The 56484-nt window shown below is 67.6% G+C and carries 58 protein-coding genes and 1 pseudogene (1 of these 59 only partly in view); 40 read left to right on the top strand and 19 right to left on the bottom strand.

Features of this window, described 5'->3' with window-relative positions; all coding sequences use genetic code 11:
* The 4 genes from A5686_RS00355 to A5686_RS00340 form a co-directional block, all read right to left on the bottom strand.
* Positions 1–537, bottom strand: partial view of a dihydrodipicolinate reductase gene (locus A5686_RS00355; protein ID WP_067929786.1) — the 5' portion only. 498 nt of this gene lie to the left of the window's left edge; only the first 537 of its 1035 coding nucleotides appear in the window; it begins with the start codon at positions 535–537; its stop codon lies off the left edge, out of view.
* A gap of 82 nt (positions 538–619) precedes the next feature.
* Positions 620–1537 carry an MBL fold metallo-hydrolase gene (locus tag A5686_RS00350; protein WP_082947395.1) on the bottom strand — a complete coding sequence of 306 codons (918 nt, stop codon included), beginning with the start codon at positions 1535–1537 and terminating at the stop codon, positions 620–622.
* Positions 1537–2190 (bottom strand): L-fuculose-phosphate aldolase, encoded by a 654-nt coding sequence (locus A5686_RS00345; RefSeq protein ID WP_067929784.1) that lies wholly within the window; start codon positions 2188–2190, stop codon positions 1537–1539. The genes A5686_RS00350 and A5686_RS00345 overlap by 1 nt, the downstream gene beginning before the upstream one ends.
* Positions 2187–3167 (bottom strand): NAD(P)-dependent oxidoreductase, encoded by a 981-nt coding sequence (locus A5686_RS00340; RefSeq protein WP_067929783.1) that lies wholly within the window; start codon positions 3165–3167, stop codon positions 2187–2189. The genes A5686_RS00345 and A5686_RS00340 overlap by 4 nt, the downstream gene beginning before the upstream one ends.
* A 30-nt stretch (positions 3168–3197) precedes the next feature.
* Between A5686_RS00340 and A5686_RS00335 the strand changes: the two genes are divergently transcribed.
* Positions 3198–4568 (top strand): FGGY-family carbohydrate kinase, encoded by a 1371-nt coding sequence (locus tag A5686_RS00335; RefSeq protein WP_067929782.1) that lies wholly within the window; start codon positions 3198–3200, stop codon positions 4566–4568.
* Positions 4569–4577: 9 nt separating this feature from the next.
* Complete coding sequence (locus A5686_RS00330; protein ID WP_067929781.1) at positions 4578–5243, top strand: GNAT family N-acetyltransferase; 666 nt, start codon at positions 4578–4580, stop codon at positions 5241–5243.
* Between the two features lie 3 nt (positions 5244–5246).
* Here A5686_RS00330 and A5686_RS00325 read toward each other — a convergent pair whose 3' ends face one another.
* A complete protein-coding gene (locus tag A5686_RS00325) occupies positions 5247–6161 on the bottom strand; it encodes an SAM-dependent methyltransferase (RefSeq protein WP_067929780.1) in 915 nt (304 codons plus the stop codon).
* Between the two features lie 291 nt (positions 6162–6452).
* On the opposite strand from A5686_RS00325, the gene secY reads away from it, so the two are divergent.
* The 14 genes from secY (at position 6453) to A5686_RS00255 (ending at position 20602) form a co-directional block, all read left to right on the top strand.
* On the top strand, positions 6453–7778 hold the full coding sequence (secY, locus tag A5686_RS00320) for a preprotein translocase subunit SecY (protein ID WP_067929807.1): 1326 nt from the start codon (positions 6453–6455) through the stop codon (positions 7776–7778).
* Positions 7775–8320: an adenylate kinase gene (locus A5686_RS00315; protein ID WP_067929779.1), complete on the top strand. Its 546-nt coding sequence runs from the start codon at positions 7775–7777 to the stop codon at positions 8318–8320. The genes secY and A5686_RS00315 overlap by 4 nt, the downstream gene beginning before the upstream one ends.
* Before the next feature lie 2 nt (positions 8321–8322).
* The gene (gene map / locus A5686_RS00310; RefSeq protein ID WP_067929778.1) at positions 8323–9123 is read left to right on the top strand and encodes a type I methionyl aminopeptidase; all 801 of its coding nucleotides are present in this window, start codon (positions 8323–8325) and stop codon (positions 9121–9123) included.
* A 128-nt stretch (positions 9124–9251) separates the two neighbouring features.
* The gene (locus A5686_RS00305; protein ID WP_082947394.1) at positions 9252–9797 is read left to right on the top strand and encodes a sigma-70 family RNA polymerase sigma factor; all 546 of its coding nucleotides are present in this window, start codon (positions 9252–9254) and stop codon (positions 9795–9797) included.
* Between the two features lie 31 nt (positions 9798–9828).
* Entirely contained in the window at positions 9829–10548 is a 720-nt protein-coding gene (locus A5686_RS00300; protein ID WP_067929776.1) for an anti-sigma factor, read from the top strand.
* 45 nt (positions 10549–10593) lie between these two features.
* Positions 10594–11784: an NAD(P)/FAD-dependent oxidoreductase gene (locus A5686_RS00295; RefSeq protein WP_067929775.1), complete on the top strand. Its 1191-nt coding sequence runs from the start codon at positions 10594–10596 to the stop codon at positions 11782–11784.
* 9 nt (positions 11785–11793) lie between these two features.
* Positions 11794–13134 (top strand): FAD-binding oxidoreductase, encoded by a 1341-nt coding sequence (locus A5686_RS00290; RefSeq protein ID WP_067929774.1) that lies wholly within the window; start codon positions 11794–11796, stop codon positions 13132–13134.
* A 92-nt stretch (positions 13135–13226) separates the two neighbouring features.
* Positions 13227–14975 carry a thiamine pyrophosphate-binding protein gene (locus A5686_RS00285; protein ID WP_067929773.1) on the top strand — a complete coding sequence of 583 codons (1749 nt, stop codon included), beginning with the start codon at positions 13227–13229 and terminating at the stop codon, positions 14973–14975.
* Positions 14956–15621, top strand: coding sequence for a hypothetical protein (locus A5686_RS00280; RefSeq protein WP_067929772.1), 666 nt, complete (start codon positions 14956–14958; stop codon positions 15619–15621). The genes A5686_RS00285 and A5686_RS00280 overlap by 20 nt, the downstream gene beginning before the upstream one ends.
* An 8-nt stretch (positions 15622–15629) precedes the next feature.
* Positions 15630–16649 (top strand): 3-oxoacyl-ACP synthase III family protein, encoded by a 1020-nt coding sequence (locus A5686_RS00275; protein WP_067929806.1) that lies wholly within the window; start codon positions 15630–15632, stop codon positions 16647–16649.
* A complete protein-coding gene (locus A5686_RS00270; RefSeq protein WP_067929771.1) occupies positions 16649–17686 on the top strand; it encodes a histidinol-phosphate transaminase in 1038 nt (345 codons plus the stop codon). The genes A5686_RS00275 and A5686_RS00270 overlap by 1 nt, the downstream gene beginning before the upstream one ends.
* A 34-nt stretch (positions 17687–17720) precedes the next feature.
* On the top strand, positions 17721–18227 hold the full coding sequence (locus A5686_RS00265) for a MarR family winged helix-turn-helix transcriptional regulator (protein WP_067929770.1): 507 nt from the start codon (positions 17721–17723) through the stop codon (positions 18225–18227).
* Between the two features lie 75 nt (positions 18228–18302).
* Positions 18303–19514, top strand: a complete 1212-nt coding sequence (locus A5686_RS00260) for an NAD(P)/FAD-dependent oxidoreductase (protein ID WP_231986234.1) — start codon at positions 18303–18305, stop codon at positions 19512–19514.
* Entirely contained in the window at positions 19514–20602 is a 1089-nt protein-coding gene (locus A5686_RS00255; RefSeq protein WP_067929768.1) for a methyltransferase, read from the top strand. Before A5686_RS00260 ends, A5686_RS00255 begins: the two co-directional genes overlap by 1 nt.
* A 2-nt stretch (positions 20603–20604) precedes the next feature.
* Here the strand turns inward: A5686_RS00255 and mmsB are convergent, their stop codons facing one another.
* The 3 genes from mmsB to A5686_RS00240 are packed head-to-tail and all read right to left on the bottom strand — an operon-like array spanning position 20605 to position 24190.
* Complete coding sequence (gene mmsB / locus A5686_RS00250; protein ID WP_067929767.1) at positions 20605–21489, bottom strand: 3-hydroxyisobutyrate dehydrogenase; 885 nt, start codon at positions 21487–21489, stop codon at positions 20605–20607.
* A gap of 13 nt (positions 21490–21502) precedes the next feature.
* Positions 21503–22663: an acyl-CoA dehydrogenase family protein gene (locus A5686_RS00245; RefSeq protein WP_067929766.1), complete on the bottom strand. Its 1161-nt coding sequence runs from the start codon at positions 22661–22663 to the stop codon at positions 21503–21505.
* Positions 22664–22669: 6 nt separating this feature from the next.
* The gene (locus tag A5686_RS00240) at positions 22670–24190 is read right to left on the bottom strand and encodes a CoA-acylating methylmalonate-semialdehyde dehydrogenase (RefSeq protein ID WP_067929765.1); all 1521 of its coding nucleotides are present in this window, start codon (positions 24188–24190) and stop codon (positions 22670–22672) included.
* A gap of 102 nt (positions 24191–24292) precedes the next feature.
* Here A5686_RS00240 and A5686_RS00235 point away from each other — a divergent pair, with 102 nt between their 5' ends.
* The 6 genes from A5686_RS00235 to A5686_RS00210 are packed head-to-tail and all read left to right on the top strand — an operon-like array spanning position 24293 to position 28738.
* A complete protein-coding gene (locus A5686_RS00235; RefSeq protein WP_067929764.1) occupies positions 24293–25708 on the top strand; it encodes an NAD(P)-binding protein in 1416 nt (471 codons plus the stop codon).
* Between the two features lie 42 nt (positions 25709–25750).
* On the top strand, positions 25751–26290 hold the full coding sequence (locus A5686_RS00230; RefSeq protein WP_067929763.1) for an RNA polymerase sigma factor: 540 nt from the start codon (positions 25751–25753) through the stop codon (positions 26288–26290).
* Positions 26287–26994 (top strand): Rieske (2Fe-2S) protein, encoded by a 708-nt coding sequence (locus A5686_RS00225; protein WP_067929762.1) that lies wholly within the window; start codon positions 26287–26289, stop codon positions 26992–26994. Before A5686_RS00230 ends, A5686_RS00225 begins: the two co-directional genes overlap by 4 nt.
* A 42-nt stretch (positions 26995–27036) precedes the next feature.
* Entirely contained in the window at positions 27037–27429 is a 393-nt protein-coding gene (locus tag A5686_RS00220) for a cupredoxin family copper-binding protein (protein WP_067929805.1), read from the top strand.
* The gene (locus tag A5686_RS00215; protein WP_067929761.1) at positions 27426–28355 is read left to right on the top strand and encodes a metallophosphoesterase; all 930 of its coding nucleotides are present in this window, start codon (positions 27426–27428) and stop codon (positions 28353–28355) included. The genes A5686_RS00220 and A5686_RS00215 overlap by 4 nt, the downstream gene beginning before the upstream one ends.
* Positions 28352–28738 (top strand): hypothetical protein, encoded by a 387-nt coding sequence (locus A5686_RS00210; protein ID WP_067929760.1) that lies wholly within the window; start codon positions 28352–28354, stop codon positions 28736–28738. Before A5686_RS00215 ends, A5686_RS00210 begins: the two co-directional genes overlap by 4 nt.
* On the opposite strand, the gene rfbC is transcribed toward A5686_RS00210, so the two are convergent.
* From rfbC to A5686_RS00180, 6 genes are read right to left on the bottom strand one after another with little or no spacing between them, the layout of a single operon-like run.
* Entirely contained in the window at positions 28710–29339 is a 630-nt protein-coding gene (gene rfbC / locus A5686_RS00205; RefSeq protein WP_067929759.1) for a dTDP-4-dehydrorhamnose 3,5-epimerase, read from the bottom strand. The genes A5686_RS00210 and rfbC overlap by 29 nt on opposite strands.
* A 1-nt stretch (position 29340) precedes the next feature.
* On the bottom strand, positions 29341–30336 hold the full coding sequence (rfbB, locus tag A5686_RS00200; protein ID WP_067929758.1) for a dTDP-glucose 4,6-dehydratase: 996 nt from the start codon (positions 30334–30336) through the stop codon (positions 29341–29343).
* 26 nt (positions 30337–30362) lie between these two features.
* Positions 30363–31229 carry an LLM class F420-dependent oxidoreductase gene (locus A5686_RS00195; RefSeq protein ID WP_067929757.1) on the bottom strand — a complete coding sequence of 289 codons (867 nt, stop codon included), beginning with the start codon at positions 31227–31229 and terminating at the stop codon, positions 30363–30365.
* A gap of 20 nt (positions 31230–31249) precedes the next feature.
* Positions 31250–32098, bottom strand: a complete 849-nt coding sequence (locus tag A5686_RS00190) for an LLM class F420-dependent oxidoreductase (protein WP_067929756.1) — start codon at positions 32096–32098, stop codon at positions 31250–31252.
* A gap of 28 nt (positions 32099–32126) precedes the next feature.
* Positions 32127–33671 carry an ATP-binding protein gene (locus tag A5686_RS00185; RefSeq protein WP_067929755.1) on the bottom strand — a complete coding sequence of 515 codons (1545 nt, stop codon included), beginning with the start codon at positions 33669–33671 and terminating at the stop codon, positions 32127–32129.
* On the bottom strand, positions 33668–35332 hold the full coding sequence (locus A5686_RS00180; RefSeq protein WP_067929754.1) for an FAD-dependent oxidoreductase: 1665 nt from the start codon (positions 35330–35332) through the stop codon (positions 33668–33670). Before A5686_RS00180 ends, A5686_RS00185 begins: the two co-directional genes overlap by 4 nt.
* A 251-nt stretch (positions 35333–35583) precedes the next feature.
* Here A5686_RS00180 and infA point away from each other — a divergent pair, with 251 nt between their 5' ends.
* The 8 genes from infA to truA all read left to right on the top strand — a co-directional run bounded on the left by infA (position 35584) and on the right by truA (position 40375).
* Positions 35584–35805, top strand: coding sequence for a translation initiation factor IF-1 (gene infA / locus A5686_RS00175; protein ID WP_003418601.1), 222 nt, complete (start codon positions 35584–35586; stop codon positions 35803–35805).
* 51 nt (positions 35806–35856) lie between these two features.
* Positions 35857–35970, top strand: coding sequence for a 50S ribosomal protein L36 (rpmJ, locus tag A5686_RS26240; RefSeq protein ID WP_003879483.1), 114 nt, complete (start codon positions 35857–35859; stop codon positions 35968–35970).
* A 201-nt stretch (positions 35971–36171) separates the two neighbouring features.
* Positions 36172–36546: a 30S ribosomal protein S13 gene (rpsM, locus tag A5686_RS00170; RefSeq protein ID WP_067129331.1), complete on the top strand. Its 375-nt coding sequence runs from the start codon at positions 36172–36174 to the stop codon at positions 36544–36546.
* A 6-nt stretch (positions 36547–36552) separates the two neighbouring features.
* Positions 36553–36972 (top strand): 30S ribosomal protein S11, encoded by a 420-nt coding sequence (gene rpsK / locus A5686_RS00165; RefSeq protein WP_067345980.1) that lies wholly within the window; start codon positions 36553–36555, stop codon positions 36970–36972.
* Positions 36973–36981: 9 nt separating this feature from the next.
* The gene (gene rpsD, locus A5686_RS00160) at positions 36982–37587 is read left to right on the top strand and encodes a 30S ribosomal protein S4 (RefSeq protein ID WP_067929753.1); all 606 of its coding nucleotides are present in this window, start codon (positions 36982–36984) and stop codon (positions 37585–37587) included.
* Between the two features lie 131 nt (positions 37588–37718).
* The gene (locus tag A5686_RS00155; RefSeq protein WP_007773471.1) at positions 37719–38762 is read left to right on the top strand and encodes a DNA-directed RNA polymerase subunit alpha; all 1044 of its coding nucleotides are present in this window, start codon (positions 37719–37721) and stop codon (positions 38760–38762) included.
* 118 nt (positions 38763–38880) lie between these two features.
* Positions 38881–39534, top strand: a complete 654-nt coding sequence (gene rplQ, locus A5686_RS00150) for a 50S ribosomal protein L17 (RefSeq protein WP_067929752.1) — start codon at positions 38881–38883, stop codon at positions 39532–39534.
* Complete coding sequence (gene truA / locus A5686_RS00145) at positions 39512–40375, top strand: tRNA pseudouridine(38-40) synthase TruA (RefSeq protein ID WP_082947392.1); 864 nt, start codon at positions 39512–39514, stop codon at positions 40373–40375. The genes rplQ and truA overlap by 23 nt, the downstream gene beginning before the upstream one ends.
* A 4-nt stretch (positions 40376–40379) precedes the next feature.
* Here the strand turns inward: truA and A5686_RS00140 are convergent, their stop codons facing one another.
* Genes A5686_RS00140 through A5686_RS00130 form a run of 3 tightly spaced genes read right to left on the bottom strand, consistent with a single transcriptional unit; the run spans position 40380 to position 42658 of the window.
* Positions 40380–41033 carry a cutinase family protein gene (locus A5686_RS00140; protein ID WP_369829658.1) on the bottom strand — a complete coding sequence of 218 codons (654 nt, stop codon included), beginning with the start codon at positions 41031–41033 and terminating at the stop codon, positions 40380–40382.
* Positions 41033–41668, bottom strand: coding sequence for a cutinase family protein (locus A5686_RS00135; RefSeq protein WP_067929751.1), 636 nt, complete (start codon positions 41666–41668; stop codon positions 41033–41035). The genes A5686_RS00140 and A5686_RS00135 overlap by 1 nt, the downstream gene beginning before the upstream one ends.
* 42 nt (positions 41669–41710) lie before the next feature.
* Complete coding sequence (locus A5686_RS00130; protein WP_369829657.1) at positions 41711–42658, bottom strand: cutinase family protein; 948 nt, start codon at positions 42656–42658, stop codon at positions 41711–41713.
* Positions 42659–42781: 123 nt separating this feature from the next.
* On the opposite strand from A5686_RS00130, the gene eccB reads away from it, so the two are divergent.
* Complete coding sequence (gene eccB / locus A5686_RS00125; RefSeq protein WP_067929750.1) at positions 42782–44158, top strand: type VII secretion protein EccB; 1377 nt, start codon at positions 42782–42784, stop codon at positions 44156–44158.
* Here eccB and mycP read toward each other — a convergent pair.
* Both mycP and eccD read right to left on the bottom strand, forming a co-directional pair.
* Complete coding sequence (gene mycP / locus A5686_RS00120; RefSeq protein ID WP_067929749.1) at positions 44123–45433, bottom strand: type VII secretion-associated serine protease mycosin; 1311 nt, start codon at positions 45431–45433, stop codon at positions 44123–44125. The two genes, eccB and mycP, sit on opposite strands and share 36 nt — an antisense overlap.
* Positions 45430–46815, bottom strand: a complete 1386-nt coding sequence (eccD, locus tag A5686_RS00115; protein ID WP_067929801.1) for a type VII secretion integral membrane protein EccD — start codon at positions 46813–46815, stop codon at positions 45430–45432. The genes mycP and eccD overlap by 4 nt, the downstream gene beginning before the upstream one ends.
* Before the next feature lie 161 nt (positions 46816–46976).
* Between eccD and eccCb the strand changes: the two genes are divergently transcribed.
* From eccCb to A5686_RS00070, 9 genes and pseudogenes are all read left to right on the top strand, one after another.
* Complete coding sequence (gene eccCb / locus A5686_RS00110; protein WP_067929800.1) at positions 46977–50630, top strand: type VII secretion protein EccCb; 3654 nt, start codon at positions 46977–46979, stop codon at positions 50628–50630.
* Positions 50627–51850, top strand: coding sequence for a type VII secretion-associated protein (locus A5686_RS00105; protein ID WP_067929748.1), 1224 nt, complete (start codon positions 50627–50629; stop codon positions 51848–51850). The genes eccCb and A5686_RS00105 overlap by 4 nt, the downstream gene beginning before the upstream one ends.
* 43 nt (positions 51851–51893) lie before the next feature.
* Positions 51894–52211: a WXG100 family type VII secretion target gene (locus tag A5686_RS00100; protein ID WP_067929747.1), complete on the top strand. Its 318-nt coding sequence runs from the start codon at positions 51894–51896 to the stop codon at positions 52209–52211.
* 15 nt (positions 52212–52226) lie between these two features.
* Positions 52227–52523, top strand: coding sequence for a WXG100 family type VII secretion target (locus tag A5686_RS00095; RefSeq protein WP_067929746.1), 297 nt, complete (start codon positions 52227–52229; stop codon positions 52521–52523).
* Between the two features lie 246 nt (positions 52524–52769).
* Positions 52770–53213 (top strand): 50S ribosomal protein L13, encoded by a 444-nt coding sequence (gene rplM / locus A5686_RS00090; RefSeq protein WP_007773455.1) that lies wholly within the window; start codon positions 52770–52772, stop codon positions 53211–53213.
* Positions 53214–53293: 80 nt separating this feature from the next.
* Positions 53294–53740, top strand: a complete 447-nt coding sequence (rpsI, locus tag A5686_RS00085) for a 30S ribosomal protein S9 (protein ID WP_197520436.1) — start codon at positions 53294–53296, stop codon at positions 53738–53740.
* Positions 53741–53889: 149 nt separating this feature from the next.
* Positions 53890–55227: a phosphoglucosamine mutase gene (gene glmM / locus A5686_RS00080; protein WP_067929745.1), complete on the top strand. Its 1338-nt coding sequence runs from the start codon at positions 53890–53892 to the stop codon at positions 55225–55227.
* 42 nt (positions 55228–55269) lie between these two features.
* On the top strand, positions 55270–55599 hold the full coding sequence (locus A5686_RS00075; protein ID WP_067929744.1) for a type VII secretion target: 330 nt from the start codon (positions 55270–55272) through the stop codon (positions 55597–55599).
* 3 nt (positions 55600–55602) lie between these two features.
* Positions 55603–56484, top strand: a pseudogene (locus tag A5686_RS00070) (hypothetical protein); the annotation flags it as partial.

Raw genomic sequence — 56484 nt, 5'->3', positions numbered from 1 at the left:
CCGGGGTGGTTTGCCGAATCCGAGCACCTTCCACACGGCCTGTACGGGATAGGTTGTGCAGTCTAATGTTTCGACGAGCTTGACGCTGTCGACCGTTCGGCAGGCGCCGGTGAGGAATCCGGCGACGACGTTGATGAAGCCTGGCTCGAATCCTGTGCCGAGGAATGTCGCGCATCCCTGGTGCGCCGCCTCCTCGAGCGCCGGGAGTTCGACCGGGTGGTGGGTGCCGGTCAGGAAATCTCCCGTCGTGACGACGTTGATGCCGCAGCGCAGCATCCTGATCACCAGCTCGTAGTCGATGACGCGGGGCATGTAGCTCACACAGTCCGGGCGCAGCCCGATCAACGCGTCGACGTCGGCGGTTGCGCCTACACCGACTGCGGCGCGGTCGGCCAGCACACCCGCATCGCGCCCCACCTTGTCCGAACCGAAGGCGTGAACCCCCACCACGTCGAAGCCGTCACGGTCCAGCAGGACGCCGAGCGCTCGACTGCCGATGTTGCCTGTTGACCACTGGACTACGCGGTATGACGCCATGCCTCACACCGTAGACCCCACCGCCCGGCCGCGAGCGGGAATCGCGGGCCGCTGGGTGGGGCGCGTCGAGAGTTATTGTGGCTCAAACTGATTCGATGTCGAGCCACTGGTCGATGTCGAACCGGTCCTCGGTCGCGCGGATCGTGGCGCCCCCGCGACCGGGGTAGTGCGCCGGGATCATGGCGGCCTTCGCCTGAACGGCCTCGGCGAAGATTCGCCTGCGGGTGACCGCGGCTCCGGGCGCGTCGACGTCGAAAGCGCAGGCGTCGGCCGGCCGGCGCAACTGCAGCGGGCTGTGGGTGAGATCGCCGACGAAAACCGCCGGCACACCGGCATCTAGCCACAGCACCGCGGAGCCGGGGGTGTGCCCGGGGGCTGGGCGCAGCCGCAGTGACGGGCTGATCCGATAGTCCTCGGACCATTGGACGAGTTGTCCGGCTTCGTCGATGGGTAACACGCTGTCGGCGAACACGAGCTGGTCGCCGCGCTGCTGAGCCGCTTCTTCGTCGCTGCGTGGCGTTTGCCTCGCCGCGGCCCCATCGGGTGCGAAGTGGCGGTAGTCGGCGGCCGGCACCAGGTATCGGGCGTTGGGAAAGGTCGGCACCCAGACGTTGTTGTCCAGCATGGTGTTCCATCCGACATGGTCGGAGTGGACGTGGGTGTTGACCACCACGTCCACGTCGGTGCGGTCGATGCCGGCGGCCCGCAGCGCGGCCAGGAAGCCGGTGTCCAGGTGGTCCAGGGGCGGCATGTGCGGGCGTTGGCGATCGTTGCCGACACCGGTGTCCACGACGACGGTCAACCCGTCGACTTCGATGACCCAGCTTTGGATCGCGATGTGCCACTGATCGGTGCAGGGATCGAAGAAGTCCGGCACCAGCAGGTCGGCGTTGTCCCGCCAACCCGACGTCGGCGTCTGCGGGAAAAAGCGTGTTCCCAAGTCGAATTGGAGTTCCAGTACCCGCGTCACGCCGGCGCGGCCGAACCGAACCGGACGCATCATGTGTTGGCGCGCAGATAGCTGTAGACCGATGCGAAGTTGCGGTTGACATCTGCGGGAATCGGCACCGGGCCACCGAGTGCCCGTGCGCCCCAGACGATTTGGGCGGTCCGTTCGACGAGGGCGGTGATATGCAGGGCCTTGTCGGGTCGCGGCCCCACCGCCACCAGGCCATGGTTGGCGATCAGCGCGGCGCCGCGGCCCTCGAGCGCCTGCACGGCGTTGGTTCCGACGTCGGGCGTGCCCGATGCGGCATAGTCGGCGCACCGGACGTCACCGCCGCAGTACACCGCGAACTCGTCGATACACGCCGGGATCGACTCGTGGGCGATGGCGAACATGGTCGCCCATACCGGATGGCTGTGAATGACGCTGCCGATGTCGTCGAAGGCCCGATAGCAGGCCAGGTGGAGCTGCATCTCCGACGACGGTGATCGACCCTCGGCCGCACGCAGCACCGAGCCGTCCGCGTCGATGAGCACCAGATCGTCGAGCTGCATGTCGCGGTAGTCCACCGAGGACGGGGTGATGACGACGCTGCCGTCGGCGCGTCGCGCCGAGATGTTTCCTGCCGTCCCCTCCACCAGGCCGCGGCGCAGCATGTCCTTGGCGGCTTCCAGCACGGCGCTTTCCGGATTGTCGACGTACTTCATGGGCCCAGCACCTCCGGGTTGACGATATGAACGGGCGCCCTGCCGGCCAGCAGCGCCTCCAGGTCGTCGGCCACCATCTGCGCCTGCCGCGCCTCGGTGTCGAAGGTGGCGCCCCCGATATGCGGGGTCAGCACGACGTTTCCCATCCGCACCAGCGGGTGATCGACCGGCAGCCATTCGCCGGCGAAGTGGTCGAGCCCCGCGGCGCCCACCTTGCCCGCCGCCAGGGCGTCGACCAGGGCATCGGTGTCGTGCAGCTGGGCGCGCGCCGTGTTGAGGAAGACCACGCCGTCGCGCATGGCGGCGAACTCCCGTGCACCGATCATGCCGGCGGTGTCGTCGGTGACCGGGGCGTGCAGCGAGACCACGTCGGCCTCGCTCAGCAGCTCGTCGAGGCTGTGGCGGGCGTCGGGGTTGTAGGGATCGTGCGCGATGACCCGCAGGCCCAGTCCGGACAACCGCCATTGCGTCGCGCGGCCGACGGCACCGAGGCCTACCAGCCCGGCGGTCAGTCCGGCGATCTCGGCGGCGCGGAACCGCTGATACGGGATGCTGCCGTCACGAAAGATGTTGCCGCTGCGTACATCCGCGTCCGCGGTCAGCACGTGGCGGGTGGCGGCCAGCAGCAGGGCCACCGTCATCTCGGCGACGGCATCGGCGTTGCGGCCCGGGGTATTGAGCACCGGGATCCCGGCCGCGGTCGCGCCCGGGATGTCGACATTGTTGGGGTCGCCGCGGGTGGATGCGATCACCCGCACGCCCCTCTCGAACACCGGGCCGCGCACCGAATCGCTTTCCACCACCACGATTTCGGCGGATTCGCCGGTGATCCGCTCGGCCAGCTGCTCGGGACCGTAGATGCGCAGCGGGGTCTGCTCGATCCAGGGCTCGTACACCACGTCGGCCAGGTCGCGCAGTTTGGCGAAGCCCGGCCCCCGCATCGGGGCGGTCACCAACGCGCGCGGTTTAGACGCCACGAGTGCCAATGCTGGCGTACGGTGACGCCCGTGTCACGCAAAGACGTCACAATCGGCATCGACGTCGGCAGCACCGCGGTCAAGGCAATAGCCGCCGACGCGGACGGCAACGTGACGCAGCGCGTGCGCATCCCGCATGAGCTGCGCGTACCGGCACCCGACCGGTTGGAGCACGACGCCGAGGCGGCGTGGCGGCGTGGCCCGTCGGCTGCGCTGGACGAGCTGGTCCACCAACCCGGCATCGCCGCGGCGGCCGTCGCGGCGATGGTGCCGTCGATGACTGCAGTCGACGACAGCGGAACGCCCATCACGCCGGGACTTCTCTACGGGGACGGCCGGGGCCGCACGCCCGGCGGCCCGGAACAACAAGCGCAGCCGCTGCCCGCGCTCGGCGAGGCCGCGGAGTTCTTGCGCTGGACGGCTCAGCAGGCGCCCGGCGCCGCCGGCTATTGGCCCGCGCCGGCGGTGGCCAACCAGGCGCTGTCGGGCCAGCCGGTGATCGACATTGCCACCGCCGCCACGGCGTTCCCCTTGTTCGACGGGACCGGTTGGAATCCCGAAGCCTGTGCCGAGCGCGGCGCGGTCGTCGAGCAGATGCCGCGGGTGGCGAGCATGGGAGCCGTCGTCGGCCAGGTGCGCGGCACCGACGTCGCATTGGCCACCGGCGCCATTGACGCGCTGTGCGAACAGATCGTCGCCGGCGCCGACCACGACGGAGACGTGCTGGTGATGTGCGGCACCACGCTGATCGTGTGGACGACCATCGCACAGGCCCGGCAGATGCCCGGCCTGTGGACCATTCCGCACACCACGCCCGGCAAGAGCCAGATCGGCGGGGCCAGCAACGCAGGTGGGCTGTTTCTGGACTGGGTGGATCGTGTTGTGGCAGCGGCGGACCCGACCGCCGTCGAACCGGGACGCATTCCGGTGTGGGCACCCTATCTGCGCGGTGAGCGCAGCCCGTTTTACGACCGGGACCGTCGGGGGATGCTCGAGGCCCTGGATCTGACCCACGACGCGGCGGCGCTGCGGCGCGCCGCCTACGAGGCGTCCGGCTTCGTGGTCCGCCGGATCATCGAACTCGGCGGGGCGCCGGCATCGCGCATCGTGGCCACCGGCGGCGGCACGCGAGTGGGGCCTTGGCTGCAGGCCATCGCCGACGCCACCGGGCGGCCTGTCGAGGTGTTCGGAATAGCGGAAGGGGCCGCGTTGGGCGCGGCCTTCCTGGCGCGCATGGCGGTCGGCCTGGAGACGACCATCGCCGATGCCGCCCGATGGGCGCGCATTGAGCGCATCGTCGAGCCCGACCCCGCCTGGGCGAGTGCGGTCGAGGAACGCTATCAGCGCTTCCAGCAGCTGGGAGACCGCGGAGGTAGCGCGGTGACACCGCCGGCGTTCTAGGCTGGTGCAATGACCGACCAAGACCGCAAAGCCGCCCGTCGCGAAATCGCGGACGCACTGTTGAAAGCCCTTGAACGACGGCACGAAATCGCTGACGTCGTCGTGGAATCGGAGAACAAGGCGGCAGCGGTGGAGGCCATCGTCCGCTTGCTCGACACCTCGCACGTCGCCGCCGAAGCGGTGATGAGCATGTCGTTCGATCAGCTCACCGTCGACTCGCGTCGCAAAATCCTCGCCGAACTCGAAGACCTGAACAAACAGCTCAGCTTCACCCTGGGCGAGCGTCCGGCGAGCCTGGGCGAGACGCTGGAGCTGCGGCCCTTCTCCGCCGTGGCCGACCGCGACATCTTCGCTGCGCGCACCGAGGACATCGGCTTTGCGGGCGACGGCTCGGGTGGACCCGCCGGCAACGTGGACGACGAGATCAAAGCCGCGCTGCGCCGGGTCGACGACGAAGAGGCCGCGTGGTTCGTGGCCGTCGACTCCGGCGAGAAGGTCGGCATGGTGTTCGGCGAGCTGGTCCGCGGCGAGGTCGACGTCCGGATCTGGATTCACCCCGAGCACCGCAAGCGTGGCTACGGCACCGCCGCGCTGCGCAAGTCGCGCTCGGAGATGGCGTGGTGTTTTCCCGCGGTGCCCATGGTCGTGCGCGCACCGGCGGCCGAACCCCGCTGAGCGTTATCGCAGAACGGCGGTGACGGCGACGATGTTGGGTAACTGCGCCATCGCCTCGTCGTCGTGGAATTCCAGGCCGTAATCGCCGAACAGGTCGCGGCGCGGACGGGCGGTGACCGCCCAGCCCGTGCCTGTGAGGTGGTCGACGACGTCGCTGCGCTCGCCTTCGAAGAACAGCCCGGACAGGTCGATGTCGCAGCCGACCCTGGCCCACCGGTCGTTGAACGCCTGGGCGCGTTGCGACATCGTCGTGCCCGGTGTCGCGGGGTGGTATTCGGTGGCCAGCATGCTGCCGGGAGCGCTGATGGAGGTGATGTTGTCGAAGAGCCGGTCCTGGGCGTCGGGCGGGAGGTACATCAGCAGTCCCTCGGCGCTCCACGAAGTCGGTTGCGTCACGTCAAAGCCGCTGTCGCGCAACGCGGCCGGCCAGTCGTCGCGCAGGTCGACGCTGACCGTGCGCCGCTCGGCGGTGGGCGCGGCGGCCAGGCTGGACATGGTGGTGCTCTTGAACTCGATGACGGCGGGCTGATCGACCTCGTAGACCACGCTCCCGGGCGGCCAGCTCAGCCGGTAGGCGCGGGCGTCGAGGCCGGCCGCCAGGATCACCGCCTGGCGAACCCCGTCGCGGGCGGCATTGAGGAAGAAGTCGTCGAAGAAGCGGGTGCGCACGGCCATGGAGTCGGTCTCTAGGCCCAGATCCTTGACGCGGCCCTCCCGGCCCTCGGGTTCGGTGACCTCACCGTCGACCAGGCGGCGGAAGAAGTCCAGGCCGACGGCGCGCACCAGGGGCGCGGCGAACGGGTCGTTGATGATCGGGTTGGTGGCCTTGCTGGCCAGTGCGCGGGCCGCGGCGACCATCGTGGCCGTGGCACCCACGCTCGAGGCCAAGTCCCAGCTGTCCTGGTCAGTGCGCGTCATGCTGCTCCCAACTTACTTAGCAAATGCAACGAGTCACGACGGACTTTACGCCCGGCGGCTGACGGCTTCCTGTGTTGGTCCGCCCGCGTCGCGGCGGTGGCGCGGACACCCGCTGCCCGGCGCCGCGCGGGCCATCGAAAGCGCCGACGCAAAGGCCCTGACCGGACATGGGCGGACCAGCTGTTAGTCTCGTACACGGTTTGACGCGCTGTAGAAGAAGTCGGCCGTACGTCCTGGCCTGCGGGTGTTGGGCGCGTGATGCAGGAAACCCCGGCTGCGCAGGAGGAAGAGTTGCTTTCCGCTTTCATCTCATCGTTGCGGACAGTCGACCTGAGACGGAAGATCCTCTTCACGCTTGGCATCGTCGTCTTGTATCGGGTCGGCGCCGCGCTACCGTCCCCCGGCGTCAACTATCCGAACGTCCAGCAATGCATCAAAGAGGCCAGCGGGGGCGCGGCCGGGCAGATCTATTCGCTGATCAACCTGTTCTCCGGTGGTGCGCTGCTCAAACTCACGGTGTTCGCGGTGGGGGTGATGCCCTACATCACCGCCAGCATCATCGTGCAGCTGCTCACCGTGGTCATCCCTCGGTTCGAGGAGCTGCGTAAGGAAGGCCAATCCGGCCAGGCCAAGATGACGCAGTACACCCGTTATCTGGCGATCGCGCTGGCGGTCCTGCAGGCCACCAGCATCGTGGCCCTGGCGGCCAACGGGGGGCTGTTGCAGGGCTGCTCGCTGGACATCATCGCCGACCAGAGCATTTTCACGCTGGTCGTCATCGTGCTGGTGATGACCAGCGGTGCGGCGCTGGTGATGTGGATGGGTGAGCTGATCACCGAGCGCGGCATCGGCAACGGCATGTCGCTGCTGATCTTCGTGGGCATCGCGGCGCGCATCCCCGCCGAGGGCAAGACGATCCTGGACAGCCGTGGCGGGATGATCTTCGCCGCCGTCCTGGTCGCCGCGCTGGTCATCATCGTCGGCGTGGTGTTCGTCGAGCAGGGCCAGCGCCGGATCCCGGTTCAGTACGCCAAGCGCATGGTCGGTCGCCGGATGTACGGCGGCACGTCGACGTATCTGCCGCTCAAGGTCAACCAGGCCGGCGTCATTCCGGTGATCTTCGCGTCCTCGCTGATCTACATCCCGCACCTGATCACCCAGCTGATCCGGAGCGGCGCCGGCGGCGTGGGCAACACCTGGTGGGACAAGTTCGTCGGCACCTACCTGTCCGACCCGAGCGATCCGGTGTACATCGCCATTTATTTCGGCCTCATCATCTTCTTCACCTACTTCTACGTCTCGATCACGTTCAATCCCGACGAGCGTGCCGACGAGATGAAGAAGTTCGGCGGGTTCATTCCCGGCATTCGGCCGGGCAAGCCGACCGCGGATTACCTGCGTTTCGTCCTGAGCCGGATCACCCTGCCGGGTTCGATCTACCTCGGCGCAATTTCGGTGCTGCCCAACTTGTTCTTGCAGATCGGCAACAGCGGAGCGGTGCAGAATCTGCCGTTCGGCGGTACCGCGGTCTTGATCATGATCGGCGTGGGATTGGATACGGTCAAGCAGATCGAGAGCCAGCTCATGCAGCGCAACTATGAAGGGTTCCTCAAGTGAGAGTCGTTTTGCTGGGCCCGCCGGGGGCGGGCAAGGGGACGCAGGCCCAGAAGCTCTCGGAAAAGCTGGGGATCCCGCAGATCTCCACCGGAGAGCTGTTCCGCAGCAACATCGAGAACGGCACCAAGCTCGGCTTGGAGGCCAAGCGCTACCTGGACGCCGGTGACCTGGTGCCCTCGGAGCTGACCAACCAGCTCGTCGACGACCGGCTGAACGAATCGGACGCGGCCAACGGTTTCATCCTCGACGGGTATCCACGCTCGATCGAGCAGGCCAAAGCGCTGCACGAGATGCTGGGACGCCGCGGCACCGACATCGACGCGGTGCTGGAATTCCGGGTCTCCGAGGACGAGTTGCTGCAGCGGCTGAAGGGCCGCGGGCGCGCCGACGACACCGACGAGGTCATTCTCAACCGGATGAAGATCTACCGTGCCGAAACGGCTCCGCTGTTGGATTACTACAGCGACCAGCTCAAGACGGTCGACGCCGTCGGCTCCATGGACGAAGTGTTCGCCCGCGCGCTGCGGTCGCTGGGCAAGTAGGGATGAACCCCCGGGCGCGGCTGCGGGGTCGCAAGGTGGTGCCGCAGCGCAGTGCCGGCGAACTCGACGCGATGGCCGCGGCGGGCGCGGTGGTGGCGGCCGCGTTGCAGGCGGTCCACGCGGCCGCTGTCTCCGGGGTGTCGACGCTGAGCCTGGACGAAATCGCCGAATCGGTGATCCGGGACGCCGGCGCGGTGCCGTCGTTTTTGGGCTATCACGGTTACCCCGCGTCGATCTGCGCGTCGGTCAACGAGCGCGTGGTGCACGGGATTCCCTCGGCCGCCGAGGTTTTGGCGCCCGGTGACCTCGTATCGATCGACTGCGGCGCGGTGCTCGACGGCTGGCACGGTGACGCCGCGATCACCTTCGGAGTGGGGAAGCTGGATGCCGCCGACGAAGCGCTGTCGCAGGCGACCAGGGAATCGCTGGAGGCCGGGATCGCGGCCATGGTGCCCGGTAACCGGCTGACCGACGTATCGCACGCCATCGAGATGGGCACGCGCGACGCCGAGGCCCGCCATTCGCGGGCGTTCGGGATCGTCGAGGGCTACGGCGGCCACGGCATCGGCCGCGAGATGCACATGGATCCGTTCCTGCCGAACGAGGGTTCGCCGGGACGCGGCCCCCTGCTGACCGCCGGCTCGGTGCTGGCCATCGAACCGATGCTGACGCTCGGAACCGGTAAGACCGTGGTGCTCGACGACAAGTGGACGGTCACCACGGCCGACGGGTCGCGGGCGGCGCACTGGGAGCACACCGTCGCCGTCACCGACGCCGGGCCACGCATCCTGACCGCGGCTTAGTGGTCGGTCTAACCTTGAACCAGCCGCGATCGCAAGCGCGGCGAAGCCGGGCGCAGCGGGTCGGGGCCATTGAACGGCCATTGAACCGAGCACCCACTCGCCTCGTTTCCCCGGCAGGAGGTGATCGAGTGGCTCGTGTGGCTGGAACTGGGAGAGCGTCCGGAGCTGCCGAAGTCGCTCTGATGAAGGCGCTCTACGACGAACACGCCGCGGTGCTGTGGCGCTACGCGCTGCGGCTGACGGGGGACGCGAGCCAGTCCGAGGACGTGGTGCAGGAAACGTTGCTGCGGGCATGGCAACATCCCGAGGTCATCGGCGACTCCGAGCGCTCGGCGCGGGCCTGGCTGTTCACCGTGGCCCGGAACATGATCATCGACGACCGGCGCAGCGCGCGGTTTCGCAACGTCGTCGCCTCCACAGACGTCTCGGGTGCGCCCGAACAGTCCACGCCGGACGAGGTCAATGCGGCGCTGGACCGGTTGCTCATAGCGGACGCGATGGCCCAGTTGTCCGCCGAGCACCGAGCGGTGATCGAACGGTCCTATTACCGCGGTTGGACCACCGCACAGACTGCTGCAGACCTCGGTATCGCAGAGGGAACGGTGAAGTCGCGACTACACTATGCTGTGCGCGCGTTGCGGCTCACTCTGCAAGAACTTGGGGTTACCCGATGAGGGGCTCCGAATACTCGAGGGGTGAGAAGAAATGGATGAAATGAGGACGCCGGTGCGCGATGTCGGCCCTCCCGAAGACGGTTACGCGATGTGGGATGCCGCATACGTGTTGGGGTCTCTGTCGGCCGCGCAGCGCCGCGAATTCGAGACGCACATGGCGCACTGCCCGGCCTGCCGGTCCGCCGTCGCAGATCTCAGTGGTGTGCCGGCCCTGCTGTCACAGCTCGACCGTGACGAAGTGGCCGCGATCGACCAATCCGGTCCGGCCCCGGAGATGTCTGCCGAATTGCTGCCGTCGCTTTTGTCGACGGTTCGTTGGCGCCGGCGCCGCAGCCGGGTGGTGACCTGGGTGGCGTCGACGGCCGCGGCCGCGGTGCTGGCCATCGCGGTGTTCGTCGGTCTGCACGGGTGGTCGTCGACGCCGCCCCAGCAGGTGACTGCGTCGTCGGAGCCGATGGCGCAGGTGAACACCAGCCTGCTGACGTCGACGGTCGCCGTCAGCAGCCAACACTGGGGGACGTCGATCAACCTGCGCTGCGTGTGCCTGGCTCCGCTGAACGCCCACCATGACACGCTCGCGATGGTCGTGTTGGGGCGTGACGGCAGCCAGACCCGGCTGGCGACATGGGTGGCCGTGCCCGGCCACACGGCGACGCCCGCGGGTGCCATCTCGACTCCGGTCGACCAGATCGCCGCCGTGCAGGTGGTTGCCGCCGACACCGGACAGGTTTTGTTGCAGCGTTCGCTGTAAACACGGGGCGGTGAACCGAACGCCCTCGCGTGTCGTTACACAGGCATGCCAAGGACCCACCTCGCGCCCGGGCTTCGGGACAGCGCCGATGCCGTTGTCATCGGAGCCGGGCCCGCGGGTCTGGCCGTCGCGCGGCAACTTGATCATCGGCACGGTGTCAAAGCGCTCGTGCTCGACCGCGCGGCGGCCCCGGCGATCTCCTGGCGCACACGCTATGACGACTTCCGCCTGAACACGACCGGCTTCTTGTCTCACCTACCGGGACAACGCATCCCGTTGAGTGCCGGCCGGTGGCCCACCAAGGAGGACATGGTCCGCTACTTCGATCGCTACGTCGTGCGGCAACAGATCCGGGTCCTGCTCGGGTGCGAAGTCCACTCGATCGATCGGGATGGCGCAGTGTGGCAGCTCGACACATCGTCGGGCAAGATCACAAGCCGGACAATAGTTCTCGCCACGGGTAACTATGGCGCGCCGACCGCCCCGCGCTGGCCGGGGCTGGAAAGCTTTCAAGGCGAGATCGTTCACTCCGGGGAGTTCGTCAACGCGTGGCCCTACCGGGGCCGAGACGTCCTCGTCGTCGGGGCGGGTAACTCCGCGGCCGACATCGCGGTGCAGCTGGCCAACGACGGTGCCCGTCGGATCTGGCTGGCGGTGCGCACACCGCCGCACCTGGTGCGGCGAGCCGTCGGAGGGTTCCCGTCGGACATCTTCCTCGAGCTGTCCGCGCGAGTGCCCGCCCGCATGGTCGATCCGCTGATCGCCCGAGTGACTGGCCTGATGTGGGGCGACCTGTCCCCCTACGGATTTCAGCGGCCAACGGTCGGTCTCAAAGCGACCGTCGAGACACGGGGCCGCATTCCCACGCTGGCGGACGGACTGGTCAGCGTGGTGCGAGCGCGGCGCGTCGAAGTCGTCGGCGCCGTCACGAGGCTGGAGCCCGACTCCGTCGTCCTCGCCGACGGCACGTCCGTGACGCCCGAGGTGATCATCACCGCGACCGGGTTCGAGACGAACCTGCGCGGTATGGTCGGCCACCTCGGAGTCGTCGACGAGCACGGCAACCCGCGCGGCGGCTTCGCCTGCCACGTCGGCGAGGGAATGTTCGCAATCGGATACGGGATTCCGCCGAACGGTCCGCTGCGGGCGATCCGGCTGGCCGCCACGCCCCTGGCCGCGAAGGTGGCGGGCTATCTCAGGCAGTCGCAGAACAGCGAACAACTGGCGGCGGTTTAAGGAACGCGAATGGCTCTGCTCACCACCGAACACACCTTCTTCCGCGGCGAAGCGGGCTACGAAGCGGCCCGCCTCGATACCGTATGGAACGGTCTTGTGCCAGAACGGTTTCCGGATGTCATCGTGCAGGCGCACGATGTGGATGGCGTGGTTTCGGCGCTGCGTTATGCGCGGGTGAACGGGCATCGCGTCGGGGTACGGTCGGGCGGGCACAGCTGGTCCGCCAACCACCTTCGCGACGGCGGCCTGCTGCTGGACGTCAGCCGCCTCGATCACTGCAGCGTCGATCCGGAACGTATGACCGCGCAGGTGGGCCCGGGAAAAATCGCCAGCATCTTCGCGGCCGAGCTCGACAAGCAAAATTTGTTCTTTCCCGCTGGCCATTGCGAGGGCATCTGCCTGGGTGGTTACCTGCTGCAAGGTGGCTACGGCTGGAACAGCCGTGCTCTGGGACCGGCATGCGAGAGTGTGCTCGGCTTGGAGGTCATCACCGCGGACGGCGAGCGCATCTACTGCGATCCCGAGAACCATCCCGACTTGTACTGGGCTGCACGCGGTTCGGGGCCCGGCTTCTTCGGCGTGGTGACCTCGTTCAAGCTACGTGTTTATCCGCGTCCGGCGGTTTGGGGCACCTGCCTGTACATGTATCCGATTGACCTTGCCGACGAGGTCTTCACGTGGGCGCGCTCGATCAGCGGTGAGCTCGACGACCGGGTCGAACTGCAGATGCATACCGCCCGCAGCTTCCCGGGAGCCGGCCTCAATCAGCCGGGCATCACGATTGCCTCGCCCGTGTTCGCCGATACGGAGGACGAAGCGGCCAAAGCCCTTGCCCCGCTGGGCAGTTGCCCGGTTGTCGATAAGGCGATCGTCAGCCTCCCTTATGCCCCGACGACCCTGTCGAATTGGTACACGGCCGTAATGACCAGTTACCCGAAGGGCCACCGCTACATCGCGGACAGCATGTTCACCTCGGCTTGCGCCGAAGAACTGCTGCCGGGCATCCGCCGGATCATCGAAACCATGCCGCCGCACCCGTCACACTTCATCTTCACGGGCTGGAAGACCTCGCCCGCCCGCGCCGACATGGTGTACGGCCTCGAAGACGACATCTACATGGCGCTCTACACCATTTGGCAGGATCCGGCGGACGACGAGCGATACCGCGACTGGGCCGCGTCCAACCTGGCCGCGATGTCGCACCTGGCGACCGGCATCTCGCTGGCCGACGAGAACCTGTGCCGGCGTCCGGCGCGATTCATCACCGAATCGAACATGGCCCGGCTGAACCGGGTGCGCGCGGCGTACGACCCGGAAGGCCGCTTCCACAGCTATTTGACACGTAGCTAAAAGCGCTGGCAATCCGGAGAGATTCCGGTTCCGAGTGAACTTAAGTTACCCGCCGGTCGTGTCACAGGCATCGTCATAAGTTAGGTGAGCAGATGTCGAGGCAATACCGGGTGGTCGACCACATCGTCGAGCACCTCGCGAGCACCGACGCCGATTACATATTCGGCGTAGACGGCGCCAACATCGAAGATCTCTACGATGCCGCACATTTTTGCGCAGACATCACCGCCGTGTTGGCCAAGCATGAATTCTCCGCGGCGACCATGGCCGACGGGTACAGCCGCAGCGGCGCCGGCCTGGGGGTGGTGGCGGCGACTTCTGGCGGCGGAGCGCTCAATCTGGTTCCCGGCCTCGGGGAATCGTTGGCCAGTCGCGTCCCCGTGTTGGCTTTGGTGGGCCAGCCGGCGACAACAATGGACGGGCGGGGCAGCTTCCAGGACACCAGCGGCCGCAATGGTTCGCTGGATGCCGAGGCGTTGTTCTCGACGGTATCGGTCTGGTGCCGGCGCGTGCTCACAGCCTCGGACATAGTTACCGCACTGCCGGAGGCCATCGCGGCGGCGCGTGGCGGCGGTCCGGCTGTTTTGTTGTTGCCCAAGGACATTCAGCAGAAGCCGGTCACGGTCGTCGGTTGCAACGGTCATGCTTGCGGCGTTGCAGCGCCGGCACCCCGCATCGGTGACCTTCATCCGGTGCTGCGGGCGTTACGCACCGCCGACGGGCCGGTCACGATCATCGCCGGCGAGCAGGTGGCGCGCGACGATGCCCGAGCGGAGCTGGAGACGTTGCGGGCGCTGCTGCGCGCGCGGGTGGCATGTGTGCCCGACGCCAAAGATGTTGCCGGCACGCCGGGTTCGGGTTCGTCGTCGGCGCTGGGCGTGACCGGTGTCATGGGTCACCCCGGCGTGGCCGAGGCGGTCGGAAACAGCACGGTGTGCTTGGTGGTGGGCACCCGCCTGTCGGTGACAGCCCGGGCAGGCCTCGATGACGCGCTGACGGCGGCGCGGACGGTCTCGATCGGTTCGGCGGCGCCCTACCTCCCATGCACTCACGTGTACACGGACGACCTGCGGACCTCGTTGCGCATGGTGACCATGGAACTGTCCGGGCGGGGGCGGCCCAGGGGCGTGCGTGTCCCCGATTTCGTGACCGACACCGAACTGCGCCCACCACCGTGCGGCGGTCCGGGTGTCCGTTACCGCGATGCGCTGACGGTGCTGGACCGGGCGCTGCCCGACGGTGTGGACATCGTCGTCGACGCGGGCAACACCGGCGCGGCGGCCATTCACCATCTGCCGGTCCGGCGTGGCGGGCGGTTCGCCGTCGCGCTGGGCATGGGAGGCATGGGTTACAGCTTCGGTGCCGCCATCGGGATGGCTTTCGGCCGTGCGGTGGGCGGCCGGCTCAGCCGGCGCATTGTCGTAATCGCAGGCGACGGCGCCTTCTTCATGCACGGCATGGAAGTCCACACGGCGGTGCAGTACCGGCTGCCGGTGACGTTCGTCCTGTTCAACAACAACGCCCACGCCATGTGCGTGACCCGCGAGCAGTTGTTGTACGACGACCTGTACAGCTACAACCGGTTCGGTCCCAGCCGGCTGGGCGCCGGGCTGGCGGCGATGTTCCCGGGACTGTCGGCGGTAGACGTGGCCGACGTCGACGCGCTGGCTGCCGCCGTCGAAGGGGCCATGACCGCCGATGGCCCGTCGGTGATCAGTGTTGAGTGCTCTGCCGACGAAATACCGCCCTTTGCAGCGTTTTTGACCCCACCAGCGACCAAATTCATTGGCCGACCGACACCTCACGAAGGGGAAAGATCAGATGTCCCTGCCAGCGCTTGACGACATTCGCGTTCACACCGGAACCACCGAGCCGATCGAGGGGCTGGTCCGGATCGAAACCTCGCCGCTCGAGAAGACCGCCCCGATGTTCATGGCCCAGATGCGGTCTATGTACCCGCACGATGAGGTCTACGGGCAATACTGCACCGTCAGCGACTACGTCGACTGCCCACCCGACGAGCTGTTCGAGTACCTAGCCGATACGCGCAGCCTCGAGGAGTGGACGTACACGCTGCGCGACTTCACCCCCACCGACGAGCCAGGCCTGTGGCTGGCTTACGACCGGTTGCTCCCGGATACCAAGATCTTCACCCGAACGGTGGCTAACGCCGAGGCGGGCACCGTCGACTACCACTGCGCCTGGGACCAGGGCGAGCACCTCTGGATGATCTACCTGATGCGCGTCGTCGATGCCCAGATGGTGCTGAACAAGCCCGGTTCCGTTGTGCTGTGGACCAATTGCCACCACCCCTTCTACGACCACAACCCGTATGCCGACGTCGCGCCGCCGGATCGGACGGGCTGGGTGGGCGATTTCTGGGACATCTTCGGCGCCGGGCACGGGGTGGAACTGAACAACCTGAAAACGATCGCCGAGTACCGCCATCGCAACGGCCTGCCGATCACGCCGGTCTGGATGAGGTGAATGGGGCGATGAAGCAACCCACCACGAGCCTGACCGATATCTCCACCTACCTACCCGGAGAACCCATCGGTGCGGACTATTACGCGCAGTACGCCGGCTCCGATGAGCTGGCCGACAACCTGATGTTCCGGGCCCCTAAATTCCGCCATCACGTCGGGGCCGATGAAACCGCGGTCGACATGGTTGAACGGGCGGCCGCCGGCCTGATCGAACGGCACGGCCGCGACGTCATCTCCAACGTGGACGTGCTGATCACCCACGCTCAGATGCCCGACATGCCGTTCTACGGCGGAGGCGGCAGCATCGCGCACCGCCTGGGTATGCGGCCCAGCTGGGTATTGGATCTGCACAACGGCGGTTGTGCGGCGTTCGTCCTGGGGCTCAAGGTGGCCCGTCGGCTCCTGACGTCCGGCGAAGGCCGCACCGCACTCATCGCCGTCGCGCAGAACGCCGCCGGGCAGATCTTCGACCAACCCGGCGTGCGGGCGAAGGCGCAGTCGTCGGTTCCCGGTGACGGCGCCGCCGTGGGCCTCGTCACGCTGTCGAACGATTCACCGATTCTCGATGTCGAGTGCCGCACCTACAGCGAATACGCCGGCGACATGACCATCGCCGTCGACCCGCCCCGTAAATGGTGGCAACCCGGACCGGGTGAGGGTTGCATCGGTTTCACCGAAAGCAAGATCACCAAGGTGTTGGCCCGCGGCAACAGGCAGGTGCCCGAAGTCGCGCTCGCGGTCTGCGACCGTATCGGGTTGCCCGCCAAAGAAATCGATCTGCTGGTGACCAATCAGCCCAACCGGGTGTTCCTGCGTAACTGGCGCGAGGCGCTCGAGGTGCCGCCCGAACGTCATCGCGACACCTTCGACGAGTGCGGCAACCTGTTCGGCGCCGGCATCCCCGTCAACCTCGACCGGGCGATATCCGACGGGCAGCTCAAACCCGGCGACGTGGTGATGATGGCGGCTTTCGCGCACGCCGGCGACTTCGCGGGCGCGGCCGCGGTGCGGTGGGGCGGGCGAGACTGATGTCGGCCGTGCTCGAAGCGGACCCCCGTGAGGTGGGCGGCGCGCTGCCGGACGCGATCGATCCGCTGGCGCTGTCCCTCAACGAGAACCCGTTCCCGCCGCTGCCGGCCGTGCGTTCGGCGTTGATCCGCTCGATCGACGCCGCCAACCGTTATCCCGAATTCCGGCCCGAACGGATGCGAACACTCGTCGCCGGTCACGTCGGGGTCGGCGACGGGCAGGTCGTGCTCGGAGCCGGGGCGAGCGGGGTGGCGATGCAGGTTCTGCATGCGGTGACCCGACCCGGGGACCGGATTGTGTTGAGCGAGCCGACATTCGACGGGTATCCGATCTTCGCCCATATGGCGCACCTGACGCCGGTCACCGTGCCGCTCGACGAGTGTGGCCACCATGACCTGCAGGCCATGGCCGAGGCGGCGCAGGGCGCCGGTGTCGTCGTATTGTGCCGGCCGCACAATCCGACCGGCACGGTGGAGCCCGTCGCGGAGGTGGAACGATTCCTGCGCCGCGTGCCGGACGACACTGTCGTACTGCTCGATGAGGCCTATATCGAATTCGTTGCCCGCCAGCACCGCGTCGGCGGTCCGGATCTGGTGCGGCGCTTCCCGAATGTCGTGGTGCTGCGGACGTTCTCGAAGGCCTACGGTCTGGCCGGGCTTCGTATCGGCTACGGGTTCGCCTCGCCGGAGCTGGCCACCGTCCTGTGGAAGATGCAGTTGCCGTTCGGGATGGGAATCACCAGCCTGGTCGCGGTGGCTGCTTCCTATGCGGCCGACGACCAGCTGCGGCGACGCATTCTGCGAATCGCCGGTGAGCGCCAGTATTTGGCCCGGCGGCTCGCCGCGATGGGGGTGCGCACCACCGACGGACACGCCAACTTCGTCTATTTGCCGCCTGTCGGGCGGCACTGGCAACAGGTGTTCGGTGCAGCCGGGCTGAAGGTCCGGCACTACCCCGATGGAGGCGCGCGGATCACCGTCGGCAGCCGCGCATCCACCCGAGCGGTGCTGGCCGCGGTGGCAAAGTCACCCGCCTGAGGAAAATCACGGTCAAAGTGCGGTAAGAAAGGGCGTGGCCCCTTCCGCATCCGACAAACCCGACCCGATCGCGCAGGCGAGGGCGAACTGGACACGCGCGGGCTGGGGAGACGTGGCGCCGGGCATGGTCGCGGTGACGTCCGTGATGCGGGCCCACCAGATCCTGCTCGCCCGCGTCGAGAACGCGCTGCGCCCCTACGACTTGAGCTTTTCCCGCTTCGAATTGTTGCGGCTTTTGGCCTTCAGCCGCAGCGGGGCGCTGCCCATCACCAAGGCGTCCGACCGGCTGCAGGTTCACGTCACCAGCGTCACGCACGCGATCCGTCGGCTGGAGGCCAATGGGCTGGTGCGGCGGGTGCCCCACCCCACCGACGGGCGCACCACGCTCGTGCAGATCACCGATCTCGGCCGCTCGACCGTCGAGGACGCCACCATCACGCTCAATGAGAAGGTTTTCGCCGACATCGGGATCGATTCCGATGAGTCCGAAGCGCTCGCGTCGTCCATTGAGACGCTGCGGCGCAACGCCGGCGACTTTTGAACCTCTCGTCGACGTCCTACGTGGTAGCGGTAGGAGGTCTGCGATGAACCCTTGCTCCACGCGGAACTAATGCCGATGCCGCTTCACATTCTCGTCATCGGTGCCGGTGTCGGGGGCATCTCCGTCGCTCGGGGGCTCATGCGCGACGGGCACGATGTCACCGTCTTCGAGCGACGCCCGGATTCGCAGCCTGGTGGCGGCGCGGTAACCATTTGGCCCAACGGCGCAAGGGTTTTGGACCAGCTCGGTGTCGATATGGACGGCGCCGGGCAGCTGCTGTCCACGGTGCGCGTCAAGACACCCACCGGTCGGCGGATCACAACGGTGGACTTGTCGACGATCACCGCCCGGTTGGGCGCACCGGTCCGGATGGTCCCGCGTCGACTCCTGCTTGCCCGCCTGCTGGAAGGGTTTCCCGCACAGCGTATTCGGTTCAACCGCCGCGCCGTCGGCTTCGTCGACACCCCCGATGGGGTGCGGGTCGAATTCGACGACGGCACTTCAGCGCACGGGGATCTGCTGATCGGCGCGGACGGCCTGCACTCCCTGGTCCGTGATCACGTCGGCGGGCCGGCCGCTCGGCCCACGGGCTGGTGCAGCTGGCAGGGGCTTGTGACTCTTCCGGGCCCGGTCGATAGGAGCGCCGCGCTCATGATGATCGGCGAGCATGGAAACCTCGGCCTGTGGCCGGCGGGTGGGTCGGATTTGCAGTGGTGGTTCGACTTGCCGTGGGCATCCGATTTCGTCAGACCGCCTCGTTCGCTCGACATGCTGCGCTCCCACTTCACCGGATGGTCCGAACTCGTCGACCGCGTGCTGGTGACATTGAGCGACGAGGATCTCGCCCCCTCGCCATTCCCGCATTTCCGGCATCCGATTCCGCGCACCGGCCGCGGCGCTGTCACGCTGCTCGGTGATGCGGCACACACGATGCCGCCCACCCTTGCGCAGGGGACCAACCAGGCGCTGCTCGACACCATGGTGTTGTGCAAGGCGCTATCGGATCTCGACCAAACTCCTCAGGGCGGCGGACGTCATCTGGTGGGCGCGCTGCGCTGGTACGAAAAGACCCGGCGGCGCCAGGTCAAGGCCGTGTCCTGGGTGACCACGCAGCAGGTGTCGCGCAGCGAGTCCACGCTGAGGCCGGCGGCAATGATCTCGGACCGGTTCATGACCTGGGCGCTGACGACGTTCCTGCAGAAGGTGAGTCACAGTCGGATGTCCGCGGCGATCAGCCGAGACCTCGCGGCCGCCGCGCCCGCGCGCGAGCGATCGGAGGCGAGGTGATGTCGGTGAGCGCCAAGTTGCCGCCTGCGTGGTTGGCCCGCGTTGTCGAATGGATCCGCCATCTTCTGTATCGGCTACATCAACGGCTGGTACCCCCGCCGGCGGCGATGATGGAAATGATCACCGCCACCTGGACTTCGCAGGCGATCACGGTGGCGGCCCAGTTGGGCGTCGCCGATGCGCTGGCCGACGGCCCGCTGCCGATCGAGAAACTGGCGGACCGGGTGGGCGCGGACGCCGACGCGCTGCGAAGGTTGCTTCGGGCCCTGATCGGGCGGGGGATCTTCCGTCGCCGCGATGGCCGCTATGAGCTGAATCCCCTTGCGGCGACGCTGTGTTCGGACGCACCGGTGTCGATATCAGCCGCTGCGCGGTTCTATGGGTCGGCCGAGCAGCGCGAACGCTGGACCCTGCTCGTCGATTCGGTCCGCACCGGTCTCTCGGTCGTCCCGGCGCTGCACGGCAAGGAGAGCTTCGATTACTTCGCCGACGAGCCCGAGCTCGCCGAGCTCTTCAACCAGACGATGACGAGCATTTCCGAGCTGACCACCGCGTCCGTGGTCGCCGGTTACGACTTCAGCGCCTACCCCACAATCGTCGACGTCGGCGGCGGCCACGGCCCGCTGCTGGCCGCTATTCTCGCGGCGGCGCCCCATTCCCGCGGCGTGCTGTACGACCTGCCGTCGGTCGTCGGGAGCGCGCGCCCATTGTTCGAAAAGCACCGTGTGGCCGACCGGGTGCGCATTGTCGAGGGGTCGTTCTTCGACACCGTTCCGGATGGTGGTGACGCCTACATCCTCAAGAACATCGTTCACGACTGGCGCGACGATACGGCGGTCCGGATCCTGCGCAACGTTCGCGCGGCGGCCGGCCCGCAAGCCATGGTGGTGCTGGTCGAAATGGTCATCCCGGAGCACGACCGCGACTTCCCGGGAAACTGGGTGGACCTGGAGATGCTGTTGAACCTGGGGGCTCGGGAGCGCACAGCCGTCGAGTACCGCTATCTGCTGAGCGAGGCGGGGTTCGAGATGACCAGGATCGTGCGAACCGCTTCACCGCTCAGCTTGGTGGAGGCCAGGGCCGCATAAGTTCAGCTGCCGCGCAGCATCTCGATGACCGCGCTGAAGTCTTTATCGGCGTGGCCGGCAGCGAATTTCGCGTAGATCTCGGCGGCGTGGGTGCCCAGCGGCGCCGCCGATCCGGTGGACGACACCGCATCCATCGCCAGGCCCAGGTCCTTGTTCATCAGCGCGGTGGCGAAGCCCGGTTTGAAGTCGTTGTTCGCCGGTGATGTCGGGACCGGGCCGGGCACAGGGCAATTGGTGTGCACAGCCCAGCAGTTGCCGGTCGCCCCGGTGATGACGTCGAACAGGGACTGGGCGGACAACCCGAGCTTTTCGGCAAGGATGAACGCTTCGCCGATCGCGATCTGCTGCACCGCCAGCACCATGTTGTTGCACACCTTGGCAGCCTGCCCGGCTCCGGCGGCTCCGCAGTGAATGATCTTGCCCGCCATGGGTTCCAGCACCGGCCGGGCCCGCTGCAGGGCGTCCTCGTCGCCGCCGACCATGAAGGCCAGCGTCCCGGCCGCGGCGCCCTTCACCCCGCCCGATACGGGTGCGTCGAGCTGCACGACGCCGTTCGATTCGGCCAGCGCATGCACTTCGCGGGCATCGTTGACCGAGATCGTGGAGCTGTCGATGAACAGCGCGCCGGGCCGCGCCGCCGGCAAAATCTCCGCGTAGCAGCGTTTGACCAGCTCGCCATTGGGCAGCATGGTGATGACCACGTCCGAGCCGGCCACCGCGTCGGTGGCGCTGCCGAAGCCGGTGACGCCGGCCTCGGCCGCCGCGGACAGCGCCGCAGGCACGGGATCGAATCCGCGCACCGCGTGCTTGGCCCCGACAAGGTTCGCCGCCATCGGCCCGCCCATATGGCCCAGGCCCAGGAAGGCCACCGTCAGGTGCTCGGTCATCTCCAAGACCCTTCTATGCGGTTGCGCGGACCCGTGCGGCTTCGGCCCGGCCGATGACCACCCGCATGATTTCGTTGGTGCCTTCCAGGATTCGGTGCACTCGCAGGTCGCGGACGATCTTTTCCAGACCATACTCGCGCAGGTAGCCGTAGCCACCGTGCAACTGCAGGGCCTTGTCGGCGACCTCGAAGCAGGTGTCTGTGACGTAGCGCTTGGCCATCGCGCAGAGCTCGACCTTGTCGGGATCGTCGCTGTCCAACGCGCTGGCCGCCCGCCACAACATCATTCGCGACGTCTGTAGGCCGGTGGCCATGTCGGCCAGGGTGAACCGGATGGTCGGCTCGTCGAGCAGCGACGACCCGAACGCCCGCCGATCGCGAACGTAGGCCCCGGCCTTGTCGGAGGCGGCCTGGGCGCCGCCGAGCGAGCACGCGGCGATGTTGAGCCGACCGCCGTTGAGGCCGTTCATCGCGATGCCGAATCCGGCGCCCTCGCCGTCGGCGCCGCCGAGCATCGCGTCCGCCGGCACCCGGACCCCATCTAGGATCACCTGCGCGGTGGGCTGGGCATGCCAGCCCATCTTCTCCTCGAGCGAGCCGAAACTCAGCCCGGCGGTTCCCTTTTCGATCACGAACGCCGATATGCCGCGCGGGCCCTCACTACCGGTCCTGGCCATCACCACGTAGACGTCCGAGGCCCCCGCGCCGGAGATGAACTGCTTGACGCCGTCGAGCACATAATCGCCGCCCTGTTTGACCGCGCGGGTGCTCAGCGCGCTGGCGTCGGATCCGGCGCCGGGCTCGGTGAGGCAGTAGCTCGCGATGACATCCATGGACGCCAGCCGCGGCACCCAGTCCTTGCGCTGTTCGGCGGTGCCGAAGGTGTCGATCATCCACGCGCACATGTTGTGGATGGACAGGAACGCGGCGGTGACCGGGTCGGCGATCGCCAGCTGCTCGAAGATGCGGACTCCGTCGAGCCGGCGCAGCCCGCTGCCGCCGACGTCCTCGCGGCAGTAGATCGCCGCCATGCCGAGTTCGGCCGATTCGCGCAGCTCGTCAACCGGGAAATGTTTGGCCGCATCCCATTCCAGGGCGTGCGGAGCGAGTCGCTTGGCGGCGAACGCGGCGGCCGTCTCGGTGATGACTCGCTCGTCGTCATTCAGGGTGAACATAATGTCCTAATCCATTGTGGGAATGACGAATTCGGCACCGTCCTTGATGCCGGACGGCCACCGCGACGTCACCGTCTTGGTCTTGGTGTAGAAGATGATCGACGACGGGCCGTGCTGGTTGAGGTCACCGAAACCGGAACGCTTCCAGCCGCCGAAGGTGTGGTAAGCCACCGGCACCGGGATGGGCACGTTGACGCCGACCATGCCGACCTGAACGCGGGAGACGAAGTCGCGGGCCGCGTCGCCGTCGCGCGTGAAAACCGCCACGCCGTTGCCGTATTCGTGCTGAGAAGGAAGCGCCAGCGCTTCTTCGTAGTTCTGCGCCCTTACGATGCACAGGACCGGGCCGAAGATCTCGTCGGTGTATATCGACATGTCGGGGGTGACGTGATCGAACAGGGTGGGGCCGATGAAGAAGCCGGCTTCGAGGTTGGCATCGCCGAAAGTCAGGTCGTCGCTGGCCCGTTCGCGGCCGTCGATGACCAGTTCGGCTCCCGCGTCGACACCCTGGGCGATGTAGTCGCGCACCCGAGCCACAGCGGCCTCGGTCACCAGCGGGCCGTAGTCGGCCTTGGGGTCCAGGCTGTGGCCGACGCGCAGGTTGTTGATCCGCTCGATGAGCCGGGCGCGCAGCCGGTCGGCGGTCTTGTCGCCGACGGGGACCGCGACGCTGATCGCCATGCAGCGTTCGCCGGCGCTGCCGTAGCCCGCGCCGATGAGAGCGTCGACGGCCTGGTCCAGGTCCGCGTCGGGCATCACGATCATGTGGTTCTTGGCGCCGCCGAAGCACTGCGAGCGCTTGCCGGTGGCCGCGGCCCCGGCGTAGATGTACTGGGCGATGTCGGAGCTGCCGACGAACCCGACCGCCTGGATGTCGGGGTGGTTCAGGATGGCGTCCACAGCCTCCTTGTCGCCGTGCACGACCTGGAACACACCGGGCGGCAGGCCCGCCTCCAAGAACAGTTCGGCCAGCCGCACCGGGACCGACGGGTCACGCTCGCTGGGCTTGAGCACGAACGCGTTGCCACAGGCCAGCGCCGGGCCGGCCTTCCACAGCGGGATCATCGCCGGGAAGTTGAACGGCGTGATGCCGGCGACCACGCCGAGTGGCTGGCGCAGCGAGTAGACGTCGATGCCCGGGCCGGCGCCTTCGCTGTACTCGCCCTTGAGCAGGTGGGGGATGCCGATGCAGAACTCGATGACCTCGATGCCGCGCTGGATGTCGCCCTTCGCGTCGGCCAGCGTCTTGCCGTGCTCGCGCGACAGCAGCTCGGCCAGCTCGTCGTTGTGCTGGTTGACCAGCTCGATGAAGCGCATCATCACCCGCGCGCGCCGTTGCGGATTGGTTGCGGCCCAACCTTTTTGGGCCTCGACGGCCGACGCCACCGCGGCGTCGATGTCGGCCTGGCCGGCCATCGGCACCGTCGCCTGGACCTGGCCGGTGCTGGGGTCGAAGACGTCAGCGCTGCGGCCGGACCGGCCTGCGGTGCGTTGCCCATCGATGAAGTGCGGAATCTGTGTGGTCATGGGGCCCTCGGGTGTGGTTGACGCGCTTAAGCGGATACTTGCATATCCTAGTAACTCGGATCGGACGTCGCAAGGCGGGTGCCGGGCTAGCCTGACAGCTGTATGGGCACCATCGAGGCCGATTACCTGGTAGTTGGCGCGGGCGCCATGGGCATGGCGTTCATCGACACGCTGGTCTCCGAGACGGAGGCCCGCGTGGTCGTGGTGGACCGCCACCACGCGCCCGGTGGGCACTGGACCATGGCCTACCCGTTCGTGCGGCTGCATCAGCCCTCGGCGTTCTACGGCGTCAACTCGACGCGGCTGGGCTGCGACACGATCGACCAAATGGGTTGGAACCGCGGCCTTTACGAGTTGGCGTCCGCCGGCGAAATCTGCGCGTATTACGAGCGCATCATCCGCCGGGAGTGGTTGCCGACCGGCCGGGTGCGCTACTTCCCGATGAGTGAATACCGCGGTGACGGCCGGTTTCGCACGTTGGCCGGCGCCGACCACGCCGTCGGTGTGACGCGCCGCATCGTCGACGCGACCTACATGCGGGTCACCGTGCCGGCCATGCGCCGCCCGCCGTATGCGGTTGCCGACGGCATCGGATGCGTGCCGCCCAACGACCTGCCCCGGCTCGCCGCGCGTGGGCGCTATGTCGTCGTGGGGGCCGGCAAGACCGGCATCGACACCTGCCTGTGGTTGCTGGGTCACGGTGTCGGGCCGGATCGGCTGACCTGGATCATGCCCCGCGATTCCTGGCTGCTGGACCGCGAGACGATGCAGCCCGGCGCGCTGTTCGCCGACAAGGTCAAGGCCGGCTTCACCGCACAACTGCGCGCGATCAACGACGCGAGCTCGGTGCAGGATCTGTTCGCGCAGCTCGAGACCGCCGGCGTGCTGTTGCGGATCGACCCGGCCGTCCGGCCCGCCATGTACCGCTGCGCCACCGTCACCCGGCTCGAACTCGAGCAGCTGCGCCGCATCACCGACGTGGTGCGCATGGGCCACCTGCTTGCCATCGAGTCGGACAGGATGATCCTTGATGGCGGCACCGTCGCGGTCAGCGGCGACGAGCTGTACATCGATTGCACCGCGGACGGAGCCGAAAAGCGGCCCGCCACACCCATTTTCGGTCCTGGGAAAATCACCCTGCAAAGCGTGCGCGGATGCCAACAGATCTTCAGCGCCGCCCTGATCGCCCATGTCGAAGCCGCATACCGCGACGACGCCGTGAAAAACGAGCTGTGCGTGCCGCTGCCGCATCCGGACACCGACCTCGACTGGTTGCGGCTTGCCCGGGCCGACTACGACAACCAGCTGCGCTGGTTCGACGATCCGGACTTGATGTCGTGGTTGGCCGCGGCCCGTCTGGACCTGTTCGGGCATCTGATCGGTCACCTGCTGCCGTCGGCCGCTGCGAAGCCCCGAGTGCGGGACCGGATTCTCGGCATCGCCAAGTCGGCGTTCTCCGCCACCGCCACCAAGCTTGACCAGCTGATGGCCGCCGAAGCCGCCCTCGCGGCGCCCTGACCCCTGTAACCCGAGCCGATATTCATCGGGTGAAGGAGGCATGTGGCGCCAAGAAACGAACCCGTCGGCCCGCGACCCCTGCGCGCGGTGCCCGATGGTGGCTACCCGGACTGGGAAGCCGTGTACTCCGACAACGTGACCTGGGTGTACCGCACGCTGTTCGCGCGCGTCGGCAACCAAACCGACGCAGAAGATCTCACCGCCGAGGTGTTCCTCGCCGCGCTGCGGCCGCTGCGGCTGACCGCGAGCGTCGCCGAGGTGCGTGCGTACCTGAGGGCGACCGCCAGGACGGTGCTCGCCGCGCACTGGCGCGAGACGCTGGGGCGAGAGATAACCTCGATCGAGGACATCGAACAACCAGCCGACAGCCAGGACGCGGTCAGCACCGCACCCCAGCGTGTCGCCCGGGTGCTGGACAGCCTGCCGGACCGCTATCGCCAGATCCTGGAATCCCGCTTCCTGCGGGGTAATTCGATCAAGGAGTCAGCCGCGGAACTCGGAATCAGCGTGGGCAATGCCAAGGTGCTCCAGCACCGCGCCCTGCGGCTGGCGGCGCAGGTCAACGATGGGGGCCAGCCATGAATGCGCGAGGGCTGCGACGTTATGTCGACGACCTGTTGCGGGGGCGCCGGCCCAGACCGTTCGCGCCCGACGACTTCGAGGCCGCGCAGGTCCGCACGGCGATCGAGCTGCGCGCGGCCCGCGAGGGTGGTGACGCGCCGAGCCCGGAATTCGTTGCCGATCTGCACCGGCGTGTCGCCGAGCAGATGTCGGGCGCGACCACGGAAACCGCGCCGCGCCGCGGCGGCACGCGCCGTCAGGTCATCGTCGCGACGTCGGCCGCCGCGACCGCGGCGGTCGCCGCGGTGTCCGTCGACCGCGCCCTGATCGCGGGCCAACGCGGCGACGGTCGGACTCCGGAGAACGCCGCCGGGCAACTCACGCCCAACGAGGGCAGCTGGCAGCGCGTCGCGGCCGGCTCGGACGTGCCCGACGGCGCCATGCGCGCCTTCGATCTCGGCTCGGTGACCGGATTCGTCCGCCGCGTCGCCGGCAAAGTCCAGGCGATCTCCGGGGTGTGCACCCACCAGGGCTGCAAGCTGTGGTTCGACGCACCCGACGACACCCTGCGCTGCCCCTGCCACACCACGTCGTTCTCGCCGACCGGGCAGGTGCTCACCCACCAGTTGCCCATAGCGCCGAAGCCGCTGCCCGAATTGATGGTTCGTGAGGTCAACGGGGCCATCGAGGTCTTCGCCCCGCCGCGTCCGACGCACCCGGCCTGAGCGGTGTAACCCACCGCGCTATCTCCTGGCATGGATATCCCCATGCTACGAAGACTTTCGGCGACTGCGGCGGCCGTGGGTGTGGTGCTGCTGTCCGGTTGCTCTCAGCCACGACCGGTGGCGACCACCGCCGCGCCCAGCACCTCGATCACCGCGACCTCGATCACCGCGCCGGCCCCGGTGCGCGGCGACCAGGTCAGCATCGACGGCTTCGCGTTCGCGCCGGTGACGTTGACCGTGCCCGTCGGGACCACCGTCACGTGGACCAACCGCGACGAAGAACCCCACACGGTGGCAGCGAGTGACGGCTCCTTTCGCTCACCCGGCATGGGAACGGGTGCCACCTTCGCCCATACCTTCTCCGCCGCAGGGAGTTTCGACTACGTCTGTTCTATCCACCCGATGATGCGCGGCACCGTGGTGGTGACGGGATGAGCGTCGGCGAGAAGGGCATGACTCGCCGCCAGCTCATCCGGCACACGGCATGGTTCGGTGCGGCGGTCGGGTTCGCAGTGGCCGGCGGCGAGGTCATCTCGCATGTCGCGGGCCGGGCAGGGGCGCAACACGCGGCTGCCCGGCCCACGCTGCGGTTCGCTCAAATCAGCGACAGCCACCTCGGTTTCACCGGGGCGCCCAACCCCGACGTCACTGGAACCTTCGGCCGCGCGATCGATCTGGTCAACGACCTCGGTTACACACCGGATTTCGTCATCCACACCGGGGACCTCACCCACCTGTCCAGCCCGGAGCAGTTCGACCAGGCGAAGCAGATGATGAGTGGACTCAAGACGCCACACGTGTTCACCGTGCCAGGAGAGCACGACTCGATCGATGACGCGGGGCGCAAGTATCGAAACACCTTCGGCGCCGGCTCCGTTGGCGACGGGTGGTACAGCCTCGACATCGCCGGCGTGCACCTGATCGCATTGGTCAATACGCTGAATCTGCGCAAACTCGGCCATCTTGGCGCCGATCAGTTGGAGTTCGTCAAAAAGGATGTCGCGCGCCTCTCCAGCGATACCCCCATCATCGTGTTCACCCACATCCCGCTGTTCGCGATGTACCCGCAATGGGGCTGGGGCACCGACGACGCCACCCAGGCGCTGAGCTACCTGCGCCGCTTCTCCTCGGTCACCTGCCTGAACGGCCATGTTCACCAACTGTTCTCCAAGACCGAGGACAACGTCACGTTCTACAGCGGCACCACCACCGCCTACCCGCTGCCGCGGCCCGGCGATGGGCCCGCGCCCAAGCCGGTCACGCTTCCGGCCGGCAAGCTGCGCGACGCGCTGGGCGTCCGCGAGGTCAGCTACGCCAAGGGACAGACCGCTCTGGCCCTGAAGGAGACCGCGCTGCAATGACATTGACGACCATCCTGGTCCGCCTCGGCCTCGCCGTCTCGTTGACCATCAGCGCCGCGGCCCACGCCCACCTCTATCTGCATGGCTACCGGCACATTCCGACGATCGGCACCGCATTCATGGCTCAGGCCAGCCTGTCGTTCGCCATCGCGCTGCTGATCCTGATCGGCGGTCCCGGCTGGCTGCGCTGGGCCGGTGCCATGCTGGCGGCCGGTTCACTCGTCGCATTCATGCTGTCGCGCACCCTCGGCCTGTCCGGCTTCTCCGAACGGGGTTGGGAACCAGCGCCGTACGCCGCCGCCAGCGTGATGGCGGAGGTGCTCACGGTGGCCTTATGGGCGTGCCCTCTGGCGGCTAGGCGAAATCGGCCCGCTTCTGCCTGAGTCTCATCTCCTCCACAAACGCCCGGGTCTCGTCCCAGGTGGGCAGCAGGCCGGAGGCACGCACCTCCGCGAAGCTGGGCGCCGCGGCATCTCGGTCGGATAGGTTGGGTGCCCGCCCGTCCACCGACGGCCAGTCGATGGCCAGCAAGGGATCGGTCGGGCAGATCGTGTGTTCGCGCTGCGGGCTGTATTCCGCCGAGCACAGATACATCACCGTGGAATTGTCCTGCAGCGCAAGGAAGCCGTGCCCCAGTCCTTCGGAGACGTAGATCGTCCGGTGATCGGAGTCGTCGAGCAGAACCGAATCCCACTGGCCGAATGTCGGTGAGCCCACCCGGATATCGACGACGACATCGAACACCGAACCGCGAACGCAGGTTACGTACTTGGCCTGGCTCGGCGGCAACTGCGCGAAGTGCAATCCGCGCAACGCGCCGGCCGAGGACACCGAGCAATTGGCCTGTCGGACGTCCAACCCATGGCCGGCGAAGGAGCGGAAGCCCTTGTCGCTGAGCCATTCGAAGAAAATGCCGCGCGAATCGCCGTGGACGGTGGGAGCGATCTCCCAGGCGCCGGGAATCTTCAGTTCGCGAACGTGCACGCTACTGCCCGCGCTCTTCGTAGCGGGCTTCCGAGGCGTCTTTCAACGGGCGCCACCACGATTCGTTCGCGCGATACCAGTCGATGGTGGCACGCAGGCCGTCTTCGAAATCGGTGTGCTTTGGCGCCCAACACAATTCGTCGTACAGCGACGAGGGGTCGATTGCGTAACGCAGATCGTGGCCCACGCGGTCGGTGACGTGGTCGAAGTCGTCGGGCTCGCGGCCCATCATCTGCAGCAGCGTGCGCAGCACGCTCAGGTTGTCGCGCTCTCCTTCGGAGCTGATCAGATAGGTGCGCCCGATCTCGCCCTTGTCCAGGATGCGCCGGACCGCACTGTTGTGGTCGTCGACGTGGATCCAGTCGCGAACGTTGGCGCCGGTGCCGTACAGCTTGGGCCGGCGGCCGGTGAGCACGTTGGTGATCTGGCGCGGGATGAACTTCTCGACATGCTGATACGGCCCGTAATTGTTCGAGCAGTTCGAGATCGTCGCGCGCACCCCATACGAGCGCACCCAGGCGCGCACCAGCATGTCGGCGGCGGCTTTGGTCGCCGAATACGGGCTCGACGGGTTATAGGGCGTCGCCTCGGTGAACCGCCGCGGGTCGTCGAGCTCCAGGTCGCCGTACACCTCGTCGGTCGAGATGTGGTGTAGCCGCACGCCGTAACGGCGCACCGCCTCGAGGATGGTGAAGGTGCCGACGACGTTGGTGTGCAGGAACGGCTCGGGACTGTCCAGCGCGTTGTCGACGTGGCTCTCGGCAGCGAAATGCACCACCGCGTCGGATTCCGCGACCAGCCGCGACACCAGCTCGGTGTCGGTGATGTCACCCACCACCAGCTCTATGGCGTCCTCGACGTCGGCCAGTGACTCGCGCCGGCCCGCATAGGTCATGGCGTCGAGCACCGTCACGGAATCCTCGGGGTGTTCCCGGACCGTGCTGTGCACGAAGTTGGCGCCGATGAATCCAGCGCCGCCGGTGACCAATAACCGCATGCCCAAACCCTAACCGAGCGGATCGGTCAGTTTGCGGCAGTTAGCCCCAGGGGTGCCGCCAATTCGGTTAGCGCAGGTAGCAGCGTTGCTTGGTCACCATCGCCACCCAGCACCTGGATCGCCACGTGGTCGGCGCCGGCCTCCAGATGTTCGGCCAACCGATTCGCGATGTCCTGCGCGGTGCCATAGGCGACCACCGCGTCGATCAATTTGTCGCTGCCGGGCTTGCGCACGTCGGCTTCGGTGAACCCCAGCCGCAACCAGTTGTTCACGTAGTTGCTCAGGCCCAGATAGAACTCGACCGTCCGACGACCGACCGCGCGGGCCTTCTCGGCGTCGGTGGTCAGCACCACCTTGTGTTCGGGCGCCAAATACACTGCCCCGCCGACCAACTCACGCGTCTTGGCGGTGTGCTCCGGCGTGGTCAGATACGGGTGCGCACCGGCGCTGCGCCGCGCCGCGAGGCCCAGCATCCGCGGCCCGAGCGCCGCGACCACTCGCCGGCTGGTCGGCACCACAGCCGAGTCGAGTTCGTCGAGGTAGCAGACCAGCGCGTCGTAGGGCTTCACGTATTCCTGCGTGCGCTCCGGGTGGCCGACGCCGATCCCCAGCAAAAACCTTCCCGGATGGCCGGATTCGATCCTGTGAAACGATTCGGCGACGACCCTGGCCGGCGCCGACCAGATGTTGATGATTCCGGTGGCCAGCTGCAACGACGCCGTCTGCGCCAGGGCCGGCTCGGCCCAGGACAGGTCGGCGTCCGGTGATCCACCAATCCAGGCGGCGCCGTAGCCCAGCGATTCGATGCTCGCGGCCAGTTCGGGAGAAATCGATCGATTTGGCAGCCACACCCCGAACCGGCCGAGCTCGGGTTTGAGTGAAACGTCGGTCATCTAGCTCCCCCTACGGGACGTCAGGACGGCGTCAAACCCAGCGGCCCCGCCAGTTCGGCCAGCGCGGAGACCAGGTTTTCATCCTTCGTCAGGACCTGCACGGGAACGTGATCGGCGCCGGCGTCCAGGTGTTCAGAGAGCCGCGCCGCGATTTGGTCCACGGTGCCATACGCCACCACCGCGTCCACCAGGCGGTCGCTGCCCGGCCGGGTGACTTCGTCCTCGGTGAAACCGAGCCGCTTCCAATTGTTCCGGTAGTTGGCGAGATTGAAGTACACGTCGAGCGCCTTGCGGCCGACGGCCCGGGCCTTCTCGGGGTCGGTGGTCAGGATCGCCTTGTGCTCGGGAGCCAGGAAGGCCGACGGCCCGATGAGTTCGCGGGCACGCGCGGTGTGTTCCGGGGTGGTCAGGTAGGGGTGCGCCCCGGCCGAGCGTTCTGCGGACAGCTTGAGGACGCGCGGGCCCAGCGCCGCCACTACCCTGCGGTTGGCGGGTACGCCATAGTCATCGAGCTGGTTCAGGTAGTCGGTCAGCGCGTCGTACGGCTTGCGGTATTCGGTGTGAGCCTCGGGATGGCCGACGCCGATGCCCAGCAGGAACCGGCCGGGGTACGCCTTGTCGATGCGGTGAAACGATTCGGCCACCGGCTTGGCCGCCGCGGTCCAGATGTTGACGATGCCGGTGCCCACCTGCAACGTCGTGGTCGCCTCCAGGAGGGGCTCGACCCAGGCCAGCTCGGCGGGCGGTGAACCACCGACCCAGACGGCGCCGTAGCCCAGCGCTTCGATGTCCCTGGCCTGCTCGGGTGTGACGCCGCGTCCGAACGATCCGAACCGGCCGAGATTGGGTTTGCTCGCTGCATCGGTCATGGTGTTCTTAACCCGCGCCCCGTGAGAGCTATTCCGCGGCGGCTACATCCTCATCGGCTTCGTCCTCATCGACTTCGTCGAGGTCCGCGGCGGCGGCGTCGGCAGTGAGCGGCAGAAGCACGATGAACCGGGTGTCGCCGGGCACCGACTCCACCCGCAGGTCACCGCGATGCTTCTTCACGACGATGTTGAACGCCAGATCCAGCCCGAGCCCGGTGCCCTCGCCGAACGGTTTGGTGGTGAAGAACGGCTCGAAAATGTGCTCGCGGATATCCGCCGGGATTCCCGGCCCGGTGTCACAGATCTCGACCCGGGCCATGTTCTCGCCGAAACGGCAGGTCCGGACGGTCAGCGTGCCGCCCGTATCGCGCATCGCGGCGAGCGCGTTGTCTATGATGTTGGTCCACACTTGGTTGAGATCGCCCGGATAGCAAGGGATTTCGGGAAGAGTTTTGTCGAAATCCTTGACCACGGTGATCGCGGGGTTCTCCCCGGCCTCTTTGCCCGCGTCCTTGGTCAGCCGGTCGGCGAACATCGCCAGCGTGCTGTACAGCAGATCGTGCACATTGGCCACCTGGAACGGGGCCCGATCCATTTGCGAATACTGCTTGGCGTCGGCGACCAAGGCCGAAATTCGCTTGCTCGCTTCCACGATCTGATTCATCAGCAGCTCGCTTTCGATGGTGTAGTTGATCCATCGGATCGCCTGCTCCAGCGACGTCGACGCGAGCTCCTCGCTGACCGCCGAAATCCGCTCCAGCCAGTCGGTGTCGATGCCGCCCTCGACGAACGTCGGCGCGATGTCCCAGCCACCCTCGATGCCGTGCTCGTCCAGCCAGTCGCCGACGGCGTCCTCGCGGTCGGAGGTCTCGAGCGCGCTCAGGTGCTCGGACGCCGACTTGGCGACCTGCTCGGCGACCCGCTCCTGCAATTGCACCAGTGCGCTCAACGCCTCGGGGCTGATGGTGCCGTCGGCGAGCATCGCCAGCTTGTGCCGCATGTTGGCGACGCGTTCGCGCAGATCCGCGGCGGACCGCGAGATGGCCGCGGCGGGATTGTTCAGCTGGTGTGTCAGCCCGGCCGACAACCGGCCCAGCGCCAGTAGCTTCTCCCGGTTGTCGATGATCCGGCGGGTGCGGTCGGTGCCGACGGCGATGCCGTCGAGCAGATGCACCGCCATGGGGAACTGGGCCTTCATGAAATCGGCGAACACCGGCGCGTCCATCACGAAGAAGCGCGACGGCTTGGTCACGTGCACCGAGGCGTCGTAGGTCTTCTGCTTGCCGCCGGTGAAGGCCCGCCACGCCCCGCAGTACACGCCGCGCTGTGAGGTGCGGTTCGTTTCGATGTCCTGGCCGCCGGAGAGCTTCGACATCATCAGCTCGCCCTCGATCAGCACGTAGAAGCAGGTCGCCGGTTCGCCCTCGACGCAGATCGGACCCGGTTCGTAGTGCTGAATGTGCCCGTTACTGCACAGCACGGCGAGCTGCTCGTCGGTGAGCGCCTCGAACAGGAACAGGCTGCGCAGCTCGTCGGGCTCACACGGCATCGGCTTCGATTCGGTGGCGGTCATGATTCGGCCAGGTATCGGTGGACCAGCATGACCGCCATCGACCCTTCGCCGACGGCGGCGGCTACCCGCTTGGCCGACGTCGAGCGGACGTCGCCGGTGGCGAAAACCCCGGGCACGCTGGTCTCGAGGTGATGCGGCGGGCGTTCCAGCGTCCAGCCGCACACGTTGCGCAGGTCCGGACCGGTCAGGATGAACCCGTGGTCGTCGCGGGCCAGCACCCCGTCGAGCCAGTCGGTGCGCGGGGCGGCGCCGATGAAGATGAACATCCGGCCGCAGGTGACATCCTCGGTTTCCCCGGTCCGGTTGTTGACCAGCCGTAGCTGCTCCAGGTGGCCGTCGCCGGTGGCGCGCTGCACCTCGGTGCAGGTCAGGACGTTGATCTTGGGGTTCGCCTCGATCTGCTGGATGAGGTAGTAGGACATCGACGCCTCCAGCGACGGGGCGCGCACGACGATGTTGACCGACTTGGCGGTCCGCGACAGATACATGGCCGCCTGGCCGGCCGAGTTGGCTCCGCCGATCACGTAGACCTCTTCGCCTTCGCATTCAGAGGCGATCGAGACGGCCGCTCCGTAATAGATGCCGCAGCCGGTCAGCTCGCTGCAGCCCTCGGCCTGCAGCTTGCGGTAGGACACCCCGGTGGCCAGGATGACGGCGTGCGCGTCGACCGAGCCGCCGTCTTTGAACCGCACGGTGCGTTTGGCTCCGTTCACCTCGAGGGCGCTCGCCTTGCGTGCGGTGATCAGCTCGGCGCCGAACTTGTCCGCCTGCCGGCGGGCCCGGTCGGCCAGCTGGCCACCCGACACCCCGTCGGGGAAGCCCAGATAGTTCTCGATACGCGAGCTCTGACCGGCCTGACCGCCGGTGGCGGTGTGCTCGATGAGCACCGTGCGCAGCCCCTCCGAGGCGCCGTACACGGCCGCGGCCAGGCCCGCGGGCCCGCCGCCGACCACGATCAGGTCATAGAAGTCCTGTGACGGCGTGGTCGTCAGACCCAGGGTTTCGGCCAGCTGCGCATCGGTGGGGTCGACCAAAGGTTCGCCGCGCTGGGTGATCACCACCGGCAACCGCAGGCCGTCGGTGCCGGCCGCGCTGAGCAGCCGCTCACCGGCGGGTTCGTCGGCCATGAACCAGGTGTAATAGAGGCCGTTGCGGGCCAGGAAGTCGCGGACCTGCCAGGACCGCGCCGACCAGCGGTGACCGATCACCTTGGTGTGTGGGATCGGGTGCTCGGGTGCGGCCCGCCAGGCGTCCAGCAGCCCATCGATGACGGGATAGAACTTCTCCTCCGGCGGATCCCACGGCTTGAGCAGGTAGTGGTCCAGGTCGACGACGTTGATCGCGTCGATGGCGGCGTGCGTGTCGGCGTAGGCGGTCAGCAGCACCCGGCGCGCCGCCGGATACAGGTCCATCGCCTGTTCGAGGAACTCGATGCCGCTCATCTCCGGCATCCGGTAGTCGGCGATCAGCAGCGCGACCGTCTCGCCGCGCAGTTTGAGCTCCTTGAGCGTGCCCAGCGCGTCGGGCCCGGATTCCGCGCGCACGATCCGGTGCTCTTCTCCGTAGTGGCGGCGCAGGTCGCGCGCGACCGCTCGGGAGACCGAGGGATCGTCGTCGACGGTCAACATGACGGGCTTGCGCTGGCTTGAGGGGTTGGTCATCGGCGTTAAGTATGCGCTCGTCAGCGGCCAGGCGGGAGGTCGAGGACGCCGGCCGCGTTTTGCCGACAGCGATTTTGGTGCAGCGGATCAACCGGGTATCGTGGAACAACGGTGCGGCATCCGCGCCGACTTTTTGTGTGCCAAGTTCCTAGGAATTTCCTGTCGCCGGCTCACGTTCCAAGTCGGTGCAATGTCGCGTCGACTGGGCGCAGACGAGAACGAAACTATATGACGAGGATTCTTAACTAGTTATGGCCAAGAAGGACGGCGCCATCGAGGTGGAGGGCCGGGTGGTCGAGCCCCTGCCCAATGCGATGTTCCGCATTGAGCTGGAGAATGGTCACAAGGTGCTTGCCCACATCAGCGGCAAGATGCGGCAGCACTACATCCGTATCCTGCCCGAGGACCGGGTGGTGGTGGAGTTGTCTCCCTACGACCTGTCCCGTGGCCGCATCGTGTACCGGTACAAGTAACGCGCCTGATCTCCAACAACGACGAACGAAACAGAACAGGATCGAACAGCCGTGAAGGTGAACCCGAGCGTCAAGCCAATCTGTGACAAGTGCAGGGTGATCCGTCGGCATGGGCGGGTCATGGTGATCTGCTCGGATCCGCGCCACAAGCAGCGCCAGGGCTAGCGGCGATCGCATGCGCTTCGGCGCCCCGACACAACTGAATGCAGACCTCCCAGCACCAGTGAGCGGCTGGCATCTACAGAGATGGGCTAGCTCATCCACGCCCGGACGGAGGCCGGGCCCCGCGAGATATGACCACCCCTACCGGGGTTGCGGGAACGGGCTGGGAACAGACCTCCGCCTGAAAAAGAGGAAACGCCACCCATGGCTCGACTAGTCGGCGTCGACCTTCCGCGTGACAAGCGGATGGAGATCGCCCTGACCTACATTTTCGGCGTCGGCCGCACCCGGTCGAACGAGATTCTGGCAGCTACCGGCATCGACAAGGACCTGCGCACGAGGGATCTGACCGATGATCAGCTGACCCACCTGCGTGACTACATCGAGGCAAACCTCAAGGTCGAGGGTGACCTCCGCCGCGAGACGCAGGCTGACATCCGCCGCAAGATCGAAATCGGCTGCTACCAGGGCCTGCGGCACCGCCGCGGCCTGCCGGTGCGCGGCCAGCGGACAAAGACCAACGCGCGCACCCGCAAGGGCCCCAAGCGCACCATCGCCGGCAAGAAGAAGGCCAGGTAAACCCCGATGCCACCAGCAAAGAAGGCGGGCGCCGCGGCGCCCAAGAAGGGTCAGAAGACCCGCAGGCGGGAAAAGAAGAACATCCCGCACGGTGCCGCCCACATCAAGAGCACCTTCAACAACACGATCGTCACGATCACCGACCCCCAGGGCAACGTCATCGCCTGGGCATCGTCGGGTCACGTGGGCTTCAAAGGCTCGCGGAAGTCGACCCCGTTCGCGGCCCAGCTGGCCGCCGAGAACGCCGCGCGCAAGGCGCAGGAACACGGCGTCAAGAAGGTCGACGTGTTCGTGAAGGGCCCGGGTTCGGGCCGGGAGACCGCGATCCGGTCGCTGCAGGCCGCCGGCCTGGAGGTCGGCGCGATAGCCGACGTCACGCCGCAGCCGCACAACGGCTGCCGTCCGCCGAAGCGCAGAAGGGTCTAGGAGACAACCATGGCTCGATACACCGGACCCATCACTCGCAAGTCGCGCCGGCTGCGCACCGACCTCGTCGGTGGCGACCAGGCCTTCGAGAAGCGTCCCTACCCGCCCGGCCAGCACGGGCGCGCGCGGATCAAGGAAAGCGAATACCTGCTGCAGCTGCAGGAGAAGCAGAAGGCCCGCTTCACCTACGGTGTGATGGAAAAGCAGTTCCGTCGCTACTACGAAGAGGCCGTGCGGCAACCCGGCAAGACCGGTGAGGAGCTGCTGCGCATCCTGGAAAGCCGGCTGGACAACGTCGTATACCGCGCCGGCCTGGCGCGGACCCGGCGGATGGCCCGTCAGCTGGTCAGCCACGGACACTTCAGCGTCAACGGCGTGCACGTCAACGTTCCCAGCTACCGGGTGTCGCAGCACGACATCATCGACGTGCGGGACAGCTCGCTGAACACCGTGCCGTTCCAGATCGCGCGGGAGACGGCGGGCGACCGCCCAATCCCGAGCTGGCTGCAGGTGGTGGGGGAGCGCCAGCGCATCCTCGTCCACCAGCTGCCCGAGCGGGCTCAGATCGACGTGCCCCTCGCCGAGCAGCTCATCGTCGAGTTCTACTCGAAGTAAAGACCCCTGTACCCAACCGGTGCAGGTCTCGCGGTGATCGCAAGCGCGGCGAAGCCGGGCGCGGCGGATCCCCGCGGGACAACCCAAGCGGCATCAAATAGCGGGTGCCGAGAAGGAGAAGAAGAAACACCATGCTGATCTCTCAGCGACCCACCCTGTCGGAGGAAGTTCTCACCGACAGCCGCTCCCAGTTCGTCATCGAGCCGCTGGAGCCGGGATTCGGCTACACCCTGGGCAATTCGTTGCGGCGGACCCTGCTGTCCTCGATTCCGGGTGCGGCCGTCACCAGCATCCGCATCGACGGCGTGCTGCATGAGTTCACCACTGTGCCGGGCGTCAAGGAAGACGTCACCGCGATCATCTTGAACCTCAAGAGCCTGGTCGTGTCCTCCGAGGAGGACGAGCCGGTCACGATGTACCTGCGCAAGCAGGGCCCGGGCGAGGTCACCGCGGGTGACATCGTGCCGCCGGCCGGTGTCACCGTGCACAACCCCGACTTGCACATCGCGACTTTGAACGACAAGGGCAAGCTCGAGGTCGAGTTGGTCGTCGAGCGCGGCCGTGGCTACGTGCCCGCCGTGCAGAACCGCGCGTCCGGTGCCGAAATCGGCCGTATCCCAGTCGATTCCATCTACTCGCCGGTGCTCAAGGTCACCTACAAGGTGGACGCCACCCGTGTCGAGCAGCGCACCGACTTCGACAAGCTGATCCTGGACGTCGAGACCAAGAGCTCGATCAACCCCCGCGACGCGCTGGCGTCGGCGGGCAAGACCCTGGTCGAATTGTTCGGTCTGGCACGCGAACTCAACGTCGAGGCCGAGGGCATCGAGATCGGGCCGTCGCCGGCCGAGGCCGACCACATCGCGTCGTTCGCCCTGCCGATCGACGACCTGGATCTGACCGTCCGGTCCTACAACTGCCTCAAGCGCGAGGGTGTGCACACCGTCGGCGAGCTGGTGAGCCGCACCGAGTCCGACCTGCTCGACATCCGCAACTTCGGACAGAAGTCGATCGACGAGGTGAAGGTCAAGCTGCACCAGCTGGGCCTGTCGCTCAAGGACAGCCCGCCGAGCTTCGACCCCTCGCAGGTCGCGGGTTACGACGTCGCCACCGGCACCTGGTCCAGCGAGGCGTCCTACGACGACCAGGACTACGCGGAAACCGAGCAGCTGTAAACGCCGTCCGGTGACGATGCGGCCGTGCAGCGGCCGCTGAGGAACCGGACACAACTGACGAAAGTCCGTCCCGGCCCTACCTGATACGGGGGCCGGCCCCAAATAGGAGATAGTCGCAATGCCCAAGCCCACCAAGGGACCTCGCCTCGGCGGGTCGTCATCGCACCAGAAGGCACTGCTGGCCAACCTGGCCACCTCGCTGTTCGAGCACGGCCGAATCAAGACGACCGAGCCCAAGGCGCGTGCGTTGCGGCCCTATGCGGAAAAGCTGATCACGCACGCGAAAAAGGGTGCGCTGCACAACCGTCGAGAGGTGCTGAAGAAGATCCGCGACAAGGACGTGGTGCACGCCCTGTTCGAGGAGATCGGTCCGTTCTATGCCGACCGCAACGGCGGCTACACCCGCATCATCAAGGTCGAGCCACGCAAGGGCGACAACGCACCCATGGCCGTGATCGAGCTGGTGCGGGAGAAGACGGTCACCTCGGAGGCCGATCGGGCTCGTCGGGTGAAGGCTTCGAAGAAGACCGACGCTCCCGTGGCGGCGGCCGCGGCACCCCAGGCTTCTGTCGAGCCGCAAGAAGCCGTCGGCCCGACGGCCGAGGAAGCCACGGCCGAGGTCGAGGAAGCCACGGGCGAGGTCGAGGAGACCACGACCGAGGCCGAGCCGACCAAGGTCCAGGCCGAAGCGGAAGAAAAGGCCGACAAGGCCGTCGCCGCGAGAGCCGAAGCCGAAGCGGCCGACGCCGATGACGAGGCTGACGAGAGTTAACGAGGACATCCGTCTGCGGCTTGACATCGCCTACGACGGAACAGGGTTCGCGGGCTGGGCCGCTCAGGCCGGCCAACGGACCGTGGCGGGAATTCTCGACGAGGCGCTGACGACCGTCTTTCGCGCGCCCGTGCGGCTGCGCGCGGCGGGACGTACCGATGCCGGAGTCCATGCCACCGGGCAGGTGGCCCACGTCGACGTGCCGTCAGAAGCGCTGCCGAACGCCTATCCGCGTACACCGCGTGTCGGTGAACCCGAGTTCGTGCCACTGCTGCGCCGGCTGGGCCGGTTTCTGCCCACTGATGTCCGGGTTGTCGATATCACCCGCGCCCCTGCGGGTTTCGACGCCCGGTTCTCGGCGCTGCGCCGCCACTACGTGTATCGCATCTCGACGGCGCCCTGGGGTGTGCAGCCGCTGCAGACCCGTTACGTCACGGCCTGGCCGCGCCCGCTGGACGTAGAGGCGATGAACGCGGCATCGCGAGACCTGCTCGGCCTGCACGATTTTGCCGCGTTCTGCCGGCATCGCGAGAACGCCACCACCATTCGCGACCTGCAGCGGCTGGATTGGATCCACGACGGCGACCTGATCACCGCGCACGTGAGCGCCGACGCGTTCTGCTGGTCGATGGTGCGCTCACTGGTCGGTGCGCTGCTGGCCGTCGGGGAACACCGCCGTCCCGTCTCCTACTGCCGCGAATTACTCAGCGCCACACAGCGATCCAGCGATTTCGCCGCAGCTCCGGCGCACGGCTTGTCGCTGGTCGGTGTCGATTACCCGCCCGATGACCAGCTGGCGGCGCGCAACCTGATCACCCGGGATGTGCGCTCGCGCGATTGAGTGGTCACAGCCTGGCGGCGACGAAGTTGGCGGCCTGATCCACCAGTCCGGAGTCGATGTAAGAGGGCTGCAGATGCGAAGGCCAATTCAGGCCGGCCGCCGAGCAGATCGGGTCGCCCTTCGCACACACATCGATGGTCTTGGCGGCGAACGCCGGACTGAAATCTGGAACCGGTCCAAGGACTTTGCGGGTGCCGTTACCGAACAGGGCGACCGCCGCCACCTGCTGGTCGAATGCCGGGGGCAGCGGGTTGGTGAATCCGAATGCCGGTTGACTAACCGCGACAACCAGATCGGCGGAAACGGCACCCAGCGAATATCCGCCGAGCACCTCGCGGGTGCCCGGGCAGCTTCGCGCCATCTGCTGGACGTGCGCGCTCATGTCGTTGGCGCCCTTGGCCGGGCTGACATCGGCGGGATAGTTGACCCCGTAGGCCCCCACCGGCATGCGCACCTTGGCGCGCAGTGAATTGAGGAACGCGGCGCCGACGTAGCCGACACCGGGTGGTTCCTCCCGGCCGCGGGCGAAAACCACCTCGGCACCCGGACAGTCCGCCGACGCCGGCGGCGCCGCGAGGGTGGTGACCGCTAGAGCGAGAAGCGTCGCCGCAGCGATGGACGCGGCGCACGCCGCGCAGTACCGGCGGTGATTCAAGATCAGATCCTGCCCGCGACGAAATTCGCTGCCCTGTTGGTCAATCCGGGCACGTAGCTCAGGTGCGAGCTCCACTGCGACCCCGCCGAACAGATGGGGTCGCCCGGGTTGCACAGGTCGATGGTCTTTCCCGCGAAATTCGGGGACAGGGCGTTCATCAGTTGACCCGCCCGGCCGGATGGATTGCCGAACAGCGCGACGGCGGCGACGTGATCGGCGGCCTGTGGCGGCAACGGCTGGCGGTAGCCGAGGCCGGATATCGGTGCGGCCGTGACGATGTCGACGACGGCGGCGCCCTGGGAGTAGCCTCCCAGCACCAGTTTGGTGTCGGGGCAGTTGACGGCCATCTGCTGAAGGTGGGTGCTGGCATCGTTGGCGCCGTTGGCAGCGGCCAGGAAGTCTTTGTTGGCCGGGTAGTTCACCCCGTATGCGCCAACGCTTTTGCGGGTCTGCTCGCGCAACGCGCTCACGAAGGCGGCTCCTACCTTGCCGACACCGGGTGGCTCGTCGGTGCCCCGGGCGAACACCACCTCAACGCCGGGGCACGACGCCGACGCATGCGGAACCAATTGGGGACCAATCAATAACGCCGTCGTTGCGCCAATTCCGATGCCCAGCCCTAACGGGATAAGCCTCACACAGCGATGTTAAGGGGGCGTTGATAACCCGACGGTAACGATTTAGACGAGAGGTGCTTGCGGTGAGTTGGTAGCCGGCGCCGGCAACGATGGCGCGGGAGCCGGACCGGTGCCGGGACCGCCGTGGATCGAGGGGCCCGACCCGGGCGGGTTCTGCCCGTAGACGGGCGGCTGAGGGCCGTAGCCCGGTTGCTGGGGGGCGTAGCCCGGTTGCTGAGGGCCGTAGCCGGGGGTCTGCGGGACGGGGCCCAGCGGTGGACCGAACGCGGGCGACTGCTGGCCCAGACCGGCGGCCGCCAGCTTCTGCGCGACGAACGCCGCGGCCTGGGTGGTGTACACGGGGACGTAGCCCTCGGTGTGCCCACTCCACTCGTTGCCGGGCCCGGCGTGGCAGACCGGGTCGTTGGGGTTGCACAGGTCGATGGCCTTCGATCCCAGCATCGCGCTCTGGCTGGGCAGGGTGCCGCCGGCCCGGTCGGCCACGTCACCGAAGGTGGCGACGGCAGCGATGTTGTTGGCGTATTGTGCCGGCAGCGTGTTGCCCCAGGTGATGCCGCCGATCGGGACGCCGGCCACGATGTCCATCACCGAGGCGCCCTGCGAGTAGCCGCCCAGCACGATCTTGGTGTTGGGGCACTTCTCCACGCTCTTCTTGACGCGGTCGATGGTGTCGTTGGCGCCGTCGCCGCCGTGCAGCTGCAGCTTGCTGGCGGCGTAGTTCACGCCGTAGGGCAGGATGTTCAGGCCGTTGGTCTGCTGGCGCAGCGAGTCCACGAATGCGTCGCCGACCCGACCCAGGCCGGGGGGCTCGTTGGTGCCGCGGGCGAAGATGACCTCGACGTCCGGGCAGTCATCTGCGGTGGCTTTCGGCGCCGGGGCGGGGGTCGCGAGCAGGCCAGCGGCGAGAGCCAGGGCAGAAACACCCAGGCCGATCCGGCCGGCTGACCGCGCGGTGCCCGCCCGACGGGTACGTACACGGTGAGTTTTCACCGGCGCAATTTTACCCAAATTGTGATGCGCCGAAACCCCGCGCAACCTGTGGATAACCGTTCTGGCGTCCCGACATGGCCGCTTAACGTGGCCGTTGACGGAATTTGAGAGTCAGGGGATCAGGTGCCGCGTCAGCCGGCCACGTGGCTGCACGTCAGCGCTTACCGGTATTTGCTGCGGCGGATCGAAAGCGCGTTGCTGCGGCAGGATGCCCGGGCCGGGTTTCGCTCGGGCACGCGTCCGGTGGCGTTCGGGTGCGTAATCACCGCTGTTGGGGTGGCCGGCTGTGCGGTTCTCGCCCTGCTGCGGCCACATGTGGCCTTGGATCGCGCGCAGATCGTGGTGAGCCGGGAGTCGGGCGCCCTGTTCGTTCGAGTGCGCGACGTTTGGCATCCGGTGCTCAACCTGGCGTCTGCCCGACTCATCGCCGCGACGGCCGCCGCCCCGCAGCCGGTCAGCGAATCCGACTTGAGCACCACCAAACGCGGGCCGCTGCTGGGCATCCCGGGCGCGCCGCAGTTTCTCGGCAGGCCGTTGCCTCCAGACGATGTGGGTTGGTCGATATGTGCTAGCACTGGCGCTGGCACCACGACCGTCATCATCGGCCGCCGCTCCGAGGCGCCGACCGTGCACCGAGTGCCCGCCGGGCAAGCGATCCTGGTGCGTCCCGGGTCGGATTCGCCTGCCTACCTGCTTTACGACGGCCACCGGGCGATGGTGGACCTCGACGATGCTGTCGTCGTGCGCGCGCTGCGCCTCGAGGGCAAAACGCCGGTGATCGTCTCGCACGCATTGCTGAATGCGGTGCCGGAAGCGCCACCGATCGCACCGCCACGCCTCCGCGGTCGAGGCGTCGCGACGCCAGGGTTGCCCGGGTTCTCCGTCGGCAGCGTGCTTCGCATCACACGCGCCGACGGCGACGAGTACTACGCGGTTTTAGCCGCCGGCGTGCAGCGCATCGGCCACGTGGCCGCCGACTTACTCCGGTTCAGCAGCCGGCAGGGAACGGCCAATCCGGTCACTGTCGCGCCCGACGCGATCCGGGCCGCTCCCGTCGTCGCCGAGCTGCCGGTTGGCCTCTTTCCTGACCGGGCGCCAACGCTGTCAGAGCCGGCCGCTACCGTGTGCGCCGGCTGGGGCGAGATGCGACCCGGCCGACCCGACGTCGTGATCCTGGCCGAGGACCGGCTGCCGATCCCGCCCGGCCGGGCGCCGGTGGGTTTGGCGCAGGACGACGGCCCCGGCCCTGCCGTGGACGCCGTCTACGTGCCGCCCGGCGCAAGCGCCTACGTGCGGGCGGGCGATGACGCCGGTACTCGTTACCTGATCAGCGACACCGGCGTTCGGTTCGCCGTTCACGACGACGACACCGCGCACGACCTTGGCTTTGACGGCGCGGGCCCGGCACCGTGGCCGCTTCTCTCGCTGTTGCCGGCCGGACCGGAGCTGAGCCGACACAACGCATCAATCGCACGTGATGGGATTGCGGGCTCGCCATAGGCGACCTCTGATTGCTCCCGTGGCCAGCGCGAGAGCCAGCGCAACCACGCAGATCGCGACGCCACGGAGCGCCGTGTCCCGCGCACGGGAATCGCGGGGTTCCGGCGGCGGCGCGATGGTCGGCACCCGCGCGTGCGATGGGCCGGGTGTGTCGCCGGGGCCACCCGTGCCGGTGCTGACCGCGGCGAGCGGGTCAATGGTGCCGTTGCCAACGAGGGGATCCCATCCGGCGGGTGGATGATGCGCTGTCACCTCGATGCGCTGCATGACCTGGCGCGCGGTCAGTGCCGGGAAGCGGCTCCGGATCAGCGCGGCCAGGCCGCTGACCACCGGGGCGGCATAGCTCGTGCCTGCTACCGGCTCCGGCGCGAGTGACATCACCGCCTCGCCGGGCGCCGCGACGTCCACCCAGGGGCCGGCAAGGGTGAATGCCGACGGCGCTCCGCGAACATTCACCGAGCCGACGGTCAGCACGTAGTCGTCGTACCACGCCGGGCTGACGGCGACCGTAATGGTCTGCCAGGTGGCGTCCGCGCGCTGCGGTGGGCACTGTCCCGGGCCGCCGGTATTGCCCGCCGCGGCTACGATGACGGCATTCTTGACGTCGACGGCGTAGGCCAGCGCCGCGCCCAGTGCGCGGTCGTCGAGCGTCGAAGCCACCGGTGCGCACGCAACCGATGAAATGTTGATCACCGAGGCCCCCAGATCGGCCGCCGTCCGAACGGCTTTCGCCAGTGTTTCGACGTCACCGACGCCGGTGTGAGACCGATCGCTGGTGGGAGCGAACTTCGCGCTGGACTGACGAATGCTGATCAAGGTGGCCTCCGGTGCCATCCCGGTGAGCCCGTCAGTTTTGGAATCGGCTGCGGCCGCGATGATTCCAGCCACCAGCGTGCCGTGCGCGTCGCAATCCTGCGTACCGTCGCCAGTGGACACGTAGTCGCCGCCAGGCACTACATCGGGCAGCCGAAGGTGTCGTGAGATCCCGGTGTCGATGACCGCGACCCGTTGTCCGGTGCCGCGGCTGAGTTGCCAGACGGCCGATAGGTCGCCGAGGCCCGTTGGGTGTCGACGGCCGGGTCCAGAGTCGGCCGTCATCGTCGCACAGATTTCGCGTTGTACGGTCGGCCACGGGGGTGCAGGCAAGGCAGGCTTGGGCAACCATCTCTCATCGATATCCGGCGGTGAAACCGCGCGCGCCGTAGGCGTTCCCAATGGCGCTGCCAACATCAGAGCCGACACCGCCAGCAGTCGTCCGGCGCACGGCCTCGTCATGTGAGGTTCAATCCCCGAACGGCACCGTAGATTCCGCATATCCAGCAGGTCAACGGAACCATCGTGGCCAGCATCGACAACTCCAGTAGCCCGACGCTGCGCCGTAGGACGGGCGAGGCGAGCCGTGCGGATCCGGCGAAGACCGAACACATCGACACGGCGACTGCCAGCGTCGTTGCGATCACGATCCAGGGGCCGGGCATCGGCACGCGTGAGAGGGAAGCCGCGAAGGTTGTTGCGGCAACCAGGATTCCGCTGAACGCAAACACCAGCGTCCGTCTCGTGTCGGTCGATCGGGAACGCAGCAGCAGTAGCGCACCGGTGAGCGTGCCGAACGCGGTGCACGACAGGCGGGGTGCGCCGGCGAGTACGGTGCCGACCGCTCCCAGCGTGGCCGAGACCGACAGTCCGGCAAGCAGGCTGGTCAACCACCTGTCGGCGCGGATCGCTCGGAAATGCGTTCGCGCGTCGCCCGGTTCGGTCTCCCCTGCGTCCGGGCTCCCCAACCGGGGCGACAACCCCGCCAGCGCGATCGATGCCCGCGCCGCCACTGGAAGCAGGCTGACGGACACCAGTGCTGTCGCCGAGGCGACGATGCGCAGTGGTGCTGCTGTGAACACGCCCACCAGTGCCGCCGCGGCGATGACCGCGGCGCAGCTCGACTCGGCCGTCAGAGTCACCACACCACAACCCGATACCCGCATCGCGACCACCCCGGTGGCGCCGGCCGCCGCCGCGGCGAGCAATACGTTCGGCATGCCAGGCGCGCCGGGCACCGCCACAAAGCCCGCCACCGCCGCGAACGCCGTAGCGATGAGGCCCAACCCCAGCCCGGCGGTCCGGTCTCGATAGCCGCGGCGCGCAACGACCGCAAGTCCGAGGGCGAGGCCGCACGCTGCCACCGACGCGGTCACCGTCGTGGCGGCGCCCCGGTAGGCGTTGAGACACAATGTGTTACGCACGATAGCCAGCCCTCCGACCCCGACCCAGACAATCGCCGACGCCACCCCGATGAGACGGACGGCACGCGCATGTGCGGGGCAGCGGCGCGGCTCGGTCGCCGCGTCGAGTGTGGCCGACACGGCCTCCGCGACATCGAGGTGGCGGGGAGCAGGCAACGGCGCGGTGTTGCGGCTCAGCACCAAGGGTGCGCCGTCTCCGATGCCGTGCTGTGCCAGGGTCATCGATGGATCCAGCCCGGACGCGCCGGGGACCGACAAGCGGTATCGCCAGGCCTCGTTGTCGGAATGAACAATTTGGAGGATGTCGACGACCGATGGAATCAACACGGCGACAGGGATTCCTGCGGGCAGGGTGACGTCGACGACGGCAGTCTCCCAATGCACGGAGACACGTCGCAGCCCATTATCGGATGCAAGCACCTGCGCACCTTTCGGTTGGGTCGGAAGGAAACATAGCCAGCTCAGCACGACGCCGTATTCGGTTGTGCACAGCTGACTTGCCGCCGATGCCGGTGCTTCGTAGCGTCGCCGCTCGGGAAGGGGATGAGGTGACCCAGGCTGCCGGGCCGGCGGAATCGCGTATTCCGGCTGCGGACATCGTCGTTGCGGCGCCGCCGGACCTTCCGTCGCCGACGGTGCCGGGCATGCTTGCGCGGCTTCTGCCGGTCGCAATTTCCGTGGTGGGCATGAGCATGATGGCCGCGGTGTTCACCGCTGGGACCGGCCTGCCCCGCAGCCCCTTGTTTCTGGTGTTCCCGGCGATGATGCTGGTTTCGACCGTGGTGACGGGGCTGACCGGCCGGGCTCGCGGACGAGGCCGTAGCGTCGATGCCGACCGCGATCAATATCTGGACTACCTCAGCGGGCTGCGCCGGTGCGTGTCCGAAATCGCCGCGGCACAATACCGGTCGGCGGTGCGCAGCCACCCCGATCCCGACACGCTGTGGACCCTGATCGGTGGTCCGCGGATGTGGAAGCGGCGGCGAACCGACGCCGACTTCGGCCTCATTCGGGTGGGCATGGGAACTCAGCCGCTCGCCCGCCGTCTGGTCGCCCCGCAGCTTGCTCCGGAGGGGCATGGTGATCCCGTCACCGTCACGGCACTCACGCGTTTCCTGCAGACGCATTCAACGGTCCACGCTCCGGTCACGATCGGCCTGCATGCGGGGGCACTCGTGACGATCGACGGCGATCTGGGCGCGGTGCGCGGGCTACTGCGTGCGATCCTTTGTCAACTTGCCGTGCTGCACGCACCCGACCAACTGCTGATCGCCGCCGCTGTCGACGATGAGGCGTGCGGTCACTGGGATTGGCTGAAATGGCTCCCGCACAATCAACATCCGCTAGACCTCGATGAGGCGGGGCCGGCGCGGATGATCTACCCGAGCACGGCGGAGGTTCAGCATGCGCTCGCTGCGGTCCAGGGACCCGAAGTGGTGGTGCTCACCGATTTGGCTCTGGGCGCCGACCCGATCGATGGCGCAACCACGATCGGGATCGGTACCAGCTGCGACGGCGCCCCGCCGGTGATCCGGTCGCCGGGTGATCAGGCACCGGCATGGTGCCCTGACCGGATGGCACCCATCGACGCGCTGATATGTGCGCGCCGGCTGGCCGGCTATCATGTGCGCGCGACGCGCCGGGTGGGAGCTGACCCGGATTGGCTTGAGCTGGCCGGCATTTCCGATCTGGACCACCTCGACCCGGCCGCGTTGTGGCGCCGCCGACGAGATCGCGACCGCCTTCGCGTTCCGATCGGAACCGCCGTTGGGGGCACCCCACTCGAGCTGGATATCAAAGAGCCGGCCGAAGACGGGATGGGCCCCCATGGGCTGTGCATCGGCGCGACCGGGTCGGGCAAGTCAGAGTTGTTACGCACCATCGCATTGGGCATGATGACGCACAACTCGCCGGAGACGCTCAACCTGCTGCTCATCGACTTCAAGGGCGGCGCAACCTTTCTCGATTATGCGCACGCTCCGCACGTGGCTGCGGTGATCACCAACCTGGCCGACGACGCGCCGCTGGTGGCGCGGATGCGCGCTGCCCTGGCCGGTGAGATGAACCGTCGCCAGCAGCTGTTGCGGATGGCGGGCTGTGCAAGCGTCGTAGCATATGACCGGGGACGCGGCGTTGGGACGCTGCCCCCACTGCCAACGCTGTTCGTCATTGTCGACGAGTTCTCCGAACTACTCAGCCAGCATCCCGATTTCGCCGACATGTTCGTCGCGATCGGCCGCCTCGGACGGTCGCTGGGCATCCACCTGCTGCTGGCCAGTCAGCGCCTCGATGAGGGTCGGTTACGCGGACTGGAAGCCCATCTGTCATATCGGCTGTGCCTGAAAACACTGTCGGCCAACGAATCCCAGACTATATTGGGTTCTTTGGACGCATACCGCCTGCCGAGCGCGCCCGGCGCCGGCTTCTTGCGCGTCAGCGGCGCCGAACCGATTCGCTTCCAGGCCGCGTCGGTTTCGGCGCCCGTGCCGACGAACGCCGGCGGGCACGCCGTGGCGGCGCGAACGGTGCAGGTGTTCGGTAGCTGGGTGACCGGGGCGGTCAGCCGCGCCGCACAGGCGAGCGCGGCAGCCGAATGGACCATTTCGAGCGCTGTCCTGGACCGGCTGGCTGGCCAGGGGCCACCCGCGCACCGCGTTTGGCTGCCGCCGCTCGGGCAGGCACCGGCGCTGGACGCCCTCTTGGCCGACGTTGAGTGCGCGCCGGGTGCCCTGGCCGTCCCCATCGGCATTGTCGACCGGCCCTTCGACCAATGCCGCACGCCACTGATGGTCGACATGTCCGGATCCACGGGCAATCTGGCGGTCATCGGTGCACCCCAATCCGGGAAATCGACGGCGCTGCGGACGCTAGTTACGGCGTTGGCGGTGACGCACCGTCCTGACCAGGTGCAGTTCTACTGTCTGGATTTCGGTGGCGGGGCGCTGTCGGCGGCGCACACGCTGCCGCATGTGGGCGCGGTCGCCGGCCGCGCCGAGCCGCGCCTGGTCGACCGGATAGTTGCCGAATGCGGGGCGATTTTCCGTCGCCGAGAGGCCTTGTTCCGCGAGCACGGCATCGCGTCGATCGCCGAATACCGAAAGCGGCGTGGGGACATTGGTGCATCCGCTGATCCATTCGGTGACGTATTCCTCGTCATCGACGGCTGGGCGAGCGTACGCCAAGAATTCGGCACACTGGAGGAGTCGGTCACCGCGCTGGCGGCTCAGGGGCTTTCATACGGCGTGCACGTGGCGCTGTCGGCATCGCGGTGGTCCGAGGTGCGGCCCTCACTGAGGGATCAGATCGGTACGCGCATCGAGTTGCGTCTGGGTGATCCCGCCGATTCAGAAATCGACCGCAAGGCGGCGCAGCATGTTCCGCGTGACAGTCCGGGCCATGGCCTTTCTCGTGAGGGCCTGCACATGGTGGTGGCGCTGCCCATCGTAGAGGTGCCCGATGGTGAATCGGTTGCCCCGCCGATACCCCTGCTGCCGGAGCGTGTGGATCGCGAGGATGTGGTGCGCCGGTCGAGCCCCGAGTTGGGTACGCAGATGCTGCTCGGCCTACGGGAGCGCGAACTGCGGCCAGTCGCAGTCGATTTCGAACGATGCACGCACCTCCTTGTCGTCGGTGACAACGGATGCGGGAAGACCGCGACGCTGCGGACGTTGTGCCGGGAGATCGTCCGGACGAAGACGCCCGGCCAGGCTCAGCTGTTGATTGTCGACTTTCGGCGCACGCTACTTGGTGTCGTCGAGTCAAAACATCTCAGCGGTTACGCCATGTCGTCCGCCGCCCTGGCCGTGTTGCTGCCCGATCTGTTGGAGGTTTTGCAGGGGCGGATGCCGCCACCCGACGCCAGCCAGGATCAGTTGCGCAGCGGCTCTTGGTGGTCTGGACCGGACCTCTATGTCATCGTCGATGACTATGACCTGGTCGCCGGGCCGGCGGCCAATGGCCTGGCGCCGCTCGTCGAATTCGTGCCGTATGCGCGAGATCTGGGATTACATCTAGTCATCGCGCGCCGCAGCGGCGGACTCGAGCGGGCGATGTTCGAGCCGCTGTTGGCGAGTCTGCGCGACCTCGGTTGCGCGTCACTGATGATGAGCGGATGTCCGGCGCAGGGTACATCGCTGGCATCCACCGCACCGATGCGATTGCCGCGGGGCCGCGGCGTCCTGGTCACTCGGGCCGGTGGCGAGGAACTCGTCCAGGTTGCCTGGAGTGCACCGTGAGCCAGCATCCCGCTTACATCGAGGCCGGGCCCGGCACCATCCGGCGATTATGTTGTGCCACACGGGGCGTCGCCGACGGCGAGATACTCGACATCGTCCGGACGGCGCTCGATGCGATCGACGACCGGGTGGCGCTGGTAGGGGAGCGGCCGGCCGCCGTCGACGCACTGTGGGAAGCCGCGTTGCGATCGGCAACCCGGGGCCACGGCGACGGAACGGTCGTCATGCATCCGTCGTGGTGGTCCGCATCGCGCGTCGGTGTGGTGCGCGAGGCCGCCGCGGCGGTGGCGGGTCAGACACGAACGCGATCGTGGCTGTTGGGGCAGGCGTCCCAGTGCGCACCGGATGCGACGGTCGTGGTCGAAATAGCCGAGCGGCTGGTGGCGATCATCGCGTGCGAGGTCACGGCTGTACCGCGCACGGCCGAACCGCTGTCCGTCGCCCACGACGTCGCGGGCGTCGTTGCGGCGTTGGCGCCCGAAGCCGTGCTGATCGACGTTCCAAGCACCGTCGCCGGTGCGCCGGCGCTGGCTGCGCTGATCGCCGATGCGCTGCGCGAGGGCGGACGAAGCATCCCGGACATCGCTGAAATCAACGACATTCGGCTGGCTCGCCTGGCGCGATCTACCTACCCCACAACCGGCGAACCGCCGGAGCCGGCCGCACCCGCCGGTACCGGCCGGACGCGCAGCGGGCTCGTGGCGGCCGCGATCGTCGTCGCCGCGGCGGCGCCGACCGCGTTGACGATCGGCCGAACCGCGGTGGTGGCGCCGCAGCCGGTAAAAACCGCGCCGACAACATATCTGGTGGAAGGTCGGGTGGCGCTGTCGGTGCCGGCGACCTGGGCGGCGCAGCGCGTGGTCGACGGGCCCGGGTCGGCCCGAGTACAGGTCACGTCGCGGACCGATCCCGAAGTGGCCCTGCACATCACCCAATCACCGGTCGCCGGCGAGACGCTCAGCGGTGCCGCCGAGCGGTTGAAGCATGCGATCGATGCCGAGGATCCCGGGCTGTTCGTCGACTTCAACCCAGCCGGAACCAGCGCCGGGCGCCCGGCGGTGACTTACCGCGAGGTGCGCCCCGCGCATCACGTGCGGTGGATTGTGCTCCTGGACGGGCCGGTCCGGATCAGCATCGGCTGCCAGAGCCGGCCCGGCGACGAAGACGCCGTCCGCGACGCCTGCGACCAGGCGGTGCGATCCGCCCACGCGATCGAATGAAAATTGGTGGAACCGAAGTACGGCGCCGGGGGTCGTACTTGGTATGGCTGCACCGAACACGCTGAGCACCGATCTCGACCTGATGCGGTCGGTCGCTGCGATCACCGACGCCCGCAACGAGGAAATCAGGGCACAGCTGCAGGCGTTCGTCGGTCGCATGAACGGGGTGCCGCCGTCGGCATGGGGTGGGCTCGCGGCCGCGCGCTTCAAAGACGTCATGGATCGCTGGAACGCGGAGTCGGTGCGGCTCTATCACGCCCTGAACACCATCGCCGAGACCATTCGGCACAACGCCGCCACCCTGCAGGAAGCCGGCCAAAACCACGCACACCACATCGCCGCCGCCGGCGGGGACCTGTAACGAGAGAGGACTCCCATGGACCCGGTGCTTTCCTACAACTTCGGCGAGATCGAACACACGGTGCGGCAGGAAATTCACTCCACATCGGCGCGCTTGGTCGCCGCGCTGGATGAACTGAGATCGCAAATCGCACCGCTGCGGCAGCTCTGGACCAGCGAAGCGGCCGCCGCATACCAGGCTGAGCAGCTCAAATGGCACCAATCGGCAACGGCGCTCAATGAGATTCTGGCCGCCCTGGGAAACGCCGTGCGCGACGGTGCGCAAGAGGTCGCCAACGCCGACCGCCGGGCCGCCGGCGTCTGGGCGCGGTAGCGGCCGAAAAGACCACCGCGCGGAGGTAGCCGCGCCGTGAGGCTGTGTGGTCCTGGCGGAGGAGAGCCGCTGGGACCACACAGTCATTTTGACCTGCGGGGATGGCGCTCGGTAAGCTGCTCCGTTGGCGTGCGGTACGCCGGGGCCTCGGGTCAATGTCGGTCGCCGAGACCAAGCCCTGCCGTGAACGCCTGACCGGCCCCCGGGTCACACCGGGATCCACCTCGAGAGAAGAAGGTAAGCGCTGTGCCTACGTACACGCCAAAGGCGGGTGACACCACGAGGTCGTGGCACGTCATCGATGCCACGGACGTGGTGCTTGGCCGCCTTGCCGTCGCGGCAGCCACCCTGCTGCGCGGCAAGCACAAGCCGACGTTCACCCCCAATGTCGACGGCGGTGACTTCGTCATCGTCATCAACGCCGACAAGGTCGCCTTCAGCGGCCAGAAGCTGGACAAGAAGCTGGCTTACCGCCACTCGGGGTATCCCGGCGGTCTGAGCAGCCGAACCATCCGCGAGCTGATGGACAAGCACCCCGACCGTGTCGTGGAGGACGCGATCGTCGGCATGCTGCCCAAAAACAAGCTGGCCCGGCAGATCGCGCGCAAGCTGCACGTTTACGCCGGTCCGACGCACCCGCACGCCGCACAACAGCCCGTTCCGTACGAGATCAAGCAGGTGGCCCAGTGAGCGAAACGACCGAGGGCTTAAAAAATCCCGAAAACCCCGAAACTCCAGAAGCCGCAGAGACCGTCGAGGCCGTCACCGAGGTGACCGAAGCCCCGGTCGAGGCCTCGGAGACGGCCGCAGCGGCCGCGCCCTTCGTGTTCGACCGGCCCATCCAGACCGTCGGTCGCCGCAAGGAGGCCGTGGTGCGGGTGCGCCTGGTGCCCGGCACCGGCAAGTTCAACCTGAACGGCCGCACCCTGGAGGGTTACTTTCCCAATAAGGTGCACCAGCAGCTCATCAAGGCCCCGCTGGTCACCGTCGACCGGGTGGAAAGCTTCGACATCTACGCGCGGCTGCACGGGGGCGGCCCATCGGGCCAGGCCGGTGCGCTCCGACTGGGCATCGCCCGGGCGCTGATCCTGGCCCAGCCGGAGGACCGGCCGTCGCTGAAGAAGGCCGGCTTCCTCACCCGCGACCCGCGCGCCACCGAGCGCAAGAAGTACGGCCTGAAGAAGGCCCGTAAGGCGCCTCAGTACAGCAAGCGCTGATCAACAGTCGCTATCCGGCCACAACTTGGCATCGCGATGCACAAGTTGTGGCCGGTTGCGGCGTGTCTGCGCCCTGCCGCCGTCGGTTTCATCGACAAAGGAACGGGCACGTTAGGTGCTAGCCCGTCAACTGTGAGAGGTTTTATCGCATGGGTCGACTATTCGGCACCGACGGTGTCCGTGGGGTCGCCAATCGCGAGTTGACCGCCGAGCTGGCGCTCGCGCTGGGTTACGCGGCTGCGCGGCACCTGGCGAGCGAGCCGGCACCGGGCCGGCGGGTCGCGGTGATCGGTCGCGATCCGCGCGCCAGCGGCGAAATGCTGGAGGCCGCGGTGATCGCCGGGCTGACCAGTCAAGGTGTCGACGCGCTGCGCGTCGGAGTGCTGCCTACCCCCGCGGTGGCTTACCTGACCGGCGCGTATGACGCCGGCTTCGGTGTGATGATCTCGGCGTCGCACAACCCGATGCCCGACAACGGCATCAAGATCTTCGGCCCCGGTGGCCACAAGCTCGATGACGGCACCGAGGATCAGATCGAGGCGCTGCTCGAGCTCGATCCCGGGTCGCGTCCGGTCGGCGCGGGGATCGGCCGGGTCATCGACGCCGCGGACGCGGACGACCGCTACCTGCGCCATCTGAGCAAGGCCAGCACGCTGCGCCTCGACGGGTTGACCGTGGTGGTGGATTGTGCCCACGGCGCGGCCTCCACGGTGGCTCCGCGCGCTTACCGCGCGGCCGGTGCACGGGTGATCGCGATCAACGCCGAACCCAATGGGCTCAACATCAACGACGACTGCGGCTCCACGCACCTGGATTCGTTGCGCGCGGCCGTCGTCGCGCACCACGCCGACCTGGGCCTTGCCCACGACGGGGACGCCGACCGCTGCCTGGCCATCGACGCCGACGGCAACCTGGTCGACGGTGACCACATCATGGTGGTGCTCGCGCTCGCCATGCACGAGGCCGACGAACTGGCGTCCAAGACGCTGGTCACCACTGTGATGAGCAATCTGGGACTGCATCTGGCCATGCGCTCGGCCGGAATCACAGTGCGCACCACCGGTGTTGGGGACCGTTACGTCGTGGAGGAATTACGCGCCGGCGGCTACAGCCTGGGTGGCGAGCAGTCCGGGCACATCGTGATGCCCGCGCTCGGCTCGACCGGCGACGGCATCGTCACCGGGCTGCGGCTGATGACCCGCATGGTGCAGACCGGCTCGTCGCTGGCCGAGCTGGCCTCGGCGATGAAGACGTTGCCGCAGGTGCTGATCAACGTCACCGTCGCCGACAAGGACACCGCCGCCAGCGCGCCCGCGGTGCAGCGGGCCGTCGGACAGGCCGAGGCCGAATTGGGTGATACCGGCCGAATCTTATTGCGCCCCTCGGGAACCGAACCGATGATCCGTGTCATGGTGGAAGCGCCCGAGAAGGACGTCGCTGCGCGGGTCGCCACCCGAGTCGCCGAAGCGGTCAGCGACGCGCTCTGATCTCATCGGAACCCCGCCGCGGCCGCGGGCGTCGGATAAGGCATGAAATCCGTTGGGGGAGCATGTCCCGTAGCCATGGCCCGCACCCAGATCGACCTACCGGGGGCGCAGCGGATCGCTAACCAATTCGCGATGGCGGCCGAATTCATCGACCGCTCGGTAAGCGACCACTTGTCCAGGCTGGCTTTCACCGGGGCCAGCGCCGGGCGAACGCACACCGCGCGCGGAGACGCGCTGCGCGTCGAGTTGGATCGACTGGTGGCGCAGGTGTCAGGGTGGTCGCGCGCATCGGCGGAGATCGCCGCCGCGCTGCGGTCGAGCGCCGAGCGCTACGCCGATGCCGAACTGTATGCCGCGGCGCGGATCGCCTAGGTCGTGGCCGACCGACTGGATGTGGCAGCCCGCCTCGCCGAGGGCCTGGCCGCCGTCGAGCACACCCAGGCCTACGTGCAGGCCTGCCACGCATTGGGCTACCAAAACCCTGACCTGACAACGCATCCCGTACAGATCCGCGAGCGGTATGCGGGCGAGGACGGTCTCGACCTGCGCACGCTGGACCGCGACTGCGCGGAGTTGCGGGCGGCGGGTGTGGTGGCGGCCGAAGCGCTGCGGATGCAGCGCGCCCAGGTGGCCGAGCTGGCCGCCGCGTGGACCGGTCCGGGCGGGGACGCCGCTGTGCGGCTGTTGCAGCGGCATTGCGACACCGGGGATGCCGTTGTCACGGAGCTGCGCGCGGCGGCCCAGCGATGCGAGTCGCTGCGCGACAACCTGTGGTACCTCATCGATTTGGAGGTGGTGAACACCGTGGCCGTCGACGACCGCGTGGGCACTCAGCGGACGGCATGGCTGGCCGCGGCTGCCGCGGTGCTGGCCGGGGACCGTGACGGCGCGGCGGAGGTGGTGCGCCAACAGGTGTTGCCCTTCGTGGACAACGACATTCGCAACGACTGGGTTACCGCGATGCGGTCCGCCTCGGACGGGGTGGAGACGTCCTACGCCATGGTGATCGACAAGATGACCGCCGTCCCGACGGCGCGTTTCGAATCCCCCGGCGATCTCGGGACGGGTGTTGCACCGGTCCAGCTCGCCCCGCCGATGGACGCCGCGCCCGTCGCGACCGTAAAGACCGCTGCGACGCTGCCGGCCGCTGCGCCCGATTCGGAAAGCGCCGCACCGATTTCGCCGAGTCCGCCACCGCCGCCGGTCGCCGCCGTGCCGCCGGGGGACTGGGGAACTGGGCTCGGTGAAGCCCCCGGC

This window comes from Mycobacterium sp. E2479, assembly GCF_001667925.1.
Classification (GTDB): Bacteria; Actinomycetota; Actinomycetes; order Mycobacteriales; family Mycobacteriaceae; genus Mycobacterium.
The sequence above is the reverse complement of the archived record's forward strand: the minus strand, read 5'-3'. Positions and strand labels throughout refer to the sequence as shown.

What these genes read in the sequence shown, in the direction of transcription:
- A5686_RS00350 (WP_082947395.1), bottom strand. Translation starts at nt 1,537, where the DNA reads ATGCGTCCGGTTCGGTTCGGCCGCGCCGGCGTGACGCGGGTACTGGAA.
- A5686_RS00345 (WP_067929784.1), bottom strand. Translation starts at nt 2,190, where the DNA reads ATGAAGTACGTCGACAATCCGGAAAGCGCCGTGCTGGAAGCCGCCAAG.
- A5686_RS00330 (WP_067929781.1), top strand. Translation starts at nt 4,578, where the DNA reads ATGACCGACCAAGACCGCAAAGCCGCCCGTCGCGAAATCGCGGACGCA.
- A5686_RS00325 (WP_067929780.1), bottom strand. Translation starts at nt 6,161, where the DNA reads ATGACGCGCACTGACCAGGACAGCTGGGACTTGGCCTCGAGCGTGGGT.
- map (WP_067929778.1), top strand. Translation starts at nt 8,323, where the DNA reads ATGAACCCCCGGGCGCGGCTGCGGGGTCGCAAGGTGGTGCCGCAGCGC.
- A5686_RS00300 (WP_067929776.1), top strand. Translation starts at nt 9,829, where the DNA reads ATGGATGAAATGAGGACGCCGGTGCGCGATGTCGGCCCTCCCGAAGAC.
- A5686_RS00295 (WP_067929775.1), top strand. Translation starts at nt 10,594, where the DNA reads ATGCCAAGGACCCACCTCGCGCCCGGGCTTCGGGACAGCGCCGATGCC.
- A5686_RS00290 (WP_067929774.1), top strand. Translation starts at nt 11,794, where the DNA reads ATGGCTCTGCTCACCACCGAACACACCTTCTTCCGCGGCGAAGCGGGC.
- A5686_RS00285 (WP_067929773.1), top strand. Translation starts at nt 13,227, where the DNA reads ATGTCGAGGCAATACCGGGTGGTCGACCACATCGTCGAGCACCTCGCG.
- A5686_RS00280 (WP_067929772.1), top strand. Translation starts at nt 14,956, where the DNA reads ATGTCCCTGCCAGCGCTTGACGACATTCGCGTTCACACCGGAACCACC.
- A5686_RS00275 (WP_067929806.1), top strand. Translation starts at nt 15,630, where the DNA reads ATGAAGCAACCCACCACGAGCCTGACCGATATCTCCACCTACCTACCC.
- A5686_RS00270 (WP_067929771.1), top strand. Translation starts at nt 16,649, where the DNA reads ATGTCGGCCGTGCTCGAAGCGGACCCCCGTGAGGTGGGCGGCGCGCTG.
- A5686_RS00260 (WP_231986234.1), top strand. Translation starts at nt 18,303, where the DNA reads ATGCCGCTTCACATTCTCGTCATCGGTGCCGGTGTCGGGGGCATCTCC.
- A5686_RS00255 (WP_067929768.1), top strand. Translation starts at nt 19,514, where the DNA reads ATGTCGGTGAGCGCCAAGTTGCCGCCTGCGTGGTTGGCCCGCGTTGTC.
- mmsB (WP_067929767.1), bottom strand. Translation starts at nt 21,489, where the DNA reads ATGACCGAGCACCTGACGGTGGCCTTCCTGGGCCTGGGCCATATGGGC.
- A5686_RS00245 (WP_067929766.1), bottom strand. Translation starts at nt 22,663, where the DNA reads ATGTTCACCCTGAATGACGACGAGCGAGTCATCACCGAGACGGCCGCC.
- A5686_RS00240 (WP_067929765.1), bottom strand. Translation starts at nt 24,190, where the DNA reads ATGACCACACAGATTCCGCACTTCATCGATGGGCAACGCACCGCAGGC.
- A5686_RS00235 (WP_067929764.1), top strand. Translation starts at nt 24,293, where the DNA reads ATGGGCACCATCGAGGCCGATTACCTGGTAGTTGGCGCGGGCGCCATG.
- A5686_RS00225 (WP_067929762.1), top strand. Translation starts at nt 26,287, where the DNA reads ATGAATGCGCGAGGGCTGCGACGTTATGTCGACGACCTGTTGCGGGGG.
- A5686_RS00220 (WP_067929805.1), top strand. Translation starts at nt 27,037, where the DNA reads ATGCTACGAAGACTTTCGGCGACTGCGGCGGCCGTGGGTGTGGTGCTG.
- A5686_RS00215 (WP_067929761.1), top strand. Translation starts at nt 27,426, where the DNA reads ATGAGCGTCGGCGAGAAGGGCATGACTCGCCGCCAGCTCATCCGGCAC.
- A5686_RS00210 (WP_067929760.1), top strand. Translation starts at nt 28,352, where the DNA reads ATGACATTGACGACCATCCTGGTCCGCCTCGGCCTCGCCGTCTCGTTG.
- rfbB (WP_067929758.1), bottom strand. Translation starts at nt 30,336, where the DNA reads ATGCGGTTATTGGTCACCGGCGGCGCTGGATTCATCGGCGCCAACTTC.
- A5686_RS00195 (WP_067929757.1), bottom strand. Translation starts at nt 31,229, where the DNA reads ATGACCGACGTTTCACTCAAACCCGAGCTCGGCCGGTTCGGGGTGTGG.
- A5686_RS00190 (WP_067929756.1), bottom strand. Translation starts at nt 32,098, where the DNA reads ATGACCGATGCAGCGAGCAAACCCAATCTCGGCCGGTTCGGATCGTTC.
- A5686_RS00185 (WP_067929755.1), bottom strand. Translation starts at nt 33,671, where the DNA reads ATGACCGCCACCGAATCGAAGCCGATGCCGTGTGAGCCCGACGAGCTG.
- A5686_RS00180 (WP_067929754.1), bottom strand. Translation starts at nt 35,332, where the DNA reads ATGACCAACCCCTCAAGCCAGCGCAAGCCCGTCATGTTGACCGTCGAC.
- infA (WP_003418601.1), top strand. Translation starts at nt 35,584, where the DNA reads ATGGCCAAGAAGGACGGCGCCATCGAGGTGGAGGGCCGGGTGGTCGAG.
- rpsM (WP_067129331.1), top strand. Translation starts at nt 36,172, where the DNA reads ATGGCTCGACTAGTCGGCGTCGACCTTCCGCGTGACAAGCGGATGGAG.
- rpsK (WP_067345980.1), top strand. Translation starts at nt 36,553, where the DNA reads ATGCCACCAGCAAAGAAGGCGGGCGCCGCGGCGCCCAAGAAGGGTCAG.
- rpsD (WP_067929753.1), top strand. Translation starts at nt 36,982, where the DNA reads ATGGCTCGATACACCGGACCCATCACTCGCAAGTCGCGCCGGCTGCGC.
- A5686_RS00155 (WP_007773471.1), top strand. Translation starts at nt 37,719, where the DNA reads ATGCTGATCTCTCAGCGACCCACCCTGTCGGAGGAAGTTCTCACCGAC.
- rplQ (WP_067929752.1), top strand. Translation starts at nt 38,881, where the DNA reads ATGCCCAAGCCCACCAAGGGACCTCGCCTCGGCGGGTCGTCATCGCAC.
- truA (WP_082947392.1), top strand. Translation starts at nt 39,512, where the DNA reads ATGACGAGGCTGACGAGAGTTAACGAGGACATCCGTCTGCGGCTTGAC.
- mycP (WP_067929749.1), bottom strand. Translation starts at nt 45,433, where the DNA reads ATGACGAGGCCGTGCGCCGGACGACTGCTGGCGGTGTCGGCTCTGATG.
- A5686_RS00100 (WP_067929747.1), top strand. Translation starts at nt 51,894, where the DNA reads ATGGCTGCACCGAACACGCTGAGCACCGATCTCGACCTGATGCGGTCG.
- A5686_RS00095 (WP_067929746.1), top strand. Translation starts at nt 52,227, where the DNA reads ATGGACCCGGTGCTTTCCTACAACTTCGGCGAGATCGAACACACGGTG.
- glmM (WP_067929745.1), top strand. Translation starts at nt 53,890, where the DNA reads ATGGGTCGACTATTCGGCACCGACGGTGTCCGTGGGGTCGCCAATCGC.
- A5686_RS00075 (WP_067929744.1), top strand. Translation starts at nt 55,270, where the DNA reads ATGAAATCCGTTGGGGGAGCATGTCCCGTAGCCATGGCCCGCACCCAG.